Annotated in this window: 51 protein-coding genes and 2 pseudogenes (2 of these 53 only partly in view); 35 read left to right on the top strand and 18 right to left on the bottom strand. The window is 68.4% G+C overall.

Features of this window, described 5'->3' with window-relative positions:
- Positions 1–175, top strand: a pseudogene (locus Raf01_RS35560) (ISL3 family transposase) (its annotated part extends 221 nt beyond the left edge of the window); the annotation flags it as partial.
- A 428-nt stretch (positions 176–603) separates the two neighbouring features.
- Here the strand turns inward: Raf01_RS35560 and Raf01_RS35555 are convergent.
- Positions 604–1,077, bottom strand: coding sequence for a hypothetical protein (locus Raf01_RS35555; protein ID WP_203922486.1), 474 nt, complete (start codon positions 1,075–1,077; stop codon positions 604–606).
- 378 nt (positions 1,078–1,455) lie between these two features.
- On the opposite strand from Raf01_RS35555, the gene Raf01_RS35550 reads away from it, so the two are divergent.
- On the top strand, positions 1,456–1,638 hold the full coding sequence (locus Raf01_RS35550) for a hypothetical protein (protein WP_203922485.1): 183 nt from the start codon (positions 1,456–1,458) through the stop codon (positions 1,636–1,638).
- A 146-nt stretch (positions 1,639–1,784) separates the two neighbouring features.
- On the opposite strand, the gene Raf01_RS35545 is transcribed toward Raf01_RS35550, so the two are convergent.
- Positions 1,785–2,114 (bottom strand): hypothetical protein, encoded by a 330-nt coding sequence (locus Raf01_RS35545; RefSeq protein WP_203922484.1) that lies wholly within the window; start codon positions 2,112–2,114, stop codon positions 1,785–1,787.
- Between Raf01_RS35545 and Raf01_RS35540 the strand changes: the two genes are divergently transcribed.
- Entirely contained in the window at positions 2,101–2,400 is a 300-nt protein-coding gene (locus Raf01_RS35540; protein ID WP_203922483.1) for a hypothetical protein, read from the top strand. The genes Raf01_RS35545 and Raf01_RS35540 overlap by 14 nt on opposite strands.
- A 128-nt stretch (positions 2,401–2,528) precedes the next feature.
- Here Raf01_RS35540 and Raf01_RS35535 read toward each other — a convergent pair whose 3' ends face one another.
- The 4 genes from Raf01_RS35535 to Raf01_RS35520 form a co-directional block, all read right to left on the bottom strand.
- A complete protein-coding gene (locus Raf01_RS35535; RefSeq protein ID WP_203922511.1) occupies positions 2,529–3,101 on the bottom strand; it encodes a GNAT family N-acetyltransferase in 573 nt (190 codons plus the stop codon).
- Between the two features lie 1,195 nt (positions 3,102–4,296).
- The gene (locus tag Raf01_RS35530; protein ID WP_203922482.1) at positions 4,297–4,764 is read right to left on the bottom strand and encodes a hypothetical protein; all 468 of its coding nucleotides are present in this window, start codon (positions 4,762–4,764) and stop codon (positions 4,297–4,299) included.
- A gap of 641 nt (positions 4,765–5,405) precedes the next feature.
- The gene (locus Raf01_RS35525) at positions 5,406–7,016 is read right to left on the bottom strand and encodes a HEAT repeat domain-containing protein (protein WP_239134226.1); all 1,611 of its coding nucleotides are present in this window, start codon (positions 7,014–7,016) and stop codon (positions 5,406–5,408) included.
- A complete protein-coding gene (locus tag Raf01_RS35520) occupies positions 7,013–7,816 on the bottom strand; it encodes an SIR2 family NAD-dependent protein deacylase (RefSeq protein ID WP_203922481.1) in 804 nt (267 codons plus the stop codon). Before Raf01_RS35520 ends, Raf01_RS35525 begins: the two co-directional genes overlap by 4 nt.
- Before the next feature lie 515 nt (positions 7,817–8,331).
- On the opposite strand from Raf01_RS35520, the gene Raf01_RS35515 reads away from it, so the two are divergent.
- On the top strand, positions 8,332–9,621 hold the full coding sequence (locus Raf01_RS35515; protein WP_203922480.1) for a hypothetical protein: 1,290 nt from the start codon (positions 8,332–8,334) through the stop codon (positions 9,619–9,621).
- A 148-nt stretch (positions 9,622–9,769) separates the two neighbouring features.
- Here the strand turns inward: Raf01_RS35515 and Raf01_RS35510 are convergent, their stop codons facing one another.
- Positions 9,770–10,255 carry a hypothetical protein gene (locus Raf01_RS35510; RefSeq protein ID WP_203922479.1) on the bottom strand — a complete coding sequence of 162 codons (486 nt, stop codon included), beginning with the start codon at positions 10,253–10,255 and terminating at the stop codon, positions 9,770–9,772.
- A gap of 616 nt (positions 10,256–10,871) precedes the next feature.
- Positions 10,872–11,156 carry a DUF6959 family protein gene (locus Raf01_RS35505; protein WP_203922478.1) on the bottom strand — a complete coding sequence of 95 codons (285 nt, stop codon included), beginning with the start codon at positions 11,154–11,156 and terminating at the stop codon, positions 10,872–10,874.
- 80 nt (positions 11,157–11,236) lie between these two features.
- Here Raf01_RS35505 and Raf01_RS35500 point away from each other — a divergent pair, with 80 nt between their 5' ends.
- Both Raf01_RS35500 and Raf01_RS35495 read left to right on the top strand, forming a co-directional pair.
- Positions 11,237–11,428 (top strand): hypothetical protein, encoded by a 192-nt coding sequence (locus tag Raf01_RS35500; RefSeq protein WP_203922477.1) that lies wholly within the window; start codon positions 11,237–11,239, stop codon positions 11,426–11,428.
- 23 nt (positions 11,429–11,451) lie between these two features.
- Positions 11,452–12,645 (top strand): Clp protease N-terminal domain-containing protein, encoded by a 1,194-nt coding sequence (locus Raf01_RS35495; protein ID WP_203922476.1) that lies wholly within the window; start codon positions 11,452–11,454, stop codon positions 12,643–12,645.
- 244 nt (positions 12,646–12,889) lie between these two features.
- Here the strand turns inward: Raf01_RS35495 and Raf01_RS35490 are convergent, their stop codons facing one another.
- Positions 12,890–14,548 (bottom strand): hypothetical protein, encoded by a 1,659-nt coding sequence (locus tag Raf01_RS35490; RefSeq protein WP_203922475.1) that lies wholly within the window; start codon positions 14,546–14,548, stop codon positions 12,890–12,892.
- A gap of 148 nt (positions 14,549–14,696) precedes the next feature.
- Here Raf01_RS35490 and Raf01_RS35485 point away from each other — a divergent pair, with 148 nt between their 5' ends.
- Positions 14,697–15,236, top strand: coding sequence for a hypothetical protein (locus Raf01_RS35485; RefSeq protein ID WP_203922474.1), 540 nt, complete (start codon positions 14,697–14,699; stop codon positions 15,234–15,236).
- 484 nt (positions 15,237–15,720) lie between these two features.
- Here the strand turns inward: Raf01_RS35485 and Raf01_RS35480 are convergent, their stop codons facing one another.
- The gene (locus tag Raf01_RS35480; RefSeq protein ID WP_203922473.1) at positions 15,721–16,584 is read right to left on the bottom strand and encodes a tetratricopeptide repeat protein; all 864 of its coding nucleotides are present in this window, start codon (positions 16,582–16,584) and stop codon (positions 15,721–15,723) included.
- 1,165 nt (positions 16,585–17,749) lie between these two features.
- Between Raf01_RS35480 and Raf01_RS35475 the strand changes: the two genes are divergently transcribed.
- The 7 genes and pseudogenes from Raf01_RS35475 (at position 17,750) to Raf01_RS35445 (ending at position 25,941) form a co-directional block, all read left to right on the top strand.
- On the top strand, positions 17,750–18,646 hold the full coding sequence (locus Raf01_RS35475) for an ABC transporter ATP-binding protein (protein WP_203922472.1): 897 nt from the start codon (positions 17,750–17,752) through the stop codon (positions 18,644–18,646).
- Complete coding sequence (locus tag Raf01_RS35470) at positions 18,643–19,674, top strand: ABC-2 membrane transporter-related protein (RefSeq protein WP_203922471.1); 1,032 nt, start codon at positions 18,643–18,645, stop codon at positions 19,672–19,674. Before Raf01_RS35475 ends, Raf01_RS35470 begins: the two co-directional genes overlap by 4 nt.
- A 364-nt stretch (positions 19,675–20,038) precedes the next feature.
- Complete coding sequence (locus Raf01_RS35465; protein ID WP_203922470.1) at positions 20,039–21,166, top strand: S53 family peptidase; 1,128 nt, start codon at positions 20,039–20,041, stop codon at positions 21,164–21,166.
- A gap of 400 nt (positions 21,167–21,566) precedes the next feature.
- The gene (locus Raf01_RS35460) at positions 21,567–23,114 is read left to right on the top strand and encodes a HAMP domain-containing sensor histidine kinase (RefSeq protein WP_203922469.1); all 1,548 of its coding nucleotides are present in this window, start codon (positions 21,567–21,569) and stop codon (positions 23,112–23,114) included.
- Positions 23,111–23,764 (top strand): response regulator, encoded by a 654-nt coding sequence (locus Raf01_RS35455; RefSeq protein WP_203922468.1) that lies wholly within the window; start codon positions 23,111–23,113, stop codon positions 23,762–23,764. Before Raf01_RS35460 ends, Raf01_RS35455 begins: the two co-directional genes overlap by 4 nt.
- Positions 23,765–23,795: 31 nt before the next feature.
- Positions 23,796–24,044 (top strand): annotated as a pseudogene (locus tag Raf01_RS35450) (HEAT repeat domain-containing protein); the annotation flags it as partial.
- Between the two features lie 118 nt (positions 24,045–24,162).
- Positions 24,163–25,941, top strand: a complete 1,779-nt coding sequence (locus Raf01_RS35445) for a hypothetical protein (RefSeq protein WP_203922466.1) — start codon at positions 24,163–24,165, stop codon at positions 25,939–25,941.
- A 271-nt stretch (positions 25,942–26,212) separates the two neighbouring features.
- Here the strand turns inward: Raf01_RS35445 and Raf01_RS35440 are convergent, their stop codons facing one another.
- On the bottom strand, positions 26,213–27,073 hold the full coding sequence (locus tag Raf01_RS35440) for a LamG domain-containing protein (protein ID WP_203922465.1): 861 nt from the start codon (positions 27,071–27,073) through the stop codon (positions 26,213–26,215).
- Positions 27,074–27,247: 174 nt separating this feature from the next.
- Here Raf01_RS35440 and Raf01_RS50680 point away from each other — a divergent pair, with 174 nt between their 5' ends.
- Complete coding sequence (locus tag Raf01_RS50680) at positions 27,248–27,376, top strand: hypothetical protein (RefSeq protein WP_275413124.1); 129 nt, start codon at positions 27,248–27,250, stop codon at positions 27,374–27,376.
- Between the two features lie 1,289 nt (positions 27,377–28,665).
- Here the strand turns inward: Raf01_RS50680 and Raf01_RS35435 are convergent.
- Entirely contained in the window at positions 28,666–28,866 is a 201-nt protein-coding gene (locus Raf01_RS35435; RefSeq protein WP_203922464.1) for a hypothetical protein, read from the bottom strand.
- Between the two features lie 196 nt (positions 28,867–29,062).
- Between Raf01_RS35435 and Raf01_RS35430 the strand changes: the two genes are divergently transcribed.
- Complete coding sequence (locus Raf01_RS35430) at positions 29,063–29,686, top strand: hypothetical protein (protein WP_239134224.1); 624 nt, start codon at positions 29,063–29,065, stop codon at positions 29,684–29,686.
- A 689-nt stretch (positions 29,687–30,375) separates the two neighbouring features.
- Here the strand turns inward: Raf01_RS35430 and Raf01_RS35425 are convergent.
- Together Raf01_RS35425 and Raf01_RS35420 are read right to left on the bottom strand one after the other, a co-directional pair.
- On the bottom strand, positions 30,376–30,900 hold the full coding sequence (locus tag Raf01_RS35425) for a hypothetical protein (protein WP_203922462.1): 525 nt from the start codon (positions 30,898–30,900) through the stop codon (positions 30,376–30,378).
- Between the two features lie 1,063 nt (positions 30,901–31,963).
- On the bottom strand, positions 31,964–32,911 hold the full coding sequence (locus Raf01_RS35420) for a hypothetical protein (RefSeq protein ID WP_203922461.1): 948 nt from the start codon (positions 32,909–32,911) through the stop codon (positions 31,964–31,966).
- Positions 32,912–33,344: 433 nt separating this feature from the next.
- Here Raf01_RS35420 and Raf01_RS35415 point away from each other — a divergent pair, with 433 nt between their 5' ends.
- The 3 genes from Raf01_RS35415 to Raf01_RS35405 all read left to right on the top strand — a co-directional run bounded on the left by Raf01_RS35415 (position 33,345) and on the right by Raf01_RS35405 (position 36,516).
- Entirely contained in the window at positions 33,345–33,737 is a 393-nt protein-coding gene (locus Raf01_RS35415; protein WP_203922460.1) for a hypothetical protein, read from the top strand.
- A gap of 1,020 nt (positions 33,738–34,757) precedes the next feature.
- Positions 34,758–36,071, top strand: a complete 1,314-nt coding sequence (locus Raf01_RS35410) for a MerR family transcriptional regulator (protein WP_239134223.1) — start codon at positions 34,758–34,760, stop codon at positions 36,069–36,071.
- 67 nt (positions 36,072–36,138) lie between these two features.
- On the top strand, positions 36,139–36,516 hold the full coding sequence (locus tag Raf01_RS35405; RefSeq protein ID WP_203922458.1) for a hypothetical protein: 378 nt from the start codon (positions 36,139–36,141) through the stop codon (positions 36,514–36,516).
- 199 nt (positions 36,517–36,715) lie between these two features.
- On the opposite strand, the gene Raf01_RS35400 is transcribed toward Raf01_RS35405, so the two are convergent.
- The 3 genes from Raf01_RS35400 to Raf01_RS35390 all read right to left on the bottom strand — a co-directional run bounded on the left by Raf01_RS35400 (position 36,716) and on the right by Raf01_RS35390 (position 38,867).
- The gene (locus Raf01_RS35400; RefSeq protein ID WP_203922457.1) at positions 36,716–37,192 is read right to left on the bottom strand and encodes a hypothetical protein; all 477 of its coding nucleotides are present in this window, start codon (positions 37,190–37,192) and stop codon (positions 36,716–36,718) included.
- Positions 37,193–37,628: 436 nt separating this feature from the next.
- Entirely contained in the window at positions 37,629–38,288 is a 660-nt protein-coding gene (locus tag Raf01_RS35395) for a hypothetical protein (RefSeq protein ID WP_203922456.1), read from the bottom strand.
- A 330-nt stretch (positions 38,289–38,618) separates the two neighbouring features.
- A complete protein-coding gene (locus Raf01_RS35390) occupies positions 38,619–38,867 on the bottom strand; it encodes a hypothetical protein (protein ID WP_203922455.1) in 249 nt (82 codons plus the stop codon).
- Positions 38,868–38,994: 127 nt separating this feature from the next.
- Here Raf01_RS35390 and Raf01_RS35385 point away from each other — a divergent pair, with 127 nt between their 5' ends.
- From Raf01_RS35385 to Raf01_RS35310, 16 genes are all read left to right on the top strand, one after another.
- Positions 38,995–39,531 carry a hypothetical protein gene (locus Raf01_RS35385; RefSeq protein WP_203922454.1) on the top strand — a complete coding sequence of 179 codons (537 nt, stop codon included), beginning with the start codon at positions 38,995–38,997 and terminating at the stop codon, positions 39,529–39,531.
- A 1,434-nt stretch (positions 39,532–40,965) separates the two neighbouring features.
- Positions 40,966–41,730 carry a hypothetical protein gene (locus Raf01_RS35380; protein ID WP_203922453.1) on the top strand — a complete coding sequence of 255 codons (765 nt, stop codon included), beginning with the start codon at positions 40,966–40,968 and terminating at the stop codon, positions 41,728–41,730.
- Positions 41,730–42,092 (top strand): hypothetical protein, encoded by a 363-nt coding sequence (locus Raf01_RS35375; RefSeq protein ID WP_239134222.1) that lies wholly within the window; start codon positions 41,730–41,732, stop codon positions 42,090–42,092. The genes Raf01_RS35380 and Raf01_RS35375 overlap by 1 nt, the downstream gene beginning before the upstream one ends.
- A 14-nt stretch (positions 42,093–42,106) precedes the next feature.
- The gene (locus tag Raf01_RS35370; protein ID WP_203922452.1) at positions 42,107–42,823 is read left to right on the top strand and encodes a hypothetical protein; all 717 of its coding nucleotides are present in this window, start codon (positions 42,107–42,109) and stop codon (positions 42,821–42,823) included.
- Positions 42,820–44,898 carry a hypothetical protein gene (locus tag Raf01_RS35365; RefSeq protein WP_203922451.1) on the top strand — a complete coding sequence of 693 codons (2,079 nt, stop codon included), beginning with the start codon at positions 42,820–42,822 and terminating at the stop codon, positions 44,896–44,898. Before Raf01_RS35370 ends, Raf01_RS35365 begins: the two co-directional genes overlap by 4 nt.
- Before the next feature lie 16 nt (positions 44,899–44,914).
- A complete protein-coding gene (locus tag Raf01_RS35360; protein WP_203922450.1) occupies positions 44,915–46,417 on the top strand; it encodes an SCO6880 family protein in 1,503 nt (500 codons plus the stop codon).
- Positions 46,414–47,988 (top strand): putative type IV secretion/conjugal transfer ATPase, encoded by a 1,575-nt coding sequence (locus Raf01_RS35355; RefSeq protein WP_239134221.1) that lies wholly within the window; start codon positions 46,414–46,416, stop codon positions 47,986–47,988. Before Raf01_RS35360 ends, Raf01_RS35355 begins: the two co-directional genes overlap by 4 nt.
- Entirely contained in the window at positions 47,988–49,841 is a 1,854-nt protein-coding gene (locus Raf01_RS35350; RefSeq protein WP_239134220.1) for a type IV secretory system conjugative DNA transfer family protein, read from the top strand. Before Raf01_RS35355 ends, Raf01_RS35350 begins: the two co-directional genes overlap by 1 nt.
- Position 49,842: 1 nt before the next feature.
- Positions 49,843–50,469 carry a hypothetical protein gene (locus Raf01_RS35345; protein ID WP_203922449.1) on the top strand — a complete coding sequence of 209 codons (627 nt, stop codon included), beginning with the start codon at positions 49,843–49,845 and terminating at the stop codon, positions 50,467–50,469.
- The gene (locus Raf01_RS35340; protein WP_203922448.1) at positions 50,466–50,792 is read left to right on the top strand and encodes a hypothetical protein; all 327 of its coding nucleotides are present in this window, start codon (positions 50,466–50,468) and stop codon (positions 50,790–50,792) included. The genes Raf01_RS35345 and Raf01_RS35340 overlap by 4 nt, the downstream gene beginning before the upstream one ends.
- An 82-nt stretch (positions 50,793–50,874) precedes the next feature.
- Complete coding sequence (locus tag Raf01_RS35335) at positions 50,875–51,390, top strand: hypothetical protein (RefSeq protein WP_203922447.1); 516 nt, start codon at positions 50,875–50,877, stop codon at positions 51,388–51,390.
- Positions 51,387–52,499: a M23 family metallopeptidase gene (locus Raf01_RS35330; RefSeq protein ID WP_203922446.1), complete on the top strand. Its 1,113-nt coding sequence runs from the start codon at positions 51,387–51,389 to the stop codon at positions 52,497–52,499. Before Raf01_RS35335 ends, Raf01_RS35330 begins: the two co-directional genes overlap by 4 nt.
- Positions 52,500–53,044: 545 nt before the next feature.
- Complete coding sequence (locus Raf01_RS35325; RefSeq protein WP_203922445.1) at positions 53,045–53,626, top strand: winged helix DNA-binding protein; 582 nt, start codon at positions 53,045–53,047, stop codon at positions 53,624–53,626.
- 469 nt (positions 53,627–54,095) lie between these two features.
- Positions 54,096–54,599: a MarR family winged helix-turn-helix transcriptional regulator gene (locus Raf01_RS35320; RefSeq protein ID WP_203922444.1), complete on the top strand. Its 504-nt coding sequence runs from the start codon at positions 54,096–54,098 to the stop codon at positions 54,597–54,599.
- A gap of 112 nt (positions 54,600–54,711) precedes the next feature.
- Positions 54,712–55,884: an alpha/beta hydrolase gene (locus Raf01_RS35315; protein WP_203922443.1), complete on the top strand. Its 1,173-nt coding sequence runs from the start codon at positions 54,712–54,714 to the stop codon at positions 55,882–55,884.
- 11 nt (positions 55,885–55,895) lie between these two features.
- Positions 55,896–57,014: an alpha/beta fold hydrolase gene (locus Raf01_RS35310; protein WP_203922442.1), complete on the top strand. Its 1,119-nt coding sequence runs from the start codon at positions 55,896–55,898 to the stop codon at positions 57,012–57,014.
- 532 nt (positions 57,015–57,546) lie between these two features.
- On the opposite strand, the gene Raf01_RS51005 is transcribed toward Raf01_RS35310, so the two are convergent.
- On the bottom strand, positions 57,547–57,671 hold the 3' portion of the coding sequence (locus Raf01_RS51005) for an alpha/beta fold hydrolase (protein ID WP_373319668.1). The gene runs 559 nt beyond the window's last position; 125 of the gene's 684 nt are visible here — the last part of the coding sequence; its start codon lies beyond the right edge, outside the window — the gene reads right to left on this strand; it ends in the stop codon at positions 57,547–57,549.

Raw genomic sequence — 57,671 nt, 5'->3', positions numbered from 1 at the left:
GTGCACCGGCTGTGGGCATGTGTGGCGCCAGGACACCAGCGCGGCGGCCGAGCCTCGGGCCAAGTTGTCGCGCCGCGGGCTGCGGTGGGCACTGGAAGCCATAGTGGTACAGCACCTGACCGTCGCCCGCGTGGCCGAAGGACTCGGTGTCGCGTGGAACACCGCCAACGACGCTCGTCGAACCGATGCTCGTCATCGATGAGGACCCGCTTGCCTTCGGTGAGGACATCTGACAATTGAGTGCCTGCCGTAGGAGCGGCACCCGTACTCTCACTGGGTGAGCGATAGCAGTGACTACGTGAGGCTGCGAGAAACCTTCAACTGCTGTAGCCGTGAAGAGTCCGGTACCGCGTCAACGCCGCCCCATTTGGTGGCGCCGCTGGTCTGTGAATTCGAGCAGACTGACGGGGATGGCCATTGGCTGGGCCCGTCAGGAGACCGAGACATCCTGCTCGGAGGATGCCTCTCTTCGTTGATCCACCCCTGGGAGCGATATGGCCTTGACGTCGAGGTCATCCCGGCCGTGTACGGGGGACGACCTCGACCAACGTATTACGTCAAGGCGTACGGCAGCAGCCCGCGTCGCCGTAGCAGCCGTTCGCCTCAGCCGTCGGTGCTCGTACGGCGATCGGTGTCGCAGTTGATCGGGTGCAGGTCGGTGGCCGACGTGGCGGTGCAGACCGTGAGAATGACGGTGTCGCCGGCCTTGACGTCCCCGTTCGGGAACGGGTCCCATGCCTGCGACCATGCGCCGTCCGGGATGTACTTCGAGCCCAGCGGCTCGGTGGTGTGCGCGCCGGCCGGGGTCAGCGCCGCCGACACCTTGGTGCCCTTGCCTTCGAGGCAATTGTCGTTGATCCAGACCCAGTCGTCGCTGACCGGGTGCGTGCCGTCCCCGCTGCCGTAGTCGATGAAGGTGGCGGTCCCGCAGTTGTAGCCCTCGGTCGTCACGACAGTGAAGGCGTCGTTGTTGTCGTCAGCCAGAGCCGGTGTGGCGCTCAGCATCACGGTTGCGGCCGCCGCAGCAGCCGATGCGACAAGCGTCCGTCTGATCGTGGATCCGGCGCGGATCTTCATGTATGAGCACACTCCTTGTGGAAGTTCCTGCTTCTTGAGCCGGGATCATAGTTGGTAAGGGAACCGGACTCCAGTGGGCGAATCGTTACATCTGTACCCGTGGTCAAAAACGTGGATCGATCCGGCCGTGCGGGTGTCGAAGTCTGCTGACGCCTTGCGTCTCGGTGGTCTGCTGGCCACCGTGGGGACCCACCACATCGCCGGCGGCACTGGACCGAGGCGTTCTTCGTTGAGATTCAGAAGCTTTACGAGCGCTTCGATCCGTCGACCTCACCGGGCCTGCGTCTTGAGGGTGCTCAAGACATTCCGGAGGACGATCGGGAGCTGACCTCGTCGGAGCGGTTCGGGCCTGCGAGCTTCTACGGATACGAGTGGGAGTTGCCGTACTCGACAGCGGACTACCTGGATCTGCTGTTGACCTACTCCGGCCACCGTGCCTTGCCGGACGCGCAGCAGGGCGCATTGCTGGACTCCATCGCGCGGCTCATAGACGTCAACTACGGGGGCCAAGTCGTCAAGCGCTACCTGACTGAGCTGAGGCTCGCCGAACGTGTCCGGTGAATCGCTTCTATAGGTAGCGGTCGTCGGATTCAGCAGAGTGCACGTGCATTCGGCCGAGTTTTGGTTGAACGGCAACGAAGACGCCCCGTGCAGTTCGCCTTGTTCGGCTGCACGGGGCGCCCAAGTTTCTGTGGGTCGCGGTCTCGTCACGGAGCCCCCTCCCTGAGGCTCGCGCGCAGGGCGGTGACCGGAATGAAGGCCGTGCCGTTGCCGAGTTCGTTCGGTGTCGGGCCGGACGGAGTCGCGACGTCGGCGAGTCGGTTGGCGAGGGCCGTCAGGGCCTCTCGGTCGCCTTCGAGTGCGTCGCGTTCGTCGTCGGTGAGGTCGAGCTGCTCGAGCACTCGATCGATCCCGTCTTTGACGGCCAAGAGCTGGCCGGCGTTGGATTGTTTGGGCAGGTAGAAGGAGCATTTGGCGCAGGCGAGTCGGTGCGCCCATCGCGGCGAGCCTGGGCAGTTAACGATGGTGTATTTCATCGTCGTCGCCCTGGTCATCGGCGTGGCCACCGTGTTCTTCTCAACCGCCTATCAGGTCTTCCTACCGGCGCTCGCCGCAATGGCCGACCTGCCATCGGCCAACGCACTGGCTGATCCTGCTCATGTCTCTGATCCGCTGCCACCGCGACCTGCCCACCCTGGTCGCGTCTGTTTGACCGGCAGCAACGACAGGCCCCAAGCCATGACCCCCACCCCGGGCGGCAAGCGCCGGCTGGCACGGTTCCGTGGCACGGGGGGCCTTCCCGCTTCGCTCCCGGCGCACTGATGGCGCTCTTCTCGAAACTGGTTCTAGCGCCATCAGCACCGACCCCGGACAGTGCCAGCCGACCACGGGCACCACGAAGCCCAGCATCTACCCGCTGTGGCAGACGTTGGGCTCGGCTCGGTCCTCGCTCAGTTGTCGGTGCTGAGGCGGGCGTGAAGGTGCATGTCATGCCAGCCGTCGGCGTGGCGAGCCTCCCCACGCTTCGTGCCCTCGGGGACGAACCCGGCGTGCTGTGCGACCCGGCAAGACGCCCTGTTCGCTGTCGAGTGGCTCAATTGGAGGCGGTGCAGTCCCAACGTCCGGAAGGACCACGTGGCCAGGGTGCCCAGCGCTCGGGGGGCGATGCGGCGACCACGCGCGTCTGGTAGCACCCAGTACGACACCGAGGCCACGCCCTCGGCGAGATCGACGCGTCGTAGACCGATCTGCCCGACGACGGTGGCCGCGTCGAGCACGGCCCACGCCGCATCGGTTTCATCGCGCCACCGCCTCGGCCAGGAGCTAATCCAGCCGGCGGCCTCTTCGTCGGTCATGGATCGGCAGTGCCAGCGCTGAATGGCAGGGTCGGCGAATGCCGCGACGACGGCCGACCGATCCGACGGCCGCCACGGCCGTATTAGCAGGCCGTTCGCGTCGATCTCGGGCTGGGGCATCGCCGCCATCGTTCCGGTCGGCACGGCTGGGGTGGTGAGTAGCGGCAGCATCTACTGTAGGACGTGGCGCTACGGCGGTTAGCGCAGGAGCTTTGCCTCGGGCGGGTAGGGCCTCTGGCCCTACGTCCCGGCGGCCGGGTGGACAACCCTGGCGGGGTCGGTGGTCGTCTGTTGGGGAGCAGATTGGGAGCACAGGGTCGCTCGGAACGGCGTCGAACTGCCGTGAACGGGTGACATCGGCGGCCAACGGTCGCGCCTGACCTGGCGTGCCTCGCGTTTGTCCTGGTCACGGAGCTTAGCGGACGTTCGCTGACACAACTGCGCTCAACGTCCGCGAACGGCGCTGAACTGCTTCGTATCGTTCGAGGTCAGGTGCCTGTTGATCGAGGTTGGTGAAAGGTGCGGTGGAGTCGTCGCAGGTTACGGGTGGGAGCAAACTGGGAGCAGGTTTTTGACCTCTTCCTGTTTGGAGAAGCGGTCTGCAGTTGACCGTGGCACCGTAGGCCCTCGGCGCACGGAACGCCGTATCGATGCTCGTTACGGACTGCTCCACGACACGCTCAGCCCTTTCCGTGATCACAAGATCGTCGACAGAGCCTGCGGCGGCGCTGGCGCCCCAGTCGTGATGGGCGGAGGTTGCGACTGCCGTGCCTGTGCCGGCTACATACTCGATGCAGTGAGCGTGACACTGCAGGCCAGCGTGATCGGCGGCAGCCGTCCGACTACGCGCTGCCCGTTGGAAACCTGAGGGTCGGTGGTGATGCAGTCACGTTGCGGCCACGGGCGGCCATCTGTCGACGCCGGTATCTGTGCGACGCGGGTCAGTGTCGGTCGAGCGATCCCGATACCGCTACGAATTGATCATCTGCCCACGCCGGACTCAAGAACTCCTCGACGCTCGCGGTCGACTGTCTCGGATCCTTACGGGCGAACCGGAGCCCGGCGAACGCCGATATCGGAGGCAACCACGGGCGAGAGCGGATCGATGGCTTCACTGCTCAAGCCTGCCTCGATCTTGCCGACGCTTAATGCAACGGTACCGCAGGTACCGCGTTGGGTACGTGCTGGATGATCGGGACCAGGTTGTCAGGGCGCGGCGGGATCGGGCTGACGGGGTTCCAGGTGGCGCCCGGGGCGTTCTGAACGGCCACACGATGAACGCCGGCGCGGGCAGTTGGGCGGCCTGGGTACTGCTCATTCCGCTGCCCGTGACCTGATCGGAAGCGACCCGGCTGCGGGGCGCTCAGGCGTTCGCGAGCCCGACCAAAGAAAGCGACCCGCCGATCAGCACACCGGCCACCAACGCGATCCAGAAGTCGAAACGGCCGGACAGGACCGCTCGCTTCGCCCCCGACCGCAGTTGCCGCCACCGGAAATACCGCGCCCGGGTGGTCATCGCGGTGAACTCCAGGAAACCGATGGCGGCACCCACCAGAAGCGCGAGCGACGGGGCCAGGTTCCACAAGTGGCCGTTGGCGATGAACGACAGCGGGATCTCGACCACGATCGCGGCGACCAGGCAGGCAACCGCGGTCCAGAACCACGCCGAGCTGGCCGCGCTGGTGGCGGCTAGCGCATCTTTGAGGTTGACCGGCTGGCCGTTGGCGACCCGACGGCAGACGGCGAGCGAGTCGTTGTCGATGCTCCGGCTCCTGGGTGCCGGCAGCCACGACTCCGCGAGTCGGATCGCGATCCTGTACTCCAGCGCCACGAGAATCCCCAGTCTCAGTAGGGCGAAACGCGGCCTGGAAGGCCGAGTCACCATCCTCGACCACCCAATGGTGAACCCCATCAACCACTCCGCTTGACAAGAACGATAGGGACACCGCGGACGAAGTGCATAGGCTGGCGCAGGGGGCCAGCCGGTCCCCACCGCGGTGCAGCCGGTGGCGGTCGGTGCGGCGGAGGAGACCGGGATCAGGGCGAAACGCACAACCGGGCGAGCGCCGCCTCCGAGCGCAGACGGTCAGGATGTCGTCCGTGGTGACCAGCAACTGCCCGGCGGTGTCCACGTCAACGCCGGGAAGGGCGAGCAGCTGTGGCGCGGCAGCGCTCGCCAGGGTCCCCGAATGTTCGTAGAGGTTGTCGATCTCGGCATGCAGCGCCAGCTAACGGCAAGCCAAAGCCCGAAGCGCCGTCTTCGCAGCGGCATTCGGGCCGTCCAACGAGCCGGGCCGGACTCCCCCGCAAATCCGGACCCGCTGCTTGCTGGTCAGCTTCCGGAGCACGCTTCGCGCGGCTTCGGGTGCCGACACGACGAGAGAGTCCAGCTGCGACGTGAGCGGGTCGAGGACCAGGCCGCGACCGGTACAGGTGGGTTGCATCTCGATGAGGCGGGCGGCTTGGTCGAGGTCAAGCATCCGGCGCAATGATCGGGTGGGGGCTGCCCGGGTCGTGGCTGTCGAGCCAGTGGTGCAGTTGCTGCGCGGTCTCGTCGGTGAGGGCGGCCGCTGCGGTGTTGGCGAGTTGGTGGAGCTCGGTGAGCTGGTCGGGTGACACCTGTAAGTGTGGGCGGGGCCGGCGGCGCCATGTCGTGCCAGTGGCGTCGCGGACGATGCTGGTGGCGTCGGCGGCGGCGCGCCGGGCCAGGCGCGCATCGGTATCGACTGCGGCGATCAGGGAGGCGCGCAGCTGTCGGTAGGCGTCGCCCAGACTGAGGAGGCGGTAGCCGGCGCGTCGTCGCTCGGCTCGCTTTGAATCGGTGAGCAGGGTCCATCCCAGGTCGGGTGGCAGGCTGCTGGCGATGGGGCGAAGCGCCAGCGTGGCTTCGCGGATGACGGCCGGGGATGGGTCGTCGAGCATGCTGATAAGTTCGCGAACTCTGGAGGGGTCCAGGGCGGCGAAGCCGCGAACCGCGGCGGTCCTTGTCCGGGGCAGATTGTGGTGCAGCAACGGCCGTAGCAGGTCTGCGTCGATCGGGGTGCCGGTTTCGGCCAGTCCGGCGATCGTGCCGGGGGTGAATGTGTCGGTCGTCAGGGCGTCGCGGTAGTGGTGCAGGGCGTCGGTGCCGGTCTGGCGTGCCGCGTCGCGGGCGATGGCTCGGATCAGCGGCGCGGGGTCGTCCAGGAACCGCAGCACCGCCGTGTGATGGCCGAGTCGGACCAGACCGGTGACCGCGACCGCGCGGACCTCGGGGTGGCGGACGCCGGCCAGCCGGTCCACAGTCGCGCGGCGGCGGGTCCAGACGGCGTCCTTGACGGCTGCCTCGGCGGCCCGGCTGCGGCTGCGCACATCCGGGTCGTGTAGGGCGGTCTGCACGAGTTGGTCGGTGGTCCACCAGCCGCGGGCCAGGCCGACGTCGATCACCAGGCGGCGACCCGCCGGTCCACCTGCCTGAGGCAGCTTGGAGCGCATCGGTGCAGTTGCCGACAGCAGCGTGGCGACGATCTGGTCGTGGACGAAGCCGCCGCGAAGCCGGTCCGCGACCAGCGGCACCGCGTCCAGCACGGCCGGTAGGTAGGTTGCTGGGTCATCGGCGAGTAGCAGAACCAGTCCGGCGCGGGCACGGTCTCGTACCCCCTTGACCCAGTCGGCGGTCCGTAGCACCAGGAACGGCACCAGCAGCGGATCCGGTTCGCGCAGGATCGCATCGACGGCCGCCTCACGCACATATCCGTCGCCGTGCATGCTGCCCAAAGCAATTGCGATTGGGCTGGCGGTGCCAGCCGTGACGTTGGCGGCCATCGTGGTGAGCGCGGGCGAGTGGTGTTCCAGCCCCCGCGGCACGTACCGGATGTGCTGGTCGATGCGGACGACAGCGCGCGGCGACGCTCCGAGGGCGCTCAGCCCGGATCGGTTCGCTTTCATGTCACCGTCGGCGTCGGTCCGCGCCAGCATGTCGATGAGCTGCTCGCATGCGTCCCAATCGCCGCCCGCTGACGCGACCGCCGCCGTCAACCCGGCGACGTCAACCGGGCCGGCGGCTGGCGGTGTCGGTCCACGGCCGGTCCGCAACCACCTCATGCCGGCATCTTCCGCCGCGTGTCGTCGGCCCCACGCACCCGAGCGCCGGCGGCGATGAGTTGGTCGACGAGGTCGGTGACCGCGTGGGTAATGTCGGTGCGGATCACCTCGATCGCTAGGTGGTCGTACGGGGTGGGGTCGCGGTTGATGACGACCAGGTGTGCACCCCGTTCGACCGCGACCCGGCACAGTTGCGCGGCCGGCTCGACGAGTAGCGAGGAGCCGATGGCGAGCAGTAGTGGGGTGTTGGAGACGATCGCGACGGCCTGACGCATGATGTCGGGGTTGAGGTTCTGTCCGAACAGGACAGTATCGAGCTTGAGGGGACCGCCGCACCCGGTGCAGTGGGGGTCGTGCTCTCCGGTGGCGACGCGGGCCCGTATCGCCGTGGTCGGAACCGTGCTGCGGCATCGTGTGCAGGTGGTGGTCCACATGGTGCCGTGAAGTTCCAGTACTTTGCGGTCGGCCAGGCCGGCGCGTTGGTGCAGCCCGTCGATGTTCTGCGTCAGTACCCGCACCGCGATTCCGGACTCGTCGAGTCGGGCCAGTGCCTGGTGGGCGGCGTTGGGCTGGGCTTGCCAGGCCGGGTGGTCGACGTAGGTACGCCAGAACCTGGCGCGGACGTCCGGGTCGCGCAGGTAGGTGTCGAGGGTGAATGCGGCGGCGGCCGCGGGGTCCCGGGTCCACACTCCGTCCGGTCCCCGGTAGTCGGGGATGCCCGAGCCGGTGGAGATGCCGGCACCGGACAGCACCGCGATCCGCGTCACGTCACGCATCCAGACGGGAACCTGCTTCGGCATGGGGAAGACGGTACGGGTCCCTGATCCGCCCGAGCTACGCAATTTGCCGCGGGCTACCGCACCCACGGCCCCCGGGATGGTGGATAGGCGCGGACCTGGGTGGCTCGTGTCGGTTCCGGGACATGGGACCCCAGCACTTCGCGTTCGAGGCGAACCCTTCAGCGGTCAGCGTCTGCTGTCCGGGGCGTCAGGCAAGCTCGAAGGCGTTGCGGCAGTCTGTCCGGACTCACTCGATGTGGCGCGATCCGCGCTTCGCGGCAAGTGCGACGGATGGTGCATTGTGGACGGTCCGGTGCGGCGGTCGCCGACTCGAGGCGCCTTGTTGGCCCGGTTCGGTTGGCGGCGCTGCGCGAACCGGGGCACGCCCGTCGCGCCTGTGCGATTACCACTACCCTCATCCCCGCCGGCTACCCGCCCCGACGAGAACCATGCCCTCCGGGCCGCCGACCTCCACGGAACCGAAGTGTCGGCATGATCGTCTAGCCTCCATCTCACACCAAACTGGAGGAGTCAGGATGGCACTAAGACGTCAGAGCGCGGCGGTAGCAATGCTTGCGGCGCCACTCTCGGGACTGCTGGTTCTCGGGTCCGCGGGGGCCGCGGTCGCGGCGCCGGATCAAGTATCGGGCGTCGTGGTCAGCGGACTGCTGTACGAGCATCAGGCGAAGATCGGGGTTCCCACCGCCCCTGTGACATTCTCCAGCGACGGCCGGGGAGACCTCCCCGTCAAGTACGAGTACTGGATCAACGGCGGGAAGCACAAAACCATCAAGGCGGACAAGACAGGCTCCGCCATCGTCTACCTGACCTTCACCACTCACCTCAACGGCATGTACGTCGAGGGCATCGGCGCCGACGGAACCGCCGGGCTCGCGACGTTCAACTACTACTTCGCCGACGGGGCCACCCCCGCCGCAGAGAAGGACTCCGACGGTGACGGTGTTCCGGACATCGTCACCGTCGGCGACCCATCCGGCCTGGGCTCCGGGCTCTGGCTCGCCGCTGGGAGGCCCGCCGGGTACGCCACGGGCCGGGTACGCACGCCGGCCGTGAACATCACGGGGAAAACCGCGGGCGGCGATCCCTCGTACTTCGACGGCGCGAAGATCATCACCGGCAACTTTCTGGACGACAACCTCCAGGACGTAATGATCTACTTCGTCGACGGCCCAAAGGCGGGCGCCGGAATGATCCTGCCCGGCAGCGGCGATGGCTCCCCTCTAACCGACATCGACGGCATCGACGCCGGCCTCGACTATTTCAGCGACTGGGACGGCAACAGCCCGATCGATCTGGCGAACGCGTACAAGTCGTCGGGCTTCACCAACGCCACACCGGACTTCATCGGCATCAGTGGCAACCCCAGCAACGGCTACCACCTCGCCTACTACCCAATCCAGATCAACTTTCCGCTGCCCACCTCCTCAGAGATGACCCCCAACCTGACCCCGACCGGCGGGACGGACTGGGAGAACTGGCAGCTGTTCAGCACGCAGGTACGGTCCGGTACAGCCATCTACCTGTGGAACCGCACGACCGGGGCACTGTACCTCTGGGAGGGAGTGCGCTTCACCGACAACGGTGACGGCACCGGCTCGATCACCTACCAGCAGTACGAGATCGCTCAGAGCTGGAACACCGGCGCCACGTACTCGACCGTGGAGGCGGTGGACTTCACCGGTGACGGAACCCCCGACCTCTGGACCGTCACACCAGCCGGCGTGGCGACCGCATACGTCGTGTCGAACCTTTCGCTAACGGCGCCCGCGAAAATCAGCGCGAAGGCCCCACAGAACCTCGGCTAACAACAGCCACGGGTTGAGCTCCTGACGAACGGGTCCGGGCCCAGCGAAGGGCCCGGACCCGTTGCCCGGCCGCCGGTCTGTCGAAGCCGATGCCTGCAGCCGTGGTGACCCGACCAGCTTGGAATCTGGCCACACTGACCTCGCCGTATTATTCGACGCACTCGGCCTCTAGCAGGTCGGCTGCTTGCTCGGCGATGACCGCGAACTCGTCCGGCGGGATCCTGGCGACGAAGACTTTGCCCAGGTCTTCCGGGAAGGGATGATCCTCCCGCCAGAACGCGAAGACGATCACCAGATCGTTGTTGTCAAGGTAGGCGTATGTCGCGACGTTGTCGATGGTCTCGCCCCACTGCATGAACCAGAACTGCTCCCGGAACTCTGTATGGTCTGCGTGCAGCAGTCGGAAAATCTCCTCTGGCGAGCGGCCCGGAAGGGGGCAGGGTTTGACATCGTGTCGGCGTGCCTGTGCCGCGCTCGACCGCATGGCTCGGGAGAAGGACGGCACGAAAGCCGAGTTGTCGGCAATGGTCAGCCGTTTGCCGGCCGCCCACACGTCGACCGTGCGGAGTGCGTGCGGCTCGGTATCGGCCACCTCCACGGCGAACGTGGCCCGATTACCGAGGGATCGTCTCATCAACGCTGGAGACTACCCAGGTCACGCCCGGTCATTGCGGGGGAGCAGATTGGGAGCACGGGGTCGCTCGCAACGGCGCTGAACGGTCGCGAACGGCTCGCATCGGCCGTGAAGGGTCGGCCCTCACCTGGGACGCCTCGTGTTGGTGCTGGTCACGGGCTCGGCGGGCGTTCGCTGACACAACTGCGCTCAACGTCCGCGAACGGCGCTGGACGGCTTCGTATCGGCCGAGGTCACGTGCCTGTTGATCGAGGTTGGTGAAAGGTGTGGTGGAGTCGTTGCTGGTTACGGGTGGGGGCAAACTGGGAGCAGGATTTTGACCTCTTCCTGTTTGGAGAAGCGCTCCGATCCACGTAACCCGGTGCTGCGGATCCTAGAAGGCATGGTCACAGCGAGGCGGGTCTGATTGGTTGGCCGGTTCGGCCGGACGGGCAGCAAGGACCAGTTCGAGTACCACCTGACTGTCGGATACTCGTGTGGTCCGTCCGCGTAGGTCGGTGACCACGCCGTCGCACGACCGCCTGGGTCCCGCACCCCAGGTCTGGCTTTCGAGCGTCGACGGGAGTGGACCTGGGGTATTGGGATGGGACCCGGCGAGGCTGGGGGGCCGGACTGCCTATCCGGCGCTGGGCCGGTTGAACGGCAATGGCACTCCGGCCGCGTCGAGTACCGCCACGTACGTATCGCGCAGCTCTCGCAGGCTCGCCACGAGGGAATCCAACTCGTCCTGGGCATCAGCGACTTCGCCGCGCTGCAACGCCCGTTGCGCTCGCTCGAGATCCTCGGTCAGTACCTGCAGACTGTCGCCCTGAACCAACACGCCAGGGAACCGTCGTGCTGGAAGCCGCAGCACGGCGTTGCTGTGCTGCTGAGTTAGCAGCTCGACCTCAACCCATACCACAACATGATCATAAGCGTGTCTACCGCCTATCCGATGCTCAGGCGAGCGAGCGAGCGAGCGAGTGTACGGCCGGTCGTGAGGTGACTGTAACCGCGAAGGAGCATTTGCCCGGGCTGCGGGCGTTGGTGCCGGCCGGCAACGCGGTCGTCGGTATCGACCTGACGGACGTGGAGCAGGCGATCGTGGTTACCGATGACGATGCGCGGGTGTTGGCGCGGCTCCGACTGTTGTGCCGGGCCTGGGTGTTGCCCGGAAAGTTGCGGAGTAGTTGACTTTGAGGGCGACACTCAATGGTGTGGACGTGGTGGGTGTGCGGCCAGGTGCCGGCCTCGTCGGGACGTTGGCGCGGGCCTATCGGCGAGCGGTGCGCGGCGGGCAGGGCGTGGTCAGTTCGGCGTTGGTGCTGCGACAGGGCGCGGTGCGGGTACCTGAGCTGGGCCAGTTCCCCCTGCCTGCGTCACATGCCTGGCGGCAGGAGCCTGGACTGGTCGACGGCGACCCATTGGGGCAGCGCTCGCGGTTGTTCGCCGGATTCGACCGGCAGGTGGAATTGTTCGCCGAGGGCGTGCTGCGGGAAGCGGCTTACGATGGCGGTCCGGGCGTGGCCGTGTTCTCGCCCTTGGTCCGTCACGCGGTCTACGAGGCCGTCCACGAGGCGAGTCGCCGCGACGGGGTGCACGCCGGGATCCGTCATCTGCTCGCCGCGATATTCGCCGAGCCGGGCAGCGCCGCCGCCGAGCTCGCCGGGCGGATGTGGGTGGTCGGTCACGGCGGGCAACTGCTGGACCGGCAGTCGTCCCGGTACCGCGCCGGTGACAGTCCACCGAACTGGGCACCGCAGGTGCTTAAGGTGCTGCGTGTCCTGCCGTCGAAGACGTCCGCCACGCTGGATCTGCCCTGGAGGGCAGCTGTCGCGACCGGCATGTATTTCGCGGTGCGCCGTCCGTTTCGTCGCTACGGCGCCCGCTACGGCCACCCTATCCCGCTCTTGATCGAGGGCGACGCGGCCAAACAGGCGGTCCGCCTGGGCCACGCTCACACCGGAACTGTCGAGGTGCTGCTGAGCATTCTGGACCTGCACGAGCAACTTCACGCTGCGGGTGCGGTTTTGCCTGAATCGGTCGCGCGTCATAACACCGCGGGTCAGGTACTGCGTGAGCACGGGGTCACTCTGCTCGCCGCTACCGTCGCCGCGGCCGATTCACCAGCCGCACGGCAAGGTGTTGTAGACCTGGCAGCGGTACCGACGAAAGGCTGGCCTACCGCCCCGAGAACCAGTCGGCCGGCACCACCGTTGGACCCGGGCGCGATGCGTGGGCTGCGTTCGGCCAGCGCATCCGCGCGGAGGGCGGGCGACCCCTTCACCGGCACGACACGCCTGCTGGCAGCTATTCTCGGTGACGGCGATGACCAAGCCGCCCGACTTTTGCGCACACTTGGTATCAATCCTGACGCAGTCACCGCTCAACTGTCCATACAGCGGGGGTGACCAACAGCGCACGCCGCAACGTCCGGAGCCGAGTGTCAGGTCGCCGTCTACGACGGCCAACTTCGCTGCGCACACGCTCCATGACGAAGAGCGGAAGCCTCGATGGAACCCAAGCGATGAGGGCCGTCGCAATCAATACGGATCGGGGTATCCGCGTAGGCGGAGAGCTTCGTAGACCTATCTCGGTCGTGATGTCTGCGGCTAGTCGTGGCGGGCGTCCCCGGAGGAACGCCCGCCACGGCGATCAGCGGGTGGAGCCGGGTGCGAACGCGAGGCCCCGGAACACGTCGCCGGGGGCGGCCGTGCGCAGGGTGGTGAACTGTTCGCCGGTGGGCAGTGCGGTTGCGGTGGCCGGGTCGGTGATGCTGACCAGCTTGTTCGGGTCGGCGCCGTAGTCGGACACGCCGCCGACTGTCGAGGTGACCGCGTAGAGGGTCACGGTGCCGTCGGCGTTGGTCTTTCCGGTGAGGTTGCGCACGCCGTCGACGGCGGGTGTCCACGGCCGGCCGGTGATGCTGTTCGTGCCGGTGGGCAGCCCTGCCACGGTGTAGGGCACGCCGAGGCCGAGCCCGGCGTTGAGGGTGTAGTCGTAGGTCCAGGTCCCGTTGACCAGTGACCACTTCTGGATCCCGGCGAGGTTCTGGGCTGCGGCCGCCGTGTAGCTGCCGTTGCTGTAGGTGTCGGTGCCGTTGCCGGCGTCGGCGACGTACAGGGTGGTCGGGTTGGCGAACCACATGCCGCCGAAGGCGGTGCTGTTGGTGGCGGGACCCGTCTCCGGGGTCTTGACGCTCTTCGCCAGCGCGTTCGGGAATCCGGCAAGCACGCACATGTTGTACGCCGGCTCGCCGGTGGACGGGTTGTAGGAGTCCGGTTCAGCGGGAAGGGGGGCACCGGGGGCCGGCAGGCCGACACCGTGTGGGCAGGCGTTACCGGTGGTGTCGACGAAGTAGAGGGTGTCGATGCCGTTGCTGCCGCTGCCTTTGTCGTAGTACAGCACGTTGTCGTGGACGGTGACCCCGCTGAAGTTGGTGTCCTTGCCGAGCTTGTCCGCCTTGGTGTTGGCGGGCAGCTGCGTGACGCTGAAGCCACCGACCGGGGTCGGCTGGCCGGTCAGCTGCGCCTGCTCGGGCGTGTTCGCCGGCCTGACCATCTGCGCGCCGGTGCCGAAGATCAGCCCTGGCACATCGGTACCTTCGCCGTTGTTCGAGTTGCCGGCCGTGTAGTACAGGCCGGTGCCCTCGTCGAGGATCGCCGCCCGCCCGTTGTCGCCGCTGTAGGCGTTGGTCTGGGTGACCGAAAACTTGCCGTTCGCGTCGAGTTGGGCGACCGCGCGGTAGACCGACTGGCCGTCCGGGTTGGTCGGGTCGAAGACGCCCGGGGTGTTGCCGTTGGACGCGTCGAGGGTGTTGGCCGGTGCGACGTATCCCATGAAGGTGACCGCGGAACCGCCGGTCGACAGGTTCAGGGCCAGCTCCGACTTGGAGGAGAAGCTGCCCATCAGCAGATCGTGGCCGCGGCTTGACGCGGCGGGTGTGCCGTCCGGCGCGGCGATCGAGTCGACCAACGCGCCGCCTGGGGTGAGCTGGTCAAGGTAGATCGGCGCGGTGACCCCGAAGTTCGAGTCGACCGACACGTTGTCCCAGACGTGCGCGAAGCTGCCGTCGGCGATCGCGACGCTGCCGGTCGGCAACACGGTGACGCCGGGCGTGATCAGGTCGGTGGTACCGGTGTAGTGGACCCGGCTGAGCAGCAGGTCGCCCGGGATGACCGGGGTCTTCCCGGCGGCTTGAGCGGTACCGCCGGTCGCGGCGGCGGTGAGGGATGCGCCGAGGGCTATCGACGCGGTTGCCAGAATCGTGCGGCGCGTACCCCGGCGCCGCGCGCGCTTCGAACGGTTGATCATGGTACCTCTTGTTCCTACACGATGTCGGGCTGTGTGGCCCGTAGGAATGAGATCACCGGCGACTCGGCTCGCGGCGACCCGCGCATGAACAACAGGCCAAGTCTGATCAACCAACCGGCGGCCCTTCGCCGTCCAAAGGCGCGCGGGGATGTTGGACATGCTCGGAGATGCCGCCCCGCATTGCGGAGGGGCGTGCATTGATGGCTTTGAACAGCGTCCCGTCCCGGTGAGCCGCCAGCGTGGCCTTACGCTTCGCCTGACCGACCTCGATGAGCTGGCGCACCGGCACCGCGTGTCCTTCACCGAGCTGGCCGACTACGAGGTCCTCGACCCGCCGAGCTTCCGGAACTCGGCCGACACCCGGCCATGGTTTCCCTCCCACACTCCGGACGGCCGACCGCTCCGGCTGCGTCCGATGGCGGGCGTCACCATCCAGGAGATCGTCGCCCTGGTGGCACACAAGCAGGCCGTGCATGTAACGGTCGCGTGGGTGGCGCGGCATTTCGAGCGCTCGGACGTCGTCGTCGTTCCCCTCGACGGTCTACCGACCGCCGAAGTCGGCCTCATCTGGTGCACCGCGCGGGAGAACGGCCGGATCTGTGCCCTGGCCGACATCGCGGCCTCCCGCAATACCGCTGATGCCAATGCGGGGCGTGTCCAGCGTTGGCGGCGCGGATGGCTTCGATGAGTAGGACGGGCCCTGCGTCTTTGAGGAGGAAACCGACCGCGCCGGCGGGTAGCGCGCCGTAGGCGTACTCGCGTGCACCGGCGGCAGTGGGCGGCCCAACCGCTGGCTGTGCTGGACGAGAACTACTGCGCGGACTTCTTCGATCGCTGATACCGGCGTCCATGGCGATGTCCAATACGCGAACGGCGCCGCCACTCGGCGTGCGGGCCGGCTGTCAGCGGCCAGTTTGGATTCCCCGAGGACGGCCAGCCAGCACATTACGTACAGTGGCGACGGCCGGCGGCGGTGATCGCAGTCACGCCAGTAACGGTGATCAGCGGCATCATGCGCCCACGGCGACTGCGGTCAGCGCTGGCCAGTGCATCGTCGTCGGGCGCGACGGTGCGCTGGTCTCTCAAGGTCGGATGCACGACGCAGTGCGCAGCCCCATGTTTCAGGCGTCGGCGCTCACTGGCTCTGCCGGAGATCGTGTTGCGCGCAGGCTCTATGGGTGCCGAAGAGCATCCAGGGTCTGAATCGTGACCTCACCGTCGGCTTCCCGGCCTGCCAGCCGTGCGGCTTCACGAATCTGTTCGTCGGTCATCCCGGCCTTGGCCAGTTGGATCGCCTCGTGCACGCCGTCGCCACTTCCGTGGTCGAGCATCGTGAAGTACCAGCGCATCGCTTGGACCTCGTTGCGCAAGGTGCCGATGCCGTCCCGATACCAGCATCCCGCAGCGAACATCGCGTCGACGTACCCGCGCTCGGCGGCCCACAGAATCCAGGTCAGCGCTTCCTCGTCACGGTCAACAGCTCCGAGGCGATCGCCGAGCACAGCTCCGGCCTCCAGAACGCCGCGCCGCGCGGCGACGGTCAGAAGCTGCAGGCATTCGTCCTCGTTCGCCAGCGGGACATCACCACGGATATGCAGGCCCGCCAGGTTGAACGCTGCGTACCCGTCGCCTCCGTGCGACGCCTGGCGCCAAAGTTCGACGGCACGCTGCAGATTCTGCTCGACCCCGAGTCCCCGTTCGTACATGAATCCCAATGTTCTCTGGGCGTGCGCGTTTCCCGATGCGGCCGCTTGCGTCGCGTATTGGACAGCGCGCGGCAGGGCCGATTCGTCGTAGTAGTCCATCACGATGCCCGCGAGCGCGGCCTGCGCTTCGACGTCGCCTGCGTCCGCAGAGCGCTTGAGCTGTGGCGCGGCGACCCGGCTGACGAGGTTCGCGCCCTCGACGCTGCCGAGTTTGGCCGCCTCGATCCACGCCAGACTGGCCGCTGCCCAGTCACCGGCCTGAGCCGCGGATCGGCCGCTTGACAGAAATCCGTCGATGCGCTCTTGGCGCGGCATCACCCGAGTTGGCATCGCACTTCCCCATCCCGCAATCAGTGCGGCAGCATACCGTGGGACCGGCAACCAGCACCAACAGAGATCGACACAACCTCCGGCAAAGCCAGATAACGCCCCGGCCTGAGCGCCGTACATGTTGAATGCCACGAGCCGCCGGAGACGTCAACAAGTCGTCAGCACGCAGCCGTCCGGCGACGACCGCGAACACCGAGCGACCCCGACGTCTCGGTCAGAGAGCAACTGACATGGACCTCGACTCTCCGTGACCGCCGACGGCCAGATGGCTCCCCACCAACTGGCCGTGTACGGGGAATTCCAGCTGGCCGCTAACAGCCGGCGTAGAGATCGCGTGCGGGACCACCGGTCAGGCAATCGCGGCAGCACAGGGGCGCGCTGCGTGCGCTACTGGCCGCATTGCCGCCCGGGCGGTCAACCCGCCCAGCGCCGACAACACTGGCTCGGGACTCTCGCCACGGAAGCTGATCACCTGAGCCCGCCCGTCCGGGTGTGCCTTCCGACTCTCCGCGGCTCGCCATCACCGTACATCTCTGCCTGAGAGGTGATTCGAACCTGCGCATCCGTGACCTGCGTAGACACCTTGTTGCCAGCTACTGGCAACAAGGTTGCGACACTCAAACCTGGCGTTGACCAGAAATGATAGTAGTCACTCGATGTCGCAATCTTGTGCCCCCGGGAGGATTCGAACCTGCGTCGAGGCTGAACCGCCATGAAGTGGACATCTCGAATCGGACAATAGTTCTCCAAATGGCACGAAGTAATTTTGCAGATGGCTTGGATGGCAGCTCTGACTGCCTCGTTCGGCGGTATGCCAAAGAACTGCAAAATTCAAGATGTCCGCGTTTGGAGGTATCAGTGCCCGCCGAGGGTGGGCGCAGGCGTTCTGCGGCGGCTTCCTGCTCCGCGGTGTGCCGTCCGACCTTCCCGGGACACCGCATTCCTCGAAAGGGGAACGGCGCCCCCCACTTCGTGGTGATGTGCCCGAGCCCGGTGGCTGCGAGCGTCGGATGCGGCGATCGCGGGAGGTCCGCGGTGCTGAGGGAGACATCGTGTGGGTGTGTTCGGGCGGCGGGGGAACCGCCGCGAGGATGGATTTCTACGAGCGCCGCGGCGCCTGGGGTGACTGCGACGGCACGGCGTGCGGCGTGACGGGGCGCGTCGCATGAACGTCATGGAGGCCAGCGGTCTGGGCAAGCGGTACGGCCGCACTTGGGCGCTGCGCGAGTGCACGCTGGCGATCCCCGCCGGTTACTTGGCCGCGCTGATCGGCCCGAATGGCGCCGGCAAGACCACCCTGCTGAACCTAGCCGTCGGCTTGGCGCAACCAAGCACGGGTGCCGTCACTGTGCTGGGCGGTCGGCCGGCCGGGTCGCCGGTCGCGTTGGACGGCATCGCGTTTGTCGCGCAGGGCACGCCGGTCCACAAGAACCTGTCCGTTGCGGACATGCTGCACCTGACCCGCAACCTGAACCGGCGCTTCGACCAGGCATATGCCGAGGCCCGGCTGGCCGAGCTGGATATCCCGCGCAACCGGAGGGCGGGCAGGCTGTCCGGCGGCCAGCAGGCGCAGCTCGCGCTGACCCTGGCGCTGGCTCGCCGGCCGCGGCTGCTCGTGCTGGATGAACCGGTGGCGATGCTCGACCCGGTTGCCCGGCACGACTTCATGGCTACGGTGGCGGCGGCGGCCGACGATGGCGTGTCGGTGCTGCTGTCCTCGCATGTGCTGGCCGACCTTGAGCGGGTGGCCAACTACCTCATCCTGCTCTCGAGGGGCCGGGTGCAGGTAGCCGGGGAGGTTGACGACCTACTCGGCTCGCACCGCATGCTCACCGGCCCGACTGGCGAGGCAGGCAGATATTCCGAACGACCGGTGGTGCATGTACACCGTGCCGAGGCCCAGGCCCACCTGCTGGTCCGTGCCGGTGCCGACGACCCGGTCCCGCCGGGCTGGCAGGCGCAACCGGTCGGCCTGGAAGAACTCGCCCTGGCCTACCTGCGCGAGCCCGCCGCCGCGGCGCTGCCCGGCCTGGACGCCGAATCGTCGGAGGTGGCGAAATGACCGCGCCGACCCTGCCCGCCCGTGCCGAGGAGGACGCGCGTCTGCGGCCGGTGTCGTGGCGGCGGATGGCCTGGGTCACCTGGCGGCAGCACCGGACCGTGCTGGCCGGCGTGGCCGTGCCGCTGGGCGTGCTGGCGGTGTACCTGTGGCTCGCCGGTCTTGCGCTGCACCACGCCTGGATCGCTGTGGCAGCCTGCCACCCGGCAAGCTCACTTGCCTGCCAGGAGGCAATCAGCAACTTCAACGACACCTACGGCTCAAGGGCGCAGGCAGCCGAGTTCCTGCTGCAGGCGGTGCCCGCGCTGATCGGGGCGTTCGTCGGCGCACCGGTACTGGCGCGGGAGCTGGAGACCGGCACCTTCCGGTACACCTGGACCCAGGGCTTCGGCCGGTGGCGCTGGACGCTGGCCAAGCTGGTGCCGCTCGCGATCGCGGTGGCGGTCGCCGCCGGGGCGTTGAGCGTGCTGTTCTCCTGGTACGTCCAGCCGCTGTTCGCCGACGGCAACCAGACCCCGCTCGCTCCCATCGTCTTCGACCTGCGTGGGGTCGCGTTCGCCGCCTGGACGCTGGCCTCCTTCGCGATCGGCGCCCTGGCCGGCATGCTTATCCGCCGGGTCGTCCCCGCAATTGCCGCCGCCCTGGCCGCCTACGTCGGCTTCGCCCTCGCGGTCGGCGTGTTCCTGCGCCAGCACTACGCGGCGCCACTGGTCACCAGCAACCTGAACGTGCCCAGTTCCGGGTGGATCATGAGCCAGTGGTGGACCAAGGGCGGCAGGTTCGTCTTCGCCGGCCGGCCCCCTGTTGGCCTCGCCATGCAGATCTGCCCCCTGCCCACGGCGGGGTTTAGCAAGCCGTCGCCGGGAACGATCTGGCAGTGCTTCGTCCAGCACGGCTACACGCAGTGGACGAGCTACCAGCCGGCTGGCCGGTTCTGGCCATTCCAGTGGATCGAGGGCGGCTGGCTGCTCGCGCTGTCAGTGCTGCTGATCGCCGTGGCCGTCTGGTTGGTCCGCCGCCGGGCCAGCTGACGCGTCCCGCGATGCGGCCGCCACAGATCGCCAGGGAGCAGCCGTGCAGCGGCAGCGGCACATCCGCCCCTCCGGTTGGCAGCCCGGCAACCCGGCGTGCTGACCTGCCGGCTGCCACCACACCCCAGGTCTGCCGCATGGCGGATCTGCCAACATCCACATGAGAGGAAACGCGATACACATGAACTGGATCACCCGGCACCGAACACACACCGCACGGCCACCAGTCCGGCGGCCGCGCCGGTGGCTGGCCGCCGCGCCCCTGGTGGCTTGCCTGGCCGCCGCGTTCCCGGCTGCTGCCGCAACCGGCGGCACGGCCACATCCTCGGCCGCGGGGACAGCGATAAATTGCGCGCCGCCCGGGGTGAAGCTGGCACCGTGCTACAGCCCGCAGGCGTATGAGCTGGCCTACGGCGTCGCGCCGCTGCTCAGCCAGGGAATCGACGGAAGTGGCGAGACCGTGGTCGTAGGACCCGAACCGGCCGCCGCCCCGCCGTCCATGGATATCCGCCAGGACCTGGCCGCGTTCGACAACACGTTCGACCTGCCCCCGGCAAACCTCCAGGTCGTGAATACCATCGCCCAGGCCGCGACGCCCTACCTCGCTGGCGACGAGGAAGTCACGGATACCGAGATGCTGCACGCGATCGCGCCCGGTGCCACCCTCGACGTCGTCCTGGTACCCCACGATGTGACCGCGAGCAGCGCGAGCTTCGCCGCCGCGATCACCCAGGTGATCCAGGCCGGCGTCGCCCGGCACGCCGCGGTGGTCTCGATCAGCGCCAGCGTCGGTGAACACTTCCTCACCAACGCCGAGGTGGCTCAGATGCACGCGGCGCTGCAGCAGGCCCGCGACCACGACGTGACGGTTGTCGCCTCCTCCGGCGACGCCGGGGCGATCAGCGACGCCGGCCCACCGAAACAGGTCAGCCTGCCCGCCTCCGACCCGCTGGTGCTCGGAGTCGGCGGCACCATCCTGGACGCGGCCAGGCCGTCTGGCACTTACCTGGGCGAGATGGCCTGGAACGGTGGCGATGACGCCTCCGGCGGCGGCTACAGCACTCTGTTCCCCAGGCCGGCCTACCAGGACGGAGTCGCCCGGACCGGCGTTACGCGCGGCGTACCCGACGTGGCCGCCAACGCGGACTCCGCCACCGCCATGGCCCTGGAGTACAGCGACGGCGAATTCCGGCCGGCCCCCGGCACCAGCGCTGCCACCCCGCTGTGGGCAGGCGTGATCACCCTGGCCGACCAGGAGGCCCGCCAGCACCTCGGCTTCGTCAACCCCGCCATCTACGGCATCGCCAGCGGCCCCGCCTACCACCGGGCCTTCCACGACGTGGTCACCGGCGACAACTCGGTGCTATCGCCGACCGGCGTCATCGTCGGCTACAACGCGGGACCCGGCTGGGATCCGGTCACCGGCTGGGGCAGCCTCAACGCCCAGTATCTCGTCCCGCTGTTGGCGCACCCGGTCGGCTCCGGCGCCTGACCAGACCGCGCTGCCGGGCCATACCGACCCGGCAGCGCGGCGACGTCAACATCGATGTACCACGTACGTGGCCCGGCCAGCAGGCCGAGCTCGGGCGGCCGCAATGCCGCCGGCTCCTGGATTCGCAGGCCGACACGGCGATACACGAAACGCCCGACCACTGGTGTCGCGTCTTGGCCGCCGCCTTCCGTCCCATCAGCCGACCAAAGGAGCAGCATGGTGAACGCACGCCTGGCAGCCCCCCTCGCGTTGGGCCCCGGGTTTGGCCGCCGCGCTCGTCATCGCAACGGTGGCGGGCCGGTACTCGGCGCTGCGCGCGGCCCGTTCCCGGGACCGATGCGCCGCGTAGTACCCGACGTGCGCGGACACGCCCCTGGTCACGCGCCATATGGTGAGCCGGATGGGTAAGCGGTGGGGCCTGCGGGCCAAGATGGCCGGCTCGTACGTGCTGGTGACCATCGCGGCTGTCGCCGTGGTGGAGGCCGTGGTGCTGGTGCTCGTCGTGCCCGGCCTGCTGGGCGGCCGGGACGCGCGTACCCTGCTGGTCAACGTAACCGCACACGATCTCGCGGCCAGCGCCGGCCAGATCGCCACACGGTTGGGACGGCTGCCGGATGCTGGCCAGTTCCCGGTAGGCGATCCCGGCCTGCGGCTGCCACCCGGTCAGGCGCAGGCCACACCGGACGGTGCCGGGGTGCGCATCCCCTACACGCCGACCGCCCAGCACAGCGGCGCCCCGATGTCCATGGCGCTGCTCGCCGACCCGAAGGGACGCATCGTCAGCAGCTCGTACCCGGCCCGGTACCCGCCCGGCGGCGAAATCGGCGGCAACGGCGTTGGACCGCTCCCAGGCGGCATCATTGCCAAGCTCCGGGACAGCCGGAAGGGCTACTCCGGGCGGAGCGCGGTGTCCGGTGCCGAGGTGTTGTGGGCCGTCGTCCCGGTGTATGCGACCCCAGCCGGGACGTCGACCGGCACGGAAAGCGCCCACCTTGCGGGGGCCGTGGGCGCCGTGTACGTGCAGATCCCGGCCGCGGCCAAGCTTGCGGCAACGGCCAGCCAAGGCCCAGGCATCTGGACGAACCTGTCCGCGCAGCTGGGCATCGGGCTGCTGGTACTCCTCGGAGCGCTGCCCGTAGGCGCGGTGTTCGGGCTGCTGTCCACCCGGCGGCTGCTGGGTCGGCTGCAGCACCTCGCGACCAGCACCGCTGCGGTCGCTGACGGCGACTATCAACGGCGGGTACCCGTCTCCGGCCGCGACGAAGTCGCACAGCTGGAGACGGGCTTCAACCAGATGGCCGAACGGCTGGCCGACGCGATGGCGACCGAGCGGGCGCTGGCCGGCGCCAGCGAACGTGCCCGCATCGCCCGGGAACTGCACGACTCGATCTCCCAGGACCTCTTCTCGCTGCGCCTGCTCGCGGGCGGCCTGCGTCGGACGCTGCCCGCCGACTCCCCGCTGTACCCACGCGTCGAGGCCATGGAGCACACCGTGTCCGGCACCCTGCACGAGATGCAGGCGCTGCTACTGGAGCTGCGACCGGTCGCATTGCGCGACGCCGGACTGCTACCCGCCCTGGACGAGCTGTGCCGCGCCTACCGCGACCGGCTGGGCATCGCGGTCGAGGCCGACCTGGAACCGATCGAGCTGGACCCGGCCGCCGAACCGGCCGTGCTGCGCGTGGTGCAGGAGGCACTGGCCAACGCGGTCAAGCACGCCCGGCCTTCCCGAGTGGTGCTGCGGACACGCGACGCGGGCGGCGGCCGGGTGGTGCTGTCGGTCAGCGACGACGGTACCGGCTTCGATCCGGTCCGGGCCGGCCAGCGCCACGGGATGGGTTTGGACCTGATGCGCGAAAGGGTGGCCGAACTGGGCGGCCAACTGCACCTGGAGTCCACGCCCGGCAACGGAACCACCGTACGGATCACACTGGGGCCCACACCATGATCAAGGTACTCATCGTCGACGACCACAACGTGGTCCGCCAAGGGCTGCGGTACCTCCTCGAGCAGGAGGACGGGATCGAGGTCGTCGCCGAGTGCCCCGACGGCGAAAGCGCGATCACCGCGGTCCAGAACCTGGCGCCCACCGTGGTGCTGCTGGACCTTTTCATGCCCGGTACGAGCGGCCTGGACGTACTCACCCGGATTAAACGCGACAGGCCGGAGACCGAGGTGGTGATGCTCACCTCATCGAGCGCCGACGAGCACCTGCTCGCCGCGGTACGCGCGCGCGCCCTGGCGTACCTCCCGAAGACCGCCGACGTCGACCACGTCGTCGCGTCGGTACGAGCCGCAGCCCGCGGAGAGAGCCTGCTCGACCCGCGGACTGCGGCCCGGCTCGTCCGCGAGGTACGCGACACTCGTCCCCGGCGCGACCCGCTGAACCACCTATCCCCGCGCGAGACGCAGGTCCTCACGCTGCTGGCCCGCGGAAAATCCAACCGGGAGATCGCCCGCGCTCTCGCGATCACCGAGGAGACGGTCAAAGCGCACGTATCGAGCATCCTCGCCAAGCTGCACCTCACCGACCGCACCCAAGCGGCCATCTTCGGACTGCAGCAGGGACTCGTCCCGCTGAACGAGGCACTCGAATAAGACCGGCGATCCACCTGGCGATCCTGACCCGCAGGTGCGCGCCGCGATCGCCGTGACCCTCGCTCGCAACGCCTGCCCGAATCTGACCGAGACTCTGCAGAACTTGGCCTCCGACGAGTCCGCCGCAGTACGGGCGGGTCTGGCGACCGCGCTGGGCCTCTGCGGTTGGCCCGGCGCGCGTCCACTCATCGTCGCCCTCACCCAGGATCCAGACCGGGCCGTGCGAACACACGCCAACGTGGCCTTGGACCGCATCCAGGAACGCCACAGCTCTACCTGAACAGCCAACGTCCGCTCAGTAGCCGAGAACCGGATACCTGATCACGTTGCGCGCCGGGATCGTGGTGAGAGATGATCGGGTTCGTGACGTTCGGAAAGGGCGCCCCGCGCCTCGCAGAGTGAACGGCCCAGCGCAGGTGTCCTCCTTTGGCGACTGGGGATGGCTGGAAGCGGGCATCGTCTCGGGTGATGTTCTGGTGCCCGGCCGCGATGTACGGTCACACATCTTTGACGGGGTCAAGGCTGACCGGGATGGTGTGCTGACTCGCCGCCTGCTGACCTTCGCCACCGACCCCCGTCTCTCGGTGCGGCGGACGGTTTACGCGTTGCTCGACCAATTGTGCTTCCAGATCTCCGACTGGCCTCTGGTGGCAGACGCAGCCGAACCGGCCCTCAGAGACGTGGATCCGCAGGTGCGACGAACTGCCGCGACGTTGCTGGCGGATACCGCTGGATCTGATCGGGCCATGACGGCGTTGAACGCCTCGTCCGATCCGGTTGCCCGAATCGCCCTGGTGGATGCGCTGATCCGGCCCCCGGTGTCGCGGCATCGAGCCGTCCTGGAACGCCTTCGCTCGGACTCCGTTGCCGCGATCCGGCTTTTGGTCACCATCGCCACCTTTAGCAGGGACGAATCGGCGGCCTGGCCGGCGCTCGACGCCGCCGTTCGCGCCGATCTTGAAGCTTCCATCGGTGTTCTCGACGCGCCGGGATCCCGTCTTTCGCTGACTGCGGGCCAGCGCTGGGCGCTGGCGTTAACCGGCCTGGACCGGGAGCAGGACTGTTACGCCTGGGTGCAACGGCTGACGGACCCGGCCGAGAGCCCACAGGTCAGGCTCGAAGGCGTACGGATGGCGGTCGCTGCGATGCGTCAGTGGCGCGCCGCGCCCGGCCGGTTGACGCCGCTGCTAAGCGCTCTGCTGAGAGATAAGCCTTCAGAGGTACGGTCGGCGGCGCTGCGCGCGGTGGTTGCGTCCTTGACCGCGTCCCGGCTGGCCGCCGACGAACTCGCGGCGGTGCTGGACGACGCTGAGCTCAGCGCGGCGGCGACCATCGCGCTGGGCTGCGTCGGCGACCATCGAGCGGCGCCGCATCTGGTCCGGCTCATGCTCTCCGGCAGCGACGAACCCCGCCTGGCCGAGGCGTTCCGGGCGGTCGCCCGAGCCGGCGCCGATCCACAGGCGCCGGTGGCCGCCGCCCGACAAGTCTTGGCCGCGCTGCCGGATTCGTGCGCGCCGAGCCTGCCGATGCGGGTGCTCGCCGCTTTCGGTCCGGCCGCAGCCGCCGCAGTGCCGGAACTCATCGCCAAGCTCGAAGGGCCCGAAAACGACACTCCGGACTCCGCGATCTACGTCCTGGGAAGGATCGGCCCGGCCGCCGCAGCCGCGGTCCCGCTCCTGCGGCAGTACCCGACACAAGGCGCCACGCTCGCCCTTGTCCACATCACGTCGGACCGGGCAGTCGCCGACCAGTATCTCGCCAGGCGACAAACAGAACTTCGCCGCGACCGCACCGCGTCGGCGCTGCTGACCTGGCTCGCCGAGCACAGCGAACTCACCGTCCGGCAACACAGGCAGCTGCGGAGCCTGTTCCGGACCCGCGGATTTGGGCAATTGGGGACGGCCGGCGCACTGTGGCTGCACGAAGGCCCCGCGGCAGCCGATGAACTGCTCGATGCGCTGCCGGCCTACCTGTCCGACGATCTGTACGGACGCAAGGCGCTACAGGTTCTGACCGCGATGGGGTCGCACGCTCGGCCGATCCTCGACCGGCTGGACCGGATCGCCGCCTCCCGACGTAGAGTGGGACTGCATATCGGCGACGACGACGCTGAGATGCGCGCGGATGAGATGCTGCTCGCCGCCACAATCGCCGCCCGCAAGCAGATCGCCGGATGACCCAAGGCGGTGCGGAACCAACCGTCGCGTTGCCCTCGTGCACTCGCTTCTGCTTGATATGCAGGCAATCTTCGTTGACTCCTTGCCGGTATTGGCGGTGGGTTCGATGGAGAGGTGCCTGCATGTCTCCCTTGCTAGGTCTTCAGTTGCGGCGGTCACGGACGGTGCCTGGCGATCTCGTCGTCCGCAACCTGGGCAGCGCAGTTCGTAAATGCGTGCGGGCCGCTCCAGCTGGTGAGCTGGGCGGCCCGCGTGGGTTGTGTCGTGATAGTTACGAGATTTGTTGGTAGAGGGCGGTGATCTGGGTTGGGGTCAGAGCGTATTGCCAGGCTTGCACGTTGCTGATGGTGCCTGGGAGGAAGTCGGTGGGGGTGGCGTTGAACAGTCCGCGGCCGATGGTGAATGGCCCGGTGGCGTCCGAGGTGGTGACGTTGGTGGCGGTGCCGGTGAGGGTTCCGTTGACGTAGAGCTGGGCGGTGTGGGTGGTGGCGTTGTAGACGCCGACGAGGTGGGTCCAGGCGGTGGTGGCCCCGGCGGCGTATGCGGTGGCGAAGCTGGAGCCGTCGCTTGTGGGGATGTTGAGGGCCCAGCCGGGGGCGTTGGCGTGGGTGTAGTTGTACTGGAGGAAGAAGCCGCTGGTGGTGGTGCCGTCTTGGCCGGCGATGGTGGCGTTTCGGGTGGGTGTGGTGGTGAGTTTGACCCAGGCGGAGACGGTGAAGCTGTTGGTGGTGGTCAGTGCTGCGCCGGTGGTGGCGGCGTAACCCGTGGTGCCGTCGAGGGTGAGGGCTTCGCCGTGGGTGGCGTCGGTGGTCCAGGTGGTGGTGCCGGCGAGCAGGGCCGGGTTTTGGCCGGTGGTGTCGGTGGGGTGGTTGACGTAGGGGTTGATGGCGTTGGGGGCGGTGTCTTCGGCGAGGGGGAAGGTGGGGTCGAGGGTTCCGTCGGTTAGTGCCCAGGTGTCGTGGGGGCCGAGGTAGGCGTTGGTGAGGGCGGCGTAGCCGGCGTTGGTGAGGTTGACGTGGTCGGTGGTGGCGGCGTTGGGGTCGAGTTTGGTTTCGCCGTTGGTGGTGTCGAGCACGCCGATGGTGGTGTCGGTGTCGATGTAGTACAGGGCGGGGGTGGTGGTGGGGTCCATCGTGAGGGGGTTGTTGGCGAGGTAGGCGTTGGTGAGGGTGCGGTCGGCGTCGATGGTGGTGGTGCAGGGGTCGTTAGTGCTGTTGCCGGTGGCGCCGTCGCCGGTGTAGCCGTCGCAGGCGGTCAGGCTGATCGCGGCGGTGTTGATGTTGTTGGCTTTCAGGTAGGACAGCAGTTGCCGGTAGCCGTCGGTGAGGCTGTCGGCGGTTTGGCCGTTGAGGAGGTCGTCGAGTCCTTCGTCGAGGATGACGGTGGTGAGGCCGGGTTGGTCGAGGATGTCGCGGTCGATGCGGGACAGGGCTGAGGGTTTCGAGGGCTCGCCGCAGAAGCCGGCGGTTCGGGATTGATCCTTGCCTGCGGCATGTGCGCCTTCGAATCAAGCGGCGCGCTCGGGCAAGTTGTTCAATCGACTGGTGACCGTACGTGCTCGAGGCGCCACCGGGTCGGCGGCGACTGCGGATTTGGGTCATGGCCGGTTGGTCAGCCGCTCGGGCTGAACGCGGTGGCGGTTGTCGCTGCGCCCGACAGTGATGACCGCGGCGAATGCCGCAGCCAGGTCGGAATCGTCCCGCCTGCGGCATGAGCCGCGGGAGGTCACACGCCTTTGCGTCGGCGCCCGAGCGTGGCCGCGGCCATCGACCATTTCGGGGTAACTCACCCACGGTCGGGCAGCACCACTCGGTCGGCGTCAGTCGCGGCGGTCCCCCAGTCCGTAACCTTGCGTACCGTGCGCCCTGTCATGCGGCGCACCGCTCGGCTTCCGCTTCTGCTTGCCGACGAGCGGGTGGTGGAGTGGCGCAACCTCGACGCCTTCGTGGATGACGCTCGTCGGAACGGAACGGAACGGAACGGAACGGAACGGAACGGAGCGGGCTGGGTTGACGCGTCTGGGACGGAAAGCATGTGCGTTGTCAGCAGACTCTTCGCGTCGAGTGCTCATCTGTCGCTACTATCCGCGCGAGTATTACCAAGGGGCGAACCCAGAGTTTGGACGAACAGACCGCGGCTCTGCGCCAGTAGTAACACCACCACGAACGACAACGGTAGGGCGGCATCGTGAAGCCGTCCGGCCGCGTACCTCGTCAGCGCGTTCCCTCACCAGGAGCACGCTTCTGTTCCGAGCTAAACGCGGCACACCACCTAGTCGATGGCTAGGGAAGTGTGCTGTGCTCGGACCACTCCCTAGACGAGGTAGCAGCGGGAGCAACGTTGGAAATTTTCTGGTTAACTTCTGCAATTGGTGCCGTCGTGATCGGTTTAGTTGCCCTGACGGCGACATGGGGCAGAAGCCATGAACGCCGCGAAGCCGCGTTGGAAGTCCTTCGACTCCTGCTTCGATCTCGGGGACGGTGAGCAGAAGGGGCGCGATTAGCGGCGGCCCCGAGGAAGACGTCGGGCTGGCGCGAAGTGCAGACGCACGCCCAGCCTGCCGTCGCCTTTCATCTGAAGATTCAGTGGTCGGGCGTCTAGTGTCCTGTAATTCCGGTTGCTTTACGCCTGCATCATGATGGCTGGCGAGATGACGGCCACGATGGTGCCGGCGGTGAGGCTGATCATTGAATCGCGAAGCTTGGGCTTGGATGCCGCGGTGGATCAGCGTTGGACCCACGCCGGTCCGCGGGGGACCAGTAGCCCGGCCCGGACGGCCCGGAACGTCACCGCGGTGTATGGCCACGGATAACGCCAGCCGTACCGGTCCTCGGTCTGATGGTCATCGTTCGCGTCGAGATAGATCGACTCTGCCTCAAACAGCCAGACAAGATCGTCATAGTTCGGAATGGGCTCCATGACCACCGCGGCATGTTCACACATCCAGTCGTGACCTCGCACCCGACGTCCGCGCGGGCGCTGACAGGCTCGCTTGTTCCGTTTGTGCCGCGCGTCTGCCCCCGGCCCCGGGACCGGTTCGGGATCCTGCCGTGTCTGCCCGCTGGGGTTCGGCTAGGTTGGCCGCGTGGATATCCAGGTTCTGGAGGGTCGGCTCATCGAGGTGCCGAGTGCCGAGGCCATTGGCATGGATCGTCGCGCCTTCGGCGAATTCGTCGGCCCTCGGGGTGAGCTGGCCTCGTACGCGTTTGGTTGGAGGACAGGGTCGCAGCCGCACGTCGCTCGGCTGTCGATCGGGATCGGCGTCGGCAATCCCGGCGGCGGCACGTTCCACGCCGTGGTGTTCGATCACGAAGACGGCCACGCCTTCTCGCTCGTCGACGAGCCGTTCGAGCACGTGCCACAGGGCGGACCGGACCTGACAGCGGACCAGGCGCGCGCCCACGAGGATCTGCCGTTCGTGTGGTGGGTCGCGGACCACATCATGGAGCGTGATCGACGCGCACGGTGGATGCGGCACTGGCTGCTAGGCACTCGCTGCATCCAGACCATCGAAGTCTTCGAGCTTCGTGAGCCCATCCTGTTCATAGCCAACGACGCCGACGACGGCCTCTGGCAACTCATCGGCACGACGGACGCCAGCAGCAGCGGGAAGGTCGGACATCTCCACCACGCCGTGGACGAAGATGCGACGCTGGTCGATGTCCTCGACTTGGCGCCCGGCCACAGCGCAAGCCGAACCCACGTCGGAGGACCCTGGACCCGCCACCTTGGCACCCCCGCCTAAAAGACGAGCACACGTCGACGGCTTCGTCAGCAATCGAGAACGCCTTACTTTGCCGCTGAACGTCTTCGCCACGGGCCCGGGTCGGTCCGACACTCCGTGGGCGCTACCGTGGCCCAGGGGAACTCGCGGTGCTCACCGAACTGCCCATGTGAGTGCGTCGGCGACAACGCCCTGGTCCGTCATATCCTTCGCAAAACACAAGCGCGGCGTGTGCGGTTGCCCAAGGGGTGGTGCGGTGTTCCGCTTCGAGCCAGGCGTGACCGGCTTCCGCGACCGGAACAAGCCTGAGCTTCCCCTGACCGACATCCGGACGTTCCGGGCAGCATGCGACGCGGCCGCGCGCGCCGCTGAGGGAACCGTGGATCGGATAACCGAGCGCACCTATCCCGTTGATCGCGTTCGTTCACCACAGCATCGACTCTTGGCCCTCTCCGGGATTATTCATGGATTCGCCAAGCTGAACCCGCGTGTTCGCGGACATGGGCTTCACGCTCATGAGCAGGCGACTGCTCGACTCTCCGCTCAGCGAAGTCGACACACACATCAAAGCATCAACCGGGCCCGCCGTGTCACACAGGTCCTGAGACCGGACAAGAGCCACTGCCGATTGTCGGGTGCCAGGACCTCCGTTACAGATCAGTCTCGGGACGTGGGTGACACGTCCGGCTAGACGATCATATGTTGGGATCCTAACGGTTGTCTGGGGCGCCTTGGGGGTTCGGCGTCGTGCTGATGACGTGGAGGAGTTGCCAGCGGGCTTCTTCCCATCGCGCGTAGCGGCCGGTGTCGGTGGCGTTTTCTGCGCCGGAGGTCTGTCTCTGGCCGGCGTGTTGCCCAGCGATCTTCTGCGCTTTCTCGGCGACGTCGATGACTGTGGGCTGATAGCGGACCTTGACTAGGTATCCGTGGGCTTCCAGTTGTCGTTGGCAGGCAGCCTTAACGGCGACAGCGGCGAGTACAGCGAGTTCGAGGGGCAGGCCGCGGCTGGGCCAGTACTCGTACATTCGCCTGTGTGCTGCACCGAGGTGAGTGGTCGGACCGCCGTGGAGGCAGGCACGGGCTGTGGCGAGGTAAGCGTCATGGACGTCAGGGGCGGCGAGGGCATCGCGGCAGGCCGCGCTGATGTGGTCAGCGAAGTCGAGTGACCACATCTTGGCCGAGGCGGTGTCTGCGGACTCCAGTACCTCGGTCAGCAGCCGCGGAACGATGATCACGACGACATTGTTGTCGGTGTTCGCTGGCGGCGGCCAGCGTAATTCGTGGTGGCAACACTGGGATGGCCGGGGTTTGTGGGTGGCCGGGGCATCGTCTTGACCGGCGGGGTGTTTCAGGCTTTCGGACTTTGAAACGGGCGATTGGTCTGGTGGTGGTGCGGGCGACCTCGGTGAGGAGTTCGTCGCACTCGTAGACGCGGACGGTGTGGTGCGCGGATCAACGGTGCGGGCGCGGTGAGCACCAGAGCCGAGCCGTGAACCTCGCCCGTCGCGCGTTGCCGCGTGCCCCGGTAACCGCCTGGCGCTGCCTTTCACATGATCGGTACGGACCGAAGGCGACCCGCAACATCGCCCCGTGGCTGACGAGATGGGCATGGGGCGACGGCGCCAACACAGCTTGCCCGGCTCGCCGACCGGCGCCGGGTCCCTGAGACGTTCTGGGTCGACTTCACGCCGACCAGTCGCGACAGGAGTTCGGGACGTTCCAGCTCTACCTGGGTGGGATCCCGATCCGGGACGGCAGCACAACCGCCCTGTACCCGCACTACCAGGACTTCTGCCGCCTCTGTGTTCTGGCCCAACAGCCCGGCCAGCAACACCGGAGGCGGTTGCACCTCGGCGACACCTTCGATCACCTGGGCATGTGCATAGAGATGACCGAGCTTGACGTGGTCTTCACTCTCACGACCCGGGCAGAGTGGGGTGCGCCGCCGCGATGGGCGCCGCCGGTGGGCACATGGATCCGGCCGAGCGTTCGCCGGTCCGATTTCATCGGAACCTGGCAGCGGGCAGAGCCGCGACTCCGATCTCTGCTGGCACTGCGGTAGCCAGGACTCCGCCCTGACCCCCGGCCCTCCTCGCAGATCAGCGAGAATCGGTCAGCCGGCGGGCGCCCTTCGGCCGACCACCGGTACGGCTGTCCGAGAACCTCGACCGCGACAAGGCCACGCCGCTACGCCTACGGCGAGCCCCGGCCCGCCGAGAGCCTCGGGCAGGGGCAAGCCTGCCCGACCGAGGAGATCCCGCCAACCGCCCGAACCAACTGCAGTAACCGGAATTGCGACTAGCCCTGATGACGGCCGGCCGCGTCCTCGAACACGAGCTGATACGGCGGCCGGCCCGTCGGCGGGTTCGGCCGTGGCCGGGGAAGTCCAGGACGTAGAACCGGGGCCAACACGTGGAAGGCGCGGCTGATGGCGACCTGGTCGTAGTCCCGGTAGTCGGCGGTCGCGAGCAGCCACACGCCGCCGGCCGTGAGCTGCCGGACCTCGGCGAAGGCCCCCGAGTCCCGCATCGCGGCCGTGCCGCCGAGACGATTGGCGAGCTCCGCCGGGACGATCGTCAGCCATGAGTAGCCACGCAGGTATCGGCGGCATTCGTTGACGGTGTGCTTCGGATGCCGTGACTCCTGTAGTGGGATCGCCCAGCGCGCTGCTTCGAAAGCTGTCGCCCCATCATCGAACCAGTAGGCGACATGCCCGAAACCAGGGTTGAGACGGTCCGCGTAGGAGAACAACGCCTCCAGCCACTGTGACTGCACGTCGGTGCCCGTCACGGGGTCGAGGAAGTGCTCCTCCCGGATGTAGGCGTGCAGCCGCACCCAGTCCGGTGACTCTGGTAGCAGCATCACGTCCAGGCTGAGCCGGTCGCCGCTGCGGTGTCCGTTCTCGTCGAACGCGCCGAACCACAGGTGTGCCTTGCGCACCGGCTCGCGTCGTAGCTCCTCTTCCAGCCAGGCCATTCCGGCCTTCGAGCAGTTCCGCTCCTCAGTCTTGATGTCGAAGTTCGCGGACCACCGTTCGTAATCGACGAGCCCGAACACGCTGCCGGGCTCGCCCAGCGGCCCGAACCTCTGTTTGCTCCTGGCGACCCGTGCGGGAAGCGGCTCCAGCATGTCCCGGACGTCCGGGGCAAGCCGCCGCGACATTCCGTCGAGCCAGTCGAGGGCCAGATCGGAGTGCTTCTTGGCCCCGATTTCAACGTTGAGCTGAAGATTAAGCGTGTACCTCACTGATCGCTCTCCGGGTTCCGTCACCGTCGATGGCCCGATGCGCGGGCCGATTTACCCTAGACGCCGGGCTCGCGGCACCAGCACCGGCATTGGCCACGGCCGGCGCACCGCGAAGAGCTTGCAACGATCGAACGGGCCATCCACGGGCCAGTAACCCGTGCCGCGACCGGTCACGAACGGGCACCAGCGGTCACCAACGCATCCGCCGCGACCAAGCGAGCCGTGCGTATCGCCCCGAAGATCGTCACCTTTCCAAACTGAAGGTGCAGGTTTCGTGGCATCATCCATCATCGGTGTCGTCCGTGGGAGCCGGTACAGAGGTGATGGTTGGGTGAGTGGCAGGTGGCCGAGCGAGCGCAAGGTAACCGCCCTGGCGGAGCTTAGCTTGCCCGCCCTGGGGGTCTGCCTGTTGTCCGTGGTTATGGTTTTCATAGTGATTGACTTCGTGCCCCATGAGTTCGATGGGCTGCGGGCGGCGCACTTCGGGCTGAGGGGGACGATCGAGGTACGCCGCTGCACCACGAGTGCCGGGAAGTGGTACGACTGCCGAGGCTCGTTTGTCGGTGATGATGGGGCGCGCATCGATGACGTTTCGTTGACCTCGCTCGGACGCGGACGGCCGCCCATGACTTACCGCGTGCGTGTCAGTTCCGCCACCGCCTCCCAGGCATGGGATGACAGTGGGTGGGACGGGGCGGCAATCATCGTTGTGCCGGGCTTTTACGGGATCGTCGGCTTCGTTGCCTATCGACTCTGGCGCAGCCGTCGACGCCGTAGACGGCGCGGCCGTGAAGACCCCTTCTACACACCGCGCCATCAGGGATAGGGGACGCGGCATCGATTCCGGGCCGCAGCGAACTTGATCTCGTTGATTGACCCCAGCGTCTAAACCCCAACGCTGACCCCAATCAACCGCGACGTACCCCACGCGACCAACCTCCCGACCCGGGTCGCCGGCCCTGACCGCGCCGCGCCCGTCCCTTGTAGTCGGAGGGTTGCGAGTTCAGCCCACCAGGGCTCGCCGCCGCCTGCCAGAGGACTTCGAACTCCCCACACGAGACCGGCTCAGACGGGCACTCGTCCGACGGCCCCGGAAATGCGCCGCCGGGCACCACCCCGTGTAGCTGTTGCAGAGGCGTCGCCAACGCGGTGATTGGCGGGGGAGCAGATTGGGAGCACGGGGTCGCTCGCAACGGCGCTGAACGGCTGCGAACGGGTGACATCGGCTGTGAACGGTCCGGCCTGGCCTGGGGTGCCTCGTATCGTTGCTGGTCACGGGCTTGGCGGACGTTCGCTGACACGGAAGAGCTCAAGGCATTCGGCGGCGCGTGGCGGGGCGGCATCAGTGCTGTTCATGGCGCGAATGCGAGCGATCGTTGAAAGGACCGTACGGGCATCTGGCCGTTATGGTGGGTGCAGATCGGGAGCGGGAACGAGAGCTCTTCCGTGTTGGGGAAGTTGTCATCGTTTCGGCCACGGTGACCTCACCGCACGACGCATCGGTCGTCTTCGACGCCAAGGTAACTCCTCGTCTATCCCCGAAACCCTGGCCGCACCTTGACGAGTTCAAGATGGCGACGGTTGGTAACGAGGGGTGCGGTTGGGGAGGCTTTGCGGCGGTAACGGCGTTCGTGTCGTCGGCTGTCGTGGGCGGGCTCGCGGAGGCCGGCTTACGTCGCTGCGTCGCGGTTCTTCAAAGAATCTTGTCGCTGAGGCAACCCGCTGCCACTCATACACGTCTATGCTGTAGATAGCTACAGCACACCGCTGGGGAGGGTGAGCGTTGACGTCGCGCGAATATCGGCCGGTGGCGAACGGGCTTCGAACGGATCATCCGATCCCGGACGTGCCCTTTGTGGACGACTCGCACATCCCCGTAGGGGAGTCCCGGGCGATCGAGGCAGTGGGCCGGAAGAAGGGCGACCAGATGTGGGGCCGCGAGGATCCGTGCAAGGAAGGCGGGTGGGCGGCGTTCACCACAGACCCGGTCCGTAAGGATTTGGCCTGGTGTGTGCGGTGGCACCCGGACCACGGCCGGTCGGTGATTCTCCTGCGCGACGAGGACTCGTCGGGCATGCATATGAGCTGGTGGGGTCCGGCTCTGCTGTTTCGTTCCGGCGGCTACTGGTGGGACGGCAGCACCTGGTACCGGCCGTCGCAGGTCTGGGATCGGGCTAGCGAGGACTATGTCCGCCGGCCGGTGCCGGCGGCGACCACGATCACCGCGGCCGACCTGCTCGCCGCCGGTGACGCGGACGCTGGCCGCGGTCGAGTGCTGCGGATTGAGGAGGTCGACGTCGATGCTCCTCTCGGCGGCCGGTGGCTTGACGACCTCGCCGCGTGGGCCGCCCACCGAGAAGCCCCGGACTCGTTGTCGGGCTGTGTGGTGAGGGTGACGGCTCCTGAGCTGTCGGCCGACGCGATGGTCGGGATCGGCGAGATGGCCGAGATCGCTGACATCGTGGCCTCCACCCTGCGGGCGTATCTGTCCCGCGGGGAAGGCGAGATCCCACCGCCGCAGGCGGTCGTGGCAGGGCGGAGCGTCTGGGCCCGTCCGGTGGCGGAGGAGTGGGCTGAGCAGCGTCGACGCTCCGGCGAGGGCACCGCCGAGACCATGTCCACAGTGCACAACGGCTCGTCCGTGCCGGTCGGGGTCGCTGACCTGTGGCAGTGGTTGTCGCGGGTGTTCTTCATGGACCTGTGGGACCGGCCTGATCGACGTCGGCGGTGGGCTCTGCGGTGGCGGACTCAAGCGGCCGTGCGGGATGTCGCCGACAGTCTTGGCTGGTCAGCGGCGGCCAGTCTCGACCGGATGATTCCGACACACGACCTGGCGGTGACGCTCCGGCACGCCGTGTTGAACGGGCTCTCCGAGGGACAGAAGCTCGGAAAGACGTTGGGGGATTCACCGGAGAGCATCAATTTTTACGGTGTAGCCCCGCCGGTCGCCCGGATGCTCGACTGGCTGATTCGGCACGAGCCCAGCAGCGCCGTGTTCGCGATCGGCGAGATCGTGGGCGAGGCCGAGCGAGACCTTGGCATCCCTCGCGACGTCACCGTCCACTCGCTTCACACCGCACTGGCCTTGGACGGCAAGCTCGAGGAAGGGGGTTACGTGGAGTTCTTCGATCGGATTCTCCTGCCAGACAAGTCGACCTGACCAATTCCTTGCCGCGACAGCGGCGACCGGATCGTCCTACCAGCTTCGGAACGTCTATGAGCAGCGCATGAACGCCGCGACGCCGACGAAGGGCGACTGCATGTCTCAGGCTCCAACGCTCGTGTCCGAATCGTCAACACAGGAACAAGAGCGCCGTGCACCGCAGGCACGCAACGCCGCTAGGTTCACCTCCCAAGCCAATATCGTGGGTCAGCAGCAGTCGAGAGTGGTTCCGTCCGAAGACGTAGGCATGAGCCGGCAACGTCCAACACCGGCGGACGCGGCGGTCATCGCTGAGTCCGACCTTGAGGTGTTGGCCGTGCTGGTCGACCTCACCGCCACGGCGGACAACACCCAGTGCCGCGACCACGCGTGGCCGTCTGACCTGGATCCCGACGGCGAGTGCGAGCAGTGTGGCCTTGCGTACAAGGATTGGTCGTTGTAGCGCGCAAACCGCCTGGCGGGTCGCCTGGGCGCATTCGCGGGATGGCCTTCAGCGTGACGACGGTGAACCGTTCGTGATACGGGAGCGCCCGGTGCCCGATCCAAGCGATGTCGAGGTGCGCGAGTGGGGCATTGCGCGAGCCGACAGGTGCTGAACGTGGCGGATGGCCCATCGCCATAGGTGGAACGGTGTTCGGGGGTTAACTCACGTCAACTTCCGAAGCTGTCGCGGGCACCTCATCATCGATCTGCACCACGGGATTGGTGTCGATCGCTCCGGAATGTGGCTGCGCCTGTGGATTGCCCGCGGGAGGCAGTGAGCGATTTGGATGGTTCTGACACTGTGGATGGGAATACTGCCTGTGGATAACCGACCATGGTTTCTGATGCTGGGTCAGGATGGGCCGCATGACGATGGCCCGTCCGGTCACCTGTCGCGTGTGCGCGCGCTGATGGGGTGGCACGCTCAGCTCGTCGGTGACGCTTCGCAACGGCACCGCCTGCAGCGGAAGCGGGTGGAACGCTGAACCGCAACGGCTTTGAGTGGAGCGGGCCCCATAGCGCCTCACCCACATTGTGGGTACCCACCTTCCCTGCGCAACGCGGTGGTCATACGCCCAGTCGGTGCTCGGCTGGTCCTCCGCGAGCAGATGGCTGACGAGATTGGTGATGGTCACGCTGCAGGGTTTGTCATGGCGGTCGGGTCGACGCGCGAGGAGGCGACGGGGGTATGAGCTCGTCCAGCCCGTTGGCTAGCCCCGGGGCAGGCGAGGCAGAAGGATCGGTTTCTCCCGGAGCGATTCTTCGGCGTACTCGGCTGCGGCGGCGTTGGTCTCAACAACGACTGATCTGGGAGATGCAGCAGATCGCTCGGAGAAGGAGGCTGAGCCTGCCGACGCCGGAATCGTTGAAGGCAATGGTGTCGCGGTGGGAGTGCGGGCATCGGGTGCCGGACAACTTCAACCGGCGGCTGTTGTGCGAGGCGCTGGGGATCGCGTTGTCGGACCTGGGGCTTGCCGAAGACCCGGACGTCCCAGATCTCCTATAGCGCAGCGGCGATCTTGCGCTTGGCGCGACCGGCACGAGGCTCGACAGGGACGCCATCGCTCGTGGTTAGGCGGTGGCAACGAGCTGGAGCATTGATGTCAGCGCCGAAGCGTATCCGTGCAGCGCGGCGGGAAACTCCAGGACGAGTTCGGTGGAGCCGGCTTGCCGATGCGCCGCCAGGGCGATGTCGTCGTAGTCGGTCGTCGCTGACGCGGGCAGTCGTTGCCTGATGACGCTGACCAGCTCGCTGTGGAAGGCGACCAGTTGTTCGTTGTGCCCGGCGGCGATTTCCTGGTCGAAGCGCGACGGGGGTATCTGGATCAGCGGCACCGATGTGTCGAGGTTGGCCAGCACGTGCGAGGGGAGCAGGCGCCCGGCCTCAGGTACCTGAGGTTGCCGTCCGGCGAGCAGGTCGGCGGCGACATTTGCCGCGTCAACGGCGTAGTTGGCCGCGACGACGGCGTACTCCGCGGTCAACATGTCGGCATAGGTCAGGGCCGACAGCGCGATGTTCCCGTGGGTGCGCTGACACCAGCGTAAAGACCGGCGGGTCGCGCTGACGGCAACGGCGGCTTCGCGGGCGCTGAGTTCAGCTGTCTGAGCATGGGTGATGGCGACGACTGCGGCATTGCAGGCTAGACCGAGGTCAACGAGTACGTCGACCACCGCGTCGGGCAGGTCGAGATCGGTGCTCGAGCCGAGCGGGTCGTGAGTGCTGAGGCTCAAAGGAGTCTCCCGTCGTCGGGCGGTGGTCGCGCTGTTGGCGGGACGTAGTCCTGGTTGGGCAGCCTCGGGGTGATCTGAATGCCTCTCCTGCAGTCGTCCCCATCTTCGGTTCGGCCGCAACCTGCGTCAACTACCGGCCGTCTCACCGGTAAGCGGCTATCTGAAATCTCGGTGGAATTCGCCGTACCAGGAGGACGTTACGGCGGCCTGGCTCGTGGGTCCGGTACGAGGAGCTGCTGCTCGTCCGCTCGGTGACGCATGCCGAGCTCGGTGAGGGTGGTGCCGTCGCCGTCGGAACCTGGGCAGGCCGGCGTTCGGCAGTGTGACGAGTTACTTCTCCACGGTGATCGGGTACCGGGGACAGTGCGGTGACCCGGATGCCGCGCCCGCCCGGGTGTGTGTGGAGAGTACCGCCTTCCACCCGGTGCCGACCGCCGCGGTCCCTGCCTGTCCAGCAGGGCCGCCACGCCGCGCCAACGGATGGTCGACAAGCATGCCGAACACCGCGAGTACGTGCAGCTCGCGGGCGAAGACCGGCCCGAAGTACGGGACTGGGTATGGCCGGCCGACCGCGAGCATGAGACGCGTCCGTAGCGGCGGCTGTCCCGTCCATCCCCGGGTCTCATGTCAGGGTCGAGCTGGGACGGACCGAATGCGGCGGGCGTGCGAAACTGGTCTCCTCGGACCGGCGTCAGGGAGTCAAACGATGACGGACAGACGGATGTCCCAGAACCTGGACTACCGGATGCGCACAGCGGTGTCGGGGCTTGCGCTGACCGCGGCCCTGCTCGCCACCACCGGGCCGGCCTGGGTCGTGGTCGCCGACCATCCTCGGATCAGCTGGAATCTGTGGGCGGTCGCCGCCGGACGTCCGAGCAATGGCCAGCCTCCCGTGGACAGCACCCAGAGCTGGGGCCGCGCGATGCTCGGCGTTCTGCTGCTGACCGCTTTGCTCGCGCTGGTCACGGCGGCGGAGGCGACATTCGCCTGGGCGGTCGCGACCGGTGTCGCGGCGGCTGCGGCGTTCGCACTTGAGATCGGATTCCATTACGGCGCCCGGTACAATGTTTACGGCAATTCTTACATGTACGCGATCAACGGCGCCGGCGCGAAAGTGGTCCTGTTGATGACCGGCCTGTTGGTCGTGTGGGCCATCGTTATCGCGGGGTTCGCCCGCAGTTCCCCGACGGCTCCCGTCGCGGTCCAGCAGGGCCCGGCCAACCTGGACGAACTCTCGCTGTAACTTGGCGCGCACATCACCCCATTAGTGGGTATTGACATGCAGGGGCGGTAAGTCAACCTTCTCGCGGCGTCCGCCGAATGTCGGAGTGTTACCGGTGGCCACCGGATGATCGGCCATGCTCCTCCGGATACCACATCGATCCGATCTGACTGCGAGGAAACCATGAGGATCAGCAGCTATTCGGGTTTCGCTTGGTCGCTGAACCGTTTATTTAGCCGCGACACGTTCCACGCTGACCGACATCCACGGCGTGGGATACATCATCGCCACGTGCTGATCTGCTGACGAGCAAGTGGGTGACATACCGTCTCTGAGGCAGCGATTGTTGCTTCCGGCCGCCGGCCCGCCAGGCTACGTGCTGGTGTTCTTCGATGCGCTGACCGCTGTGTTGGGGTGCTGGCTTCCGCGAGCGCAGGCCAGACAATCATATCCGCGATCTTCGCCTGAAACCGCAGCAGCCGATTACCCTCGAACCGGACACGTGCGAAGAACGGCATTGTCTGCCCCGCATCGCCGCCGAGCGTCCCTGGCACTGAAACTTCGGTGAACCTGTTCTTCTGCCGGTCATGGTCGCTGGCGACCTCGCACGGGTAAGACGGCTCGACCTGCGTGACCTGCCAGGTACTGTTCCAGCACGGGTGTTCGCCCCACGCTGGCTCGCTTGGGATCATGGAATCATGTTGCCGGGCTACGGCTAGCGACGGGGCGGCCAACGCGCTATCGCACGCCGCGCCCGTTGCCCTCCCCCTGACTCGCGAACCGCCGCAGCCGATAGATCCGCTCCATTCACCTGCCAGTCAGCGGCAGCGCACCGTGTTGCGGGGACGCTGCAGCGTCAACCCCCGTCAACTGTCCGATGGCGAGCCCAGACGGCATCGTCGATGGGGTCATCACCGCGTCTTTTGGATGAGGCGGGCGTCGATTGGCGTCCAACAGGGGAAGGGTCGCCGTAGCGGGTGGAGTGGTCACCCGCACCGGGCTCGCGAACCGCGTGGTGATGGCGAACGGGGGGATCCACCCGTCCTGGTCCCGACTCCAGCGTGGCCAGGGCGGGTGGTACAAGCCCCGGCCCGGCAGCGCCGGGCCACGGACATCCACATCAGGGCAACCGCGCTGAGGAGGCGACCCATGTCGGCACGCGGGCCAGGCTGGACATCGGATCCGGTCGCGGAGGATCGCTCGGGTGGGGACATGGTTCCCCCAGCACCGGCGGTGCTGTTGGGCCGAAGGGCGCTCGGCCGGCAGCCGGTGGCCACGCAGCCTGTTGTGGCGCCGGCCGCGTGGGCTCTGGTGCCGACACCGAGTCATGTGCTGCCGCCCAGGGCGGTGCCGGCGGAGTTGCGGGGCGAGTCATCCGTGGATGGTCTCTGGTTGAGGGCGGCGTCGCTACGCCCGGGCGGTGCGCTGGTCTGTGTGTCGTCGGCGGATGGGGGAGTGGGTCGTTCCACGCTGGTTGCCGCGCTGGGTTCCCTGTTGGCGTTGGCTTGTCCGCAGCCGCTGATCGCGGTGGACATGACCGGCCGCCCGTGGGGTGGCCTCGCGCACCGTGTGCGGCGCCGCAGCCCGGGCACCGTGTGGGACGCAGCCCGGCATGGGGGTGGCCTGACCGACCGGGGCCAGGTGCAGCGGTGGACGCAGCTGGGACCGACTGGCCTTGAGGTGCTGACCGGGGAGCCGGAGATGACGTCGGCGCGCCGGCCTCCGCTGTACTCGGAGGTCGCGGTCCTGGTCGCTGCGCTGCGCCGGTTGTACCCGGTGGTCCTGGTCGACCTGTCGCCCGCTGATCAGCGAAGCACCTGGACGGCGTTGGCCTGGGCCGCGGCGCCGGTTCTGGTCGCCCGGGCGGGTGTGGACAGTCTGCAGCACACGATGCGGCTGGTGGCGCGGATGCGCGCGGTTGGGTTAGCCGATGTGGTGGAGCGCTGCGTGGTCGTGGTGATGGAGACGTCGCCGAGCCCGCCGCGTCAGGTTCGTGCCGCGCAGATCCAGGCCGCGCAGGCGGTCGGGGACCTGGTGCCGGTGCCGTATGACGGGGCGTTGGCCCGACCGGAGCCGGTTGACGTCCGGTCGTTGCGTCGCGTGACCCGCGGTGCGTTGATGCGGGTGGCGGTGGCCGTCCTGAACCGGTGCCCGGCCGATCCCCACCTCGTCGCCACAACCCAGCCCGAAACGACCGGACGCGACGAAGGGACAAGCTGATGCTGGAAACCACGGGGGCGTGGATCGCGGCGGCAGCAATCAGCCACGGCGCGGGTTGGCTGGCGGTGCCGTCGCCGCCGCCGGGTTCGGGAGGCGGCTTCGACTGGGGGAAGGTCCATCCGGACCCCACGGCGGTGCCGCGCTCCGACCTGTTCTACACGATCATGAACGCGCTGATGTTCATGGGCGGCGTGGCCGCGCTGTGCGGCTTTGTGGCCGGACTCATCGCGTTCGGCGTCGGTCCGATCTTCGGCGCGCACATCATCAGCGACCGCGGGAGAAGCATGATGTGGAAGGGCGCGTTGATCGCCGTTCTGGTCGGGTCCGCGACCACCATCATTCCCTGGCTGATCTCTCAGTAGCCGGGATTCAGGTGATGACGAGATACAAGCCGGTGCCCGGCCCCGGATCGGCCGTGGGACGCCTGACCCTGATCGCGGTTGCCGTGCTGCTGATCGGAGGCGGCGTCGCGGTCGGCCGCTGGTCGGCACCTCAGACGCACAGCGGGTCGGCCGGGCCGGCCGCGCCGGTGGGCATTGCCTACAGCAATGGGGTACCGACCGGGTTTCCGGCGACGGTGCGGGGCGCGGGGGACGCCGCCGCCTGGTTCGAGACGTTGCTGGCCGACGTGGGCTCCGAACCGTCCGACCGGGCGCGGGCGTTGATAGCCGCACTGGTCGCACCCGACGCCGGGAACGGCCTCGTGGACGCGTTGATGCCCAGCACGGGGCGGGTCGGCAACACCAACATCTCGCAGACCGTTGTGGCCCGGGTGTGGGCCGCCGGATCCAGCGACCCCACCACGTTGACGGACGGCGTCCGTGTCGACGTCGAAACCTACGGTGTCGGGCTGTTCGGGCCGCGCACCGACGGCGCCATCGCGGGCCCGGATGCGGGGTTGGCCGGCGGCTGGGTGGTGCACCCAATGACGCTGGAGTTCACACCGCACGGGTGGGCGCTGTTCCAGGTGCACACGCCCGCACCGGCGCCGCCACCGGATGTGCGCGGCGCGACCCGCGACGGGTCACCGCGCGACACGCAGGTATTGGCCAGAGTCCTGGGCCCCGACAGCTGGATTCCGGAGATGCCATGACGGCACCCATCCCACCCGCCGTGGCCAGGGAGCGCAGGAGCCGCGTCCACGGATCCCGGACGCTCGCGCCATGGTCTCGTGCCGGCGGCAGGGTCGTTCTGGTCGTGGTGTGCGGGCTACTGCTGGTCGCGGCTACCGGAACCCGAGCGACGGCCAGCCCCACCCCGGGGCCGGGCCAGCCCACTCCGACCGCGTCACCGACCGGCAGCGGCGGCCCGGGCGGCGACGCGAACTGTGCGGCGCCGAACCAGGTGCGCCAGGTGCGGTGGTGCTTCGCCTGGGTCATCCGCACCGACACGCCCCCGCGGGGCGCCCCGTCGCACTGGCTGACCGTGTGCAGCAGGGCGACAACCGACGATGAAGCCAACGCCTGCGACGCGGCCTCACTGACCCTCGACAGCCCACCACCGGACAACACCCCATCAGTGCTGCTGGACGGCCCGGCCGACAACACTGACGCGTCGCTGGTCGACTGCGACCAGTTCACCCGGCGCGCCGCAGGCGACCACGTCCACGCCGGCGCGTGGAACGCGAAAGCGCAGCGATGCCGGCAGTTCGGCGCCTACTACCTGTCGAAGCTCGACGACCCGGATCCACCCACGCCGTGTGCCCGCACCGATGTCGCCTGTCAGGTGCAGAAGGGTGTGAGCAAGGCGCTGGGGGCCGGCATCCGGATGGGCATCCAGGGCGTGGTGGACCTTGCGGTGCAGGGCATGACGTATCTGCTGTCGTGGCTGGCGAAGATGGTGTTCACCGCCACGTCCATCGGAGCCCCGGACAACACGTTCTTCCTGGTCTACAACACCAGCGCGGGAATCCTTCTGCTGCTGGTGTTCGTGTTCTTCCTGATCTCGGTCATCGTCAACGGGCTGCGTGTTCACGGGCCGGGCCCGGTGGCCACGCTCGGCGGCCTGGTCCGCGCGATCCTGGGTATCACCCTGGCCGGCGGCATCGCCTGGGTGGTCACGCAGGCGTGGGACGAGGCCACCGACGCGCTGATCGACCGCAACATCGGCACCCCGTGGGATCCGTCCCGGATGGTGACCGCGATCACCGACCTGTCGGCCGGGGTCGGGACCGGGTTCGTGGCCCTGGTGATTGCGCTGCTGTCCATTCTCGGGCTGATCCTGTTGTTCATCATGATGCTGTTCCGTGGCCTGTTGGCCACCGGTGCGGCGTTGTTCGGCGCGATGGCGATGAGCGGGCAGGTGATCGCCGAGGGGCGGGTCTGGGGCCGCCGGTGGTTGTGGACCGTCAACGCGTTGGCCAGCAGCAAGTTCTTCATCGTCATGCTGTGGATCTACGGCAGTCGTGCCGCGTACGAGTCGAACGAGCTGATCACCAGTCTGCGGGCGATGCTGATGATCTGGCTGATGGTGCTGACCCCGGCGGTGCTGCTGCGGCTGACGTCGATCTGGGACGGCTATCTGAGCGATGTCAACGCCGCCGGGGTGTGGACCGCCGCCAGCCGCGGTGTCGGAGACGCGGTCGGCGACCTCGACGAGAGCGGGCAGGGCGGCGGTCCGGGCGGAGCCGCCGCCGAGGCGATGAACGCCAACGCGGGCGGTATCCCGACGACACCGACCGGTGCGGCAGCGCCGGCCGCCGGCCTGCGTGACGGGCCGAGCCGGCAGGCCGCCGACGCGGTCAGCACCGGCGCCGACGGAGAGAAGTTTGGGGATCCGGGCCTTGCCGGCGGTGGTGGGGAGCCGGATGACGACCGGGACACCGACGCGGCCGGCGCCGACCAGAGTCATCACCCGAATGGCGCGGAGGCCGACGGGATCGACGCCGGAGCGACCGGCGCCCGACACGATCTCGCGTCGGGCGAGCTGACCCCGCCCGGCGACACGACCGGCGTATCCGGGTCGCTGCCGGCCACACCCCACGCGGCCGGCGTAGACGTCGGCAACCCCGTCGGTGCCATGACCGGTACCGGATCCGGGGCCGCACAGCAGACGGGTGCCGCGGCGGGCGGGGACAGCGGTGCGGGAATCAGCGGACCCGGCCAGGCACCCACCGCATCGACCGGCGGCGCGGCCGGCGCGGCTGACGTTCCGATCGTTCCGGTGTGAACAGGAGGCAACCCTGATGACCCAGTTCCAGTTCCCGCCGCGTTCCAGCCGCGGCGCGATCCTCGGCTTCACCTGGTCGCAGATGACGACCACCGTGCTCGGTGTGCTGGCCGGGGTGGTCGCGCTCAACCTGGTCCTCGCCGGCCGGCGCCCCGCCGGGTTGGGCATGGTCGCGCTCGCCGCGGTGCTGATCACCGCTGGGCTGCTGCGGCTGCGGGGCCGGCGGGTCACCGAATGGGCGCCGGTGATCTGCGGCGCCCTGGTCCAGGGTGCGCTGAGGCAGGACCGCTACCGGGGTGGCCCTTTCGCCGCCAGCGATACGTTCATGGATCTGCCGGGGCCGGCCGCCGGGTACGTGTGGCTGCCTGCGGTCGCCGCCGACGGCACCACCGAGATCGGGCTGCTGCACCACCCGCGCGAGCGGACGGTGACCGCCGCGCTGTCGTGTGCCGGCACGAACCTGCTGCTGGCGGACACGTCGGTGCAGGAGCAGCGCCTGGTCGACTGGGCGCAGGTCCTCAACATCCTGGGCACCGAATACGCCGACGCGGGTCTGGTGCGGTGGTCGCTGTGTTCCCGGGCGGTGCCGGACATCGGCAACCGCGCCCAACGGTTCCTGGCCAACCGGGCGGTGGACACCACCAGTGTGGCGTACCGGTCCCTCGCGGAGTTGACGGCGGCCGCCGCGGCGGCGGCGCAGCGCCACGAGATCTACCTGGCGGTGGTGTTCGACACCGCGCGCATGTCGGGACAGATCAGCGACGCGGGCGGCACCGACGCCGCGATCGCCACCGTGGTGCTGGACAAGCTCGCCGGTATCGAGACCACGGTCGCCGACGCCGGGGTCGGCACCCGGGGCTGGTTGTCGCCCCGCGCCTACGCCGCGGTGCTGCGCACCCAGTACGACCCGGCCGATCAGGAAGTCGTCGACCTGCGTGGCGGCGCATTCGGTGGGGTGGCCGCCGGCGCCGATCCGAGGCTGGGCGGCCCGGTGGCGGCCGAGACGGTGGGCTGGTCGACGTACCGGCACGACTCTGGGGTCAGCCGCGCGTTGTGGGTGGCGCAGATGCCTCGGCAGCTGGTCGGCGGAACCTGGCTGACTCCGCTTTACACCCGCACGACCTGCCGCCGCACGGTGACCCTGGTCGCGCAGCCGATCCCGGCCGCGCTGGCCGCTTTCGCGTCCCGGCGGGAGCAGGTCAACCGTGCCGGGGACGAGGTGACCCGCCGCAAGATGCGCCTGGTCCGCACCGCCCGCGACGCGCAGGAAGCCCAGGCGGTCGCCCAGATCGACCGGGAGCAGGCGTCCGGCCATGTCCGCTACCGGTACGCACTCCTGGTCACGGTCACCGCGCAGGACGGGGAGGCGCTGGAGCGGGATGTGCGGCAGGTCAAACGGCTGCTGTCCCGGGCCGGCTGCGAAGCCGTCACGTTGTATGGGGAGCAGGACCAGGCGTTCGCTGCCGGCGCCCTGCCGCTGGCTCGTGGACTGAAGCCGGTGCGGGGGTGGTCGGCGTGAGCCGGACACCTGGGCTGCGACGGGAGGGGTCGCTGCGCGACCGGATCGCCGAGAGTGTCGCCCGCCGCGACGTGCGGCAGGCCGCCGCCGCGCTGCGCGCCCAGCAGCGGGCACTGCTGCGCGACGCGCGGCGGCTGGCCAGGCCACCGGCCGCGGACAGGCGTGGTGGGGTCGGTCCGGCCGCTGGACGCGCCTACTGGCCGCTGCGGCTGCCACCGCTGGTGACCACCTCCGCGCAGCTGTGCTCGGTGTATCCGTTCGTCGCCGACCCCGGCCTGCCGGTCGACGGCGCCCTGATCGGCACCGAGGTGTACTCCCGGTCGGCGTTCAGTTGCAGCCTCCACGAGCTGTACCGGGCGAAGATCATCACCGCGCCGAATGCCGTCGTCACCGGGGAGATCGGCTCCGGCAAGTCCAGCCTGCTCAAATGCCTGGCGTTTCGCGGCGTGCCGTTCGGCATCCGGTTCTACATCAGTGACGTGAAGGGGGAGTACGACGCGCTGGCCGCCGCGACCGGTGTCGTGCCGGTGCGCGTCGGCCCCGGGCACGGCGTGGTCATGAACCCGCTCGCCGGAATCCGCCGCCACCGGTCGCAGTCCGAGACGCAGTGGGTGGCGCTGCAACGCACCCGCCGCCTGCTGCTGCTGGAAGGGCTGCTGGAAATCGAGCTGCGCAGCCCGCTGACCGAGGCCGAGCGGTCCCTGGCCGAGTTCGCCCTGGACGCGGTGACGCGTGCCGACGACGCAACCAGCACCGCGCGGATGCCTGAGCCGACGCTGTCGGCGGTGCTGGACGCGGCCGGCGACCCCGCCCGGTGGCGGCACCGCCTGAGCCGGCTCAACTACCCGGTCGACGACTTCGTGAACGATTCCCGCCGCGTACGCCTGGCCCTGGAACGGGCGGTGACCGGGGTCATCGGCGGCATCTTCGACGGCCCCACCACCCGCAGCGCGTCGCTGGACTGGGCGCGGGCCGGGGCGATCCTGGACCTGCGCGATGTGCGCGGCAGCGACCAGATGACGGCGATGGTGACCAGCTGCGCCCAGTCGTGGCTGGAGGCCGAACTGTCCGCCCCCGACGCGCCGCCCCGGCTGTGTTTCTACGACGAGTTCGCGCTCATCGCCCATCACCTGCCGCTGGTGCGGCGGATGCGGGAACAGGTGAAGCTGGCCCGCGTCTACGGCATCGGCAACATCTTCGCCTTCCACCGCTTCAGCGACCTCGCCGCGGCCGGGTCCGCCGACTCCGAACAGGTCCGCATCGCCCGCGGGCTCATCGAAGACACCGGTGTGCGGATCTCCTACCGGCAGGAGACCGGGTCGCTGGACCAGGCGCGAGAGTTCCTCGGCACCACCGACGTGGAAACCGATCTGCTGCGCCACCTGCGCCAGGGCGTCGGCCTGTGGCGGATCGGCACCCGCTCCTTCGTCGTCAAACACCAACTCTCCACCGTGGAACGCCCCATGGTTCACACCGACAGCCGGATGAATGTCGTGCCCGGCATCGACAACCTGACCGACGCCGACCACGAGGTCCGGCTGGAAGCCGCGGCCACCGGAGAGGCGGCCTGATGCGAACCCCGCCGCTGTCATCCCCGGCGCATCACCTGCCCCGCCGCGGCCTGATGCGCGCGGACCTGCTGACCCGGCTGGGCATCCTGGCCGTCATCGCGGTGGTGCTGCCGACCGCGGCGTGGTCGCTGTGGCTGGCCGGGCAACTGGGCGGCCTGCTCACGCACGGGTGGCCCCACTGCAGCGCCGGGCAGGCGCCCGGTGTCGCACTACGACTGATGGCACACCCCGGCCACCCAGCGGCGGCGTGGCCCGCGGCGGCCCGTACCCGGGTTCCCGGGCCCTGGCTGGTCTACCCGCTGTGGCTGCTGTTGTTCGCCGCACCCCTGGTCACCGTCGCCACCCCTGGCGTCACGGTGGCCCGGCGGTTCGCCCGACGGCGGGGCTTCGCCCGCCGCGCCGACCTCAGCCGGGTACTGACCGCTGCGGCGGTTCTCGCCCGCGTCGATGTGGTGCGGCCCGGTCTGACCATCCGCGACGGCGACGACCCGCCCACCCGCGCCGACAAGCAACGCCGACGCACCGACCCCCTGGAAGTCGGCCGGTTCCTCGGCGCTGACGTCTTGACGAACACGCCGCTGTATCTGGCCAACGAGTACACGTTGCTCGCCGAGGCCGTCGCCCGGTTCGGCAACAAGACCACCCGCCTGGTGATCCCCGCCGTTGTCGACGCCCGCGGCGCGGTCCTCACCACCTCCACCCGCCTCGACGTCGCCGAAGTGACCTACGACCTGCGCGCCGCACGCGGACCGACGTCGATCTTCGAACCGCAGGGTGAGGTGCCCGGGGTGCCGCGGCTGCGCTGGTCCCCGATCGAAGGCGCGCAGGACCAGGTGATCGCGATGCTGCGCGCCCAGGGCTTCGCCACCGGATCCGGGATCGGTGACGAGTCAGTGGAGAACGGCAAGTGGTTCCGCGACCAGGCCGCCACCGTCATCCGTGGGCTGCTGCACGCCGCCGCGCTGGACGAGTCCGCCACCATGGTGGACGTCCTGGCCTGGTCGCAGAACCCCGCCAACAGCCGCCCGGAGAACATCCTGCGCCACCACGGCGTCGACTCCTGGGCCGACCGGCTGACCCGGCACCGGGAGACGACCGGCCGGGCCCGGGACACCATCCAATCCGTTGTCGCCGGCGCCTTGGACGCGTTCAACGACCCGCGAGTGCTCGCGGCCTGCTCCCCGCCGCGCGGTCAGCAGTTCAGACCCGTCGAGTGGCTCCGGGACCAGGGCACCCTGTATCTCGTCGGCACCCGTGACGCCCAGGCGCTGATCGCGCCACTGCTGTCCGCGATCACCGAGGACATCGTCTACCAGGCCAAACGCCTCGCACTGGTGGCACCAGGCGGACGCGTCGAACCCGCCCTGTACTTCATCGGCGACGAGATCGCCAACATCGCTCCGATTCCGTCGCTGCCGTCGCTGATGACCGAGGGCGGTGGTGCCGGCATCGCGGTCAGCATCTACTGCCAGAACAGCCATCAGCTACGCGAACGGTGGGGAGACAAGGGCGGCAGATCCATCGAGGATGCCGCCAACGCCCGCGTCCTGGTCGGCGGGTCCGTCGACGTCACCGGCCTGCGCGACGCCCAGGCACTGGCCGGGCAGATCGTCGAAGTGTCCTCCAGCGCATCCTGGGGGTCGGGCCGCGCCAGCGTCAGCGAAAGCGTCCGCCGGGAACACCTGCTCGACCTGGCGGAACTCCGGACCATGCCCGAAGGCCACGCCCTGATCCTGGTCGGCAACCTCCCCCCGGTCGAAGTCGCGATACCGGCCTGGTGGCAGCGACCCGACGCCGCCGCGCTGAGCGCGGCCCGGGACGCGTTCCGCCACCGACTCGCCGCGGCGGCCTGACATGACCACCGACGAGTTCGCCTTCGACCTCCCCGACGACGCACCACCGGACATGCGGGCCATCGCCATGCTCGGGCAGGGACTGAGCACCCTACGCGCGGCCGTCGCCGACCTGGCCGAACAGCACCGGCAGCTGCGCGACCAGGTCGCCGGCCTCGGGCCCGGCGGCCGGGGTGGGGCCCAGGACACGGTGCCAGGCCCGTTGCGGTGGGCTGACCTGGACCGGACGCAGGCCAGCACCACCTGGATCCGGCTCATCAACTGGGTCGGCTGGTTGACCGCCCGGTATCAGCTCGCAGAGGAACTCCCTCACTGCTGGGCCCACCATCCGCCCCTGGTGGAGGAGCTCACCGCGCTGGCCACCGCGTGGCACGCCGCATACGACGACGGCGCGGCCTCCGACGCCGGCCTGCACTGGCTGGATTCCCTCGCCCGCACCCGGTCACGGATCCGGGAATGGGATGACCACACCCGCTGCCGCAACGGCACCCACAACGAACGTCACATCGACCTGCCCTGGCCGGCGGACTGGCGCGACCAGGCACTCGACGTCGCACTCGCGGACGTGGCCACCCGACCCTTTCCTGAAGACAGCGGCTCGGCAGGACGACTCGGTGACCAGCCATGAGTCAACCCGCGCCGATCACCTCCGACCACTCCTGGGATGAGCTGCTGCGGATGGTCGAAGACCTGACGCGGGCAGCCGCCCGGACCTATGACGACATCCGCGCCTTCCACGAACAGGAGCGACCCATGCGAGAACCAGACCACGATCCGGACAACGACGTTCGCCCAGTTCGCCTGACCGCCCTCGACACGGGCGATGCCGCCGACCCGTACGACCCCGACAGCCGACGCGCCACCGACGAGCACGACCTCCAGGACGACGAACGGCGGCGGGAGCAGGACGAGTTGCAGGCACGACAGGACGAGATGGACCTGGAGCTGTAACCCCGGCACCGGTGGCCGTACGGCGGCCTCATCACCGCGCCGACTCGTCCGATCCTGCCCATCCACACACGGGGGAATCCGCATGCATCACACCGCCAGAATCAGCCGCGCCACGGTAAGCGCCCTCATCGCCCCGCTCCTCCTGGCCGCGGCGTGCACCGCGGCGCCCAGCGACCGGTCCCCGTCGCCATCCGCCTCGGACCACACCGTGCCCGGCGGCAAGCCAGGCGCTGCGGCACCGACGACAAGCCCAGGCGACGACGACGGAGCGTTCCCGCTGGCCAGCATGGCCGCGACAGGGCAGGCGATCGAGGTCGCCCGCCGCTTCGCGGCCGCGTGGAGTCGCCCGAACCTCGACGCGCAGACCTGGCTGGCTGGCGTCCGCGTCTACACCGCACCGCACTACGCGGCGCTGCTGGCAAGCGTCGACCCGGCCAACGTCCCGGCGACCACCGTCACCGGACCGCCCACACCGGTGTCCTCCACCACCGTGGTCCTCGTCGTTGACGTCCCGACCGACGCCGGCACGCTGCGCGTCACCTGCGACGACATGGCCGGACAGTGGCTGGTCGTCACCACCGGCTGGGAGGCACGATGAGCCGGCGGCGAGGGTTCATCGTGTTAGCGGTTTTCATCGTCATGTCCGTGCTGTGCGGACTACCGCTGCTTGCCGCCGTGACCGACTCACCGCCCGCCGCGGCGTGCGCGGCCACCCCTGAGAGCACGAACGCCTCGGCCGCCGCGGTGGTGGTACGGACCGGCCAGGCGGGAGCGATGGGCCGATGGAACGCGACGCAGGTTGCCAACGCCGCCATCATTGTCGCCGTCGGCAAAGACCTGAAGGTGCCACCCCGCGGCTGGGTCATTGCCGTCGCGACCGCGATGCAGGAGTCCAGTCTGACCAACTCGTCCAGGGCCACCGACCATGACTCCGTGGGCCTGTTTCAACAGCGGCCCAGTCAGGGTTGGGGAACCGTGGCTCAGATCATGGATCCGGTCTACGCGTCGCGGAAGTTCTACCTGAAACTGTTCACGGTGCCGCATTGGGCGACGCTGCCGCTCACCCAGGCCGCCCAGGCGGTGCAGCGTTCAGCGTTCCCGGACGCGTACGCGAAGTGGGAGAATGACGCGCAGCAGGTCGTCGCTGCGGTCGCCGGCGTCGCCTCGATCAATGACCTGGCTGGTGCCGCGCTCGTCGACTGCCGCGACCCCGCCGCCATCTCCTCCGGCGGCTGGGTCCAGCCCGTGCGTGCGCCGATCGTGTCGGGGTTCCGCACATCCGATCGGCCGACCCATCAGGGCGTCGACCTCGCCGCCGCCCGAAACACCGTGATCCGCGCCGCCGCGGCCGGCCGGGTTGTGTGGGCCGGCTGCGATCCGGCAACCGGCAACTGCGACATCGACGGCAGCCTCCAGACACCCGGCTGTGGCTGGTACGTCGAAGTTCAGCATTTCGAAGGCGTCGCCACCCGCTACTGCCACATGGTCAGCAAGCCGTTTGTCGTCTTCGGGCAGACCGTCGACGCCGGCGACCCGATCGGCGCGGTCGGCGCCAGCGGACACGTCACCGGACCCCACCTGCACTACGAGGTCCACACCGGCGTCGCCTGCGACGACAAGCGGTGCTCGCTCACCAACGCCAACGCCATCGATCCGGTCCCGTGGATGGAGCAGGTGGGAGCGCCGTTGGGGACCCAGGTGAGCTGAGGCTTCCCACACTCGATGGCGCCCTTTCCGATCGGCCGACGCCGCGGCGACTCCGTCCACTCAGCCACAGCGGCCAAGGTGGATCCGCGTAGCAGTCATCGACACCCTGCTGGCGAAACGGGCAGCCGGCCACTCCGACCGGTCCAGGAGGCGTCAGGGGCACCGGACTCCGCGCGGCGGATCCGTTGAGCTTGCCCGCCGTCCTTGCGCTTCAGGGAATACGACCGGCGGGTGGCGAGGGTGAACCAGTCAGGATGCCGTAGAAGCCGATCGTGCCAGTCGGCTGCCCTGCATCGCGGGTCGGGGAAGCGAATCAAGGTTCCTAGGATGCTTTAGTGTGAGAGGCGGTGCTCACGTCAGGGCGGGATGCGCTGCGCGGTGCATCGCACGGCTTTGAACTGCGGCACCGCCCACGCAGCCGATGGCGGTGAGTGGTCGGCACCGCCCAGGCATTTGGTGGCGCCGGTGGCCGGCTAGGCTGCGGGCGGCTTCAGCGGCGGTCAACGGGCGTCAACTTCACCCGGGCTGGTGGTTCCGGAATCCTCGTGGATGTGATCGACCCGAGTTGGAATCTGCTTCAGCAGCCTGGTGGAAATCGTGGTGCCGTGGGTGCCTTCAGTCGCTCGCTGATCGTCGGCGACCTGGCTTCGCTGATCGGTGAAGGATCACCCGCACGGTGGCCAGTCAACGATCCACCCTCGGCATCGACCGGGACCGCGAGCGAGCATCTCATCGCCATTGACGCCCACTCAGCGCATGAGCGGGACACGCTCATCGCCGCGGTCATCCGGCGGCTCGATCAGATGGTGGGGCGGCTGACTGACCTGAGTTGGGCTGGCTTCGATGTCCTTCGAGTGACGTGCGCGCATGGCCACATCGGAGTCCGGGAGTTGACCCGGCGCGCCGGAATGCCCGGCCAACCATTTGGTCCGGCCGTCGACCTGCTCGTAGCACGGCAGCTGGCAGCCGTAGTCGGCGAACCCCATCATCCAACGCCGGCGCTGCATGCGACCGCAGCCGGGTGCGGCGTCGTCCGCCGGGTCGGGCCGGCGGTCGCGGTGGAGGAGCGGCGGGTGCTGCATCAGGTCACCGCCGTGCGGGCGGTCACGGGCGGGTTTGCGCCATAGCGGGTCCGGTGACGACATTCGCTAGGCCGACATCACGATCGCTCCAGACGGGAGGGGAGAGCAGGATGGGATCGACGCCACAGCGGGTCATCGACGACGGCCAGCGCGGACCGGACGAGCCGGCGACGCATAGCCCTGCGACGCCGTCCGGGACCGCCGACGTCACGACCAGTCCCGATTGCCAGGACAGCGTCGGAAGCGATCCGGTAGCCGCGCCGCTTCCGGCAGCGATCGTGCGTGGCAGCGCCGTCCATCGGCCTGGTGCGCATCGCGCACCTGAGCCAGCGCTGCGAGATCGAGGAGCGGCGGCATTTCCTCGCGGGTCCTGGTTCATGGCTGGCAACTACCACTCGGACCTCCACCTCAGTGGTGCCTGCGGTGGGCGCCGTGCCGCGGGGTGGCACCGGCGCAGTGGGCTGTTGGCACGTCTGCTGGTCGCACGGCTGTTATCCGGCCGGATGGTGCTGCCGTGAACGGCGCGACATTCGGGGCGCCTGGCGTCGGGGCTGGTGCCGGTACCGATCAGCAGCGACAGGCGGACGGGCCGACGACGGACCTGGTCCGGGCGGCCAACGTGGTGCGTGTGCACCTCGAGCGCGCAGTGCTACGGGAGTTCGGGCTGCGCTGGACCGGCTTCGACATTCTGCAGCTGGTCTGCCACCGACGGCGCGTCGAGACCCGCACGGTGGCCGCGGCGTTGGGCATCTCCAAGGGCACTGTCACCGGCATCAGCGCTCGTCTGCTCGCGCTCGGGCTCATCCGTCGCCACACCCAGCCGGCGGACCGCCGGCGGGTCGTGCTGGCACCCACGGCCGCCGGGTGGGAGCTGACGCACCGGATCATGCGCAGAGTCGCTGCGGAGGAGAACCTGATGCTGCGCCGTACCAGCCCGCTGCCCGAGTCAGGCGCCTTGGCGGTGCTGCGTTGCGTCGCCGATGCGTGTCCACCAGCTGGCCCGACCCCACCGACCTGACCGTCGGCAGATCCGTCACGCGCGACAACAGGCGCCGGCAACCGGCCGGCACCGCAACGGGGGAGACAACATGGAACGGAACCGACGACAACGCCCGCCTGCGATCATCCGGATGACGGTGGCGTGTGCCGCGCTCATCCTCGGCACGTTCACGACCAGCGGCGTCGCTGATGCCCACCCGGCACCGGCCCGGGCACATTGCCAACGCCACACACTGCCGGTCCAGCTGTCACCCGACGCCCGTACCCGCTACCGGGTCGTCGGCTGGCTGTGCACCGACGGGGGCAGTCTGCGCGGTAAGGCCGTGCAACTGCTGGTCTCCGGCCTGACCTATGACCACCGGTACTGGGACCTGCCCTACGACCCGGACGAGTACTCCTACGTCCGTGCGGCGACCGCCGATCACCAGGTGGTGTTCAACATCGATCGCATCGGCGTCGGGCAGAGCGACCGTCCGCCGGCCGACCAGGTCACGGTGCCCGCCGAGGCGTATGCGATCCATCAGGTTGTGCAGGCCATGCAGCACGGCTCGCTCGACGGCCTGCCCCGGTTCCCGACCGTGGTGACAGTGGGACACTCGATGGGCTCCGCGATGATCATGTACGAGGCCGCCACCTACCATGACGTCAGCGGCCTGGTCCTGAGTGACTACCTGCACGCGATCGACCCCGCGCAGGGCGGGCGGGTGTCCGCGTCGTTCGTGCCGGCCGACGCTGACCGGCGTTTCGCCGGTCAGCACGTGCCCGCCGGATACGTGACCACCACGCCAGGCGCGGCCACCCGGTTGGCCGACTTCTACCACGCCTCGGACGCGGAGACGGCTGTTGCGCGGCTTGATGACGCGATCGCGCAGACAGCGACCAGCGGTGAACTGGAGGGGCTGGCCATCGCCCGTTACCGGGCCGTCGGCCAGGCCATCCGGGTACCTGTGCTGGAGGTCGTGGGGGAGAACGACTCCCTGGACTGCAATCCGACCGTCGGGCTGATGTGCCACAGCACGGCGGATGTCTGCGCCAGGGAGTTGCCGTACTTCCCGCCCGCCGCGCACCTGACGACGTTCGTGCTGGCCGGCGCCGGTCACTCCATCAACCTGCACTACCACGCCGATCGCTGGTTCAGCGCGGCCATCACCTGGATCGACACCCTCGACCGCGGCTCACGCCCAGGCGCCTTCCGCGCGGACGGACACGAACCTGCTTCTGACGCCCTCGCTGGGCCGGGGCTCTGTCGCCGACGCCCTCCGCAAACTCCCGCGACCGGCGGCCCGCACCCATCACACTCCTGAGAGGAACAGCCGTGCACATCACCCGACGCCGACGCGTCACGCTCGCCACGATCCTGAGCCTTCTGGCCGTACTGACCACCACCGTGACACTGACCGGTACCGCCCGCGCGGGACTCCTGGATGGCGGCTGTCAACGCAGCGCCCTGCCGGTGAGCCTGTCATCTCATGCATCGACCCGTTACACCGTCGTCGGTTGGCTCTGCGGCGCCGACCGGTCGCGGGGTGAAACCGTCCAGGTTCTGGTGTCTGGCATGACATACGACCACCACTACTGGGACCTGCCATACCAGCCCGACGAGTACTCCTACGTCCAGGCCGCGATCCGCGACCACCACAGTGTGTTCAACATCGACCGGATCGGGATCGGCCAGAGCGACCACCCACCGGCCGACGAGGTCACCGTCACTGCCGAGGCGTATGTCACCCACCAGATCGTGCAGGCACTGCGGCAGGGCCGCGTGCAGCACATCCGGTTCGCCCGGGTGATCGGGGTCGGGCACTCCCTGGGCTCCGGGATCCTGACCGTTGAGGACGCTGGCTACCACGACCTCGACGCGCTCATCCTCACCGGGTTGCTCCACCAGGGCAGCATCGCGAGGATCGACCGGGTCATGAGCACGCTGCAGCCGGCTGCAGGTGACCCTCGCTTCGCCCGCATGAACATGCCCGCCGGTTACGACACGACGAGGCCAGGGGCAGCGACCCGGTTCGCGGACTTCTACGACCGTTCCGACGCCGACCCGGCGGTGGCCGGTCTCGACAACGCCTTCGCGCAGACCGTGACCAGCGGAGAAATCGCCGATGTGGGCGCCCTCTCCGACGTGACTGCCAGCCAGCAGGTTCACGTGCCGGTGCTGCTCGTCGTCGGCCAGAACGACTCCCTGGTGTGCGACCCGGGTCAGGGCCTGTCCTGCCGCACTCCGGGCGACATCTGCACCAGGGAGGCGCCGGACTTCCCGGCCAGCGGGAGCGTCGCCGCCTACGTCCTGCCGGACGCCGGGCACCCGGTCAACCTGCACTACCACGCCAACCGGTGGTACGCGGTCGCGATGAGGTGGGTCGATCACGGCTTCACCGCCTCGCGTCCCCCATCGAGGCGACCGCTTCAGGCACAACTCTGCGCGGCATAGCTTTCGTGGACGGCGACCCGGCCCAACCGGCAGCACCCACACGATTCTGCTGGCCAGGGCCGGGGCCGCCGGTCAGCCGCTTCTCTCCGACACCCGCTACTGGTCGACGCCGACGGCAACCTGCTGCTACAACGCGACACCAAAGGCGGAACCAGCACGGTCACCCCGTATCTGAGTAGCTCCGAGCAGCTGACCCTGAACACCGCCACCGGCACCCTGAGCGGACTGCGCCGCTACCCCGTCCCCGGCGGACCGACCGAGGTGCGCTCCTCCGACGGCACCCTGACCTATGAGTACACCAACGCGCAGAACACCGGCGAAGTCACCATCAGCGCCGATGCGAGTCAGACGGCGACCCGCCGCTACCTCACCCCCTACGGACAAACCTGCGGCACCAGCCCGATCGGATGGGTCGACAACCGGGCCTCCCTGAACCAGCCCACCGATCCGGTCACCCGTCTGGACCTGTTCGGCGACCGCAACTACGACCCGGCCACCGGACATTTCCTTCAACGCGACCCCGTACAGGAACTCACCGATCCGGGGCAGTTGAGCGGCTACACACTACGCGGCCGACAACCCGGTCAACGGCGCCGACCCAACCGGCGACTGCGCGTTCAGCGACGGCGACCTGTGCATCAGTCACGGCACCGACTT

This window comes from Rugosimonospora africana (assembly GCF_016862975.1).
Classification (GTDB): Bacteria; Actinomycetota; Actinomycetes; order Mycobacteriales; family Micromonosporaceae; genus Rugosimonospora; species Rugosimonospora africana.
The sequence above is the reverse complement of the archived record's forward strand: the minus strand, read 5'-3'. Positions and strand labels throughout refer to the sequence as shown.

What these genes read in the sequence shown, in the direction of transcription:
- Raf01_RS35555 (WP_203922486.1), bottom strand. Translation starts at nt 1,077, where the DNA reads ATGAAGATCCGCGCCGGATCCACGATCAGACGGACGCTTGTCGCATCG.
- Raf01_RS35540 (WP_203922483.1), top strand. Translation starts at nt 2,101, where the DNA reads ATGGTGTATTTCATCGTCGTCGCCCTGGTCATCGGCGTGGCCACCGTG.
- Raf01_RS35545 (WP_203922484.1), bottom strand. Translation starts at nt 2,114, where the DNA reads ATGAAATACACCATCGTTAACTGCCCAGGCTCGCCGCGATGGGCGCAC.
- Raf01_RS35525 (WP_239134226.1), bottom strand. Translation starts at nt 7,016, where the DNA reads ATGAGGTGGTTGCGGACCGGCCGTGGACCGACACCGCCAGCCGCCGGC.
- Raf01_RS35520 (WP_203922481.1), bottom strand. Translation starts at nt 7,816, where the DNA reads ATGCCGAAGCAGGTTCCCGTCTGGATGCGTGACGTGACGCGGATCGCG.
- Raf01_RS35515 (WP_203922480.1), top strand. Translation starts at nt 8,332, where the DNA reads ATGGCACTAAGACGTCAGAGCGCGGCGGTAGCAATGCTTGCGGCGCCA.
- Raf01_RS35510 (WP_203922479.1), bottom strand. Translation starts at nt 10,255, where the DNA reads ATGAGACGATCCCTCGGTAATCGGGCCACGTTCGCCGTGGAGGTGGCC.
- Raf01_RS35490 (WP_203922475.1), bottom strand. Translation starts at nt 14,548, where the DNA reads ATGATCAACCGTTCGAAGCGCGCGCGGCGCCGGGGTACGCGCCGCACG.
- Raf01_RS35485 (WP_203922474.1), top strand. Translation starts at nt 14,697, where the DNA reads ATGTTGGACATGCTCGGAGATGCCGCCCCGCATTGCGGAGGGGCGTGC.
- Raf01_RS35480 (WP_203922473.1), bottom strand. Translation starts at nt 16,584, where the DNA reads ATGCCAACTCGGGTGATGCCGCGCCAAGAGCGCATCGACGGATTTCTG.
- Raf01_RS35475 (WP_203922472.1), top strand. Translation starts at nt 17,750, where the DNA reads ATGAACGTCATGGAGGCCAGCGGTCTGGGCAAGCGGTACGGCCGCACT.
- Raf01_RS35470 (WP_203922471.1), top strand. Translation starts at nt 18,643, where the DNA reads ATGACCGCGCCGACCCTGCCCGCCCGTGCCGAGGAGGACGCGCGTCTG.
- Raf01_RS35460 (WP_203922469.1), top strand. Translation starts at nt 21,567, where the DNA reads ATGGGTAAGCGGTGGGGCCTGCGGGCCAAGATGGCCGGCTCGTACGTG.
- Raf01_RS35455 (WP_203922468.1), top strand. Translation starts at nt 23,111, where the DNA reads ATGATCAAGGTACTCATCGTCGACGACCACAACGTGGTCCGCCAAGGG.
- Raf01_RS35440 (WP_203922465.1), bottom strand. Translation starts at nt 27,073, where the DNA reads ATGGACCCCACCACCACCCCCGCCCTGTACTACATCGACACCGACACC.
- Raf01_RS35405 (WP_203922458.1), top strand. Translation starts at nt 36,139, where the DNA reads ATGAACGCCGCGACGCCGACGAAGGGCGACTGCATGTCTCAGGCTCCA.
- Raf01_RS35390 (WP_203922455.1), bottom strand. Translation starts at nt 38,867, where the DNA reads ATGCTCGCGGTCGGCCGGCCATACCCAGTCCCGTACTTCGGGCCGGTC.
- Raf01_RS35385 (WP_203922454.1), top strand. Translation starts at nt 38,995, where the DNA reads ATGACGGACAGACGGATGTCCCAGAACCTGGACTACCGGATGCGCACA.
- Raf01_RS35375 (WP_239134222.1), top strand. Translation starts at nt 41,730, where the DNA reads ATGCTGGAAACCACGGGGGCGTGGATCGCGGCGGCAGCAATCAGCCAC.
- Raf01_RS35370 (WP_203922452.1), top strand. Translation starts at nt 42,107, where the DNA reads ATGACGAGATACAAGCCGGTGCCCGGCCCCGGATCGGCCGTGGGACGC.
- Raf01_RS35365 (WP_203922451.1), top strand. Translation starts at nt 42,820, where the DNA reads ATGACGGCACCCATCCCACCCGCCGTGGCCAGGGAGCGCAGGAGCCGC.
- Raf01_RS35360 (WP_203922450.1), top strand. Translation starts at nt 44,915, where the DNA reads ATGACCCAGTTCCAGTTCCCGCCGCGTTCCAGCCGCGGCGCGATCCTC.
- Raf01_RS35350 (WP_239134220.1), top strand. Translation starts at nt 47,988, where the DNA reads ATGCGAACCCCGCCGCTGTCATCCCCGGCGCATCACCTGCCCCGCCGC.
- Raf01_RS35345 (WP_203922449.1), top strand. Translation starts at nt 49,843, where the DNA reads ATGACCACCGACGAGTTCGCCTTCGACCTCCCCGACGACGCACCACCG.
- Raf01_RS35340 (WP_203922448.1), top strand. Translation starts at nt 50,466, where the DNA reads ATGAGTCAACCCGCGCCGATCACCTCCGACCACTCCTGGGATGAGCTG.
- Raf01_RS35335 (WP_203922447.1), top strand. Translation starts at nt 50,875, where the DNA reads ATGCATCACACCGCCAGAATCAGCCGCGCCACGGTAAGCGCCCTCATC.
- Raf01_RS35330 (WP_203922446.1), top strand. Translation starts at nt 51,387, where the DNA reads ATGAGCCGGCGGCGAGGGTTCATCGTGTTAGCGGTTTTCATCGTCATG.
- Raf01_RS35315 (WP_203922443.1), top strand. Translation starts at nt 54,712, where the DNA reads ATGACGGTGGCGTGTGCCGCGCTCATCCTCGGCACGTTCACGACCAGC.